This window comes from Mesorhizobium sp. M0854 (assembly GCF_040319815.1).
Lineage (GTDB): Bacteria > Pseudomonadota > Alphaproteobacteria > Rhizobiales > Rhizobiaceae > Mesorhizobium.
Map to the genome: position 1 here is coordinate 53,537 of NZ_JAMYOL010000014.1, position 56,939 is coordinate 110,475.

Annotated in this window: 51 protein-coding genes, 2 tRNA genes and 1 pseudogene (2 of these 54 running past the window's edge); 21 read left to right on the top strand and 33 right to left on the bottom strand. The window is 62.5% G+C overall.

From position 1 onward, the window contains the following. From NKH99_RS21150 to recA, 3 genes are all read right to left on the bottom strand, one after another. A protein-coding gene (locus tag NKH99_RS21150; protein WP_353015353.1) for a PhzF family phenazine biosynthesis protein crosses the window boundary here: on the bottom strand, positions 1-386 show its start. It extends 409 nt beyond the left edge of the window; only the first 386 of its 795 coding nucleotides appear in the window; the start codon lies at positions 384-386; the stop codon falls past the left edge of the window. 64 nt (positions 387-450) lie between these two features. Beyond that, positions 451-3,117: an alanine--tRNA ligase gene (gene alaS / locus NKH99_RS21155; protein WP_353015410.1), complete on the bottom strand. Its 2,667-nt coding sequence runs from the start codon at positions 3,115-3,117 to the stop codon at positions 451-453. Positions 3,118-3,376: 259 nt separating this feature from the next. Then, positions 3,377-4,474: a recombinase RecA gene (gene recA / locus NKH99_RS21160; RefSeq protein WP_023674696.1), complete on the bottom strand. Its 1,098-nt coding sequence runs from the start codon at positions 4,472-4,474 to the stop codon at positions 3,377-3,379. Between the two features lie 276 nt (positions 4,475-4,750). On the opposite strand from recA, the gene NKH99_RS21165 reads away from it, so the two are divergent. Next, positions 4,751-5,674, top strand: a complete 924-nt coding sequence (locus NKH99_RS21165) for a PfkB family carbohydrate kinase (RefSeq protein ID WP_353015356.1) — start codon at positions 4,751-4,753, stop codon at positions 5,672-5,674. Positions 5,675-5,708: 34 nt separating this feature from the next. On the opposite strand, the gene NKH99_RS21170 is transcribed toward NKH99_RS21165, so the two are convergent. Beyond that, complete coding sequence (locus NKH99_RS21170) at positions 5,709-6,032, bottom strand: TfoX/Sxy family protein (protein ID WP_352996300.1); 324 nt, start codon at positions 6,030-6,032, stop codon at positions 5,709-5,711. Between the two features lie 90 nt (positions 6,033-6,122). Here NKH99_RS21170 and NKH99_RS21175 point away from each other — a divergent pair, with 90 nt between their 5' ends. After that, on the top strand, positions 6,123-6,620 hold the full coding sequence (locus NKH99_RS21175) for a GFA family protein (RefSeq protein ID WP_352772789.1): 498 nt from the start codon (positions 6,123-6,125) through the stop codon (positions 6,618-6,620). Between the two features lie 139 nt (positions 6,621-6,759). Here the strand turns inward: NKH99_RS21175 and sufA are convergent, their stop codons facing one another. From sufA to NKH99_RS21215, 8 genes are all read right to left on the bottom strand, one after another. Continuing rightward, complete coding sequence (gene sufA / locus NKH99_RS21180; protein ID WP_006206001.1) at positions 6,760-7,140, bottom strand: Fe-S cluster assembly scaffold SufA; 381 nt, start codon at positions 7,138-7,140, stop codon at positions 6,760-6,762. 111 nt (positions 7,141-7,251) lie between these two features. Beyond that, positions 7,252-7,644: an SUF system Fe-S cluster assembly protein gene (locus NKH99_RS21185; protein ID WP_352474719.1), complete on the bottom strand. Its 393-nt coding sequence runs from the start codon at positions 7,642-7,644 to the stop codon at positions 7,252-7,254. Positions 7,645-7,649: 5 nt separating this feature from the next. Further along, positions 7,650-8,891: a cysteine desulfurase gene (locus NKH99_RS21190; RefSeq protein ID WP_352926426.1), complete on the bottom strand. Its 1,242-nt coding sequence runs from the start codon at positions 8,889-8,891 to the stop codon at positions 7,650-7,652. Positions 8,892-9,070: 179 nt separating this feature from the next. Continuing rightward, positions 9,071-10,339 (bottom strand): Fe-S cluster assembly protein SufD, encoded by a 1,269-nt coding sequence (sufD, locus tag NKH99_RS21195; RefSeq protein WP_352926423.1) that lies wholly within the window; start codon positions 10,337-10,339, stop codon positions 9,071-9,073. Positions 10,340-10,364: 25 nt separating this feature from the next. Continuing rightward, entirely contained in the window at positions 10,365-11,120 is a 756-nt protein-coding gene (sufC, locus tag NKH99_RS21200) for a Fe-S cluster assembly ATPase SufC (protein WP_352746447.1), read from the bottom strand. Further along, positions 11,120-11,386, bottom strand: coding sequence for a hypothetical protein (locus NKH99_RS21205; protein ID WP_352926420.1), 267 nt, complete (start codon positions 11,384-11,386; stop codon positions 11,120-11,122). Before NKH99_RS21205 ends, sufC begins: the two co-directional genes overlap by 1 nt. Before the next feature lie 19 nt (positions 11,387-11,405). Further along, positions 11,406-12,923: a Fe-S cluster assembly protein SufB gene (gene sufB / locus NKH99_RS21210; protein WP_352614113.1), complete on the bottom strand. Its 1,518-nt coding sequence runs from the start codon at positions 12,921-12,923 to the stop codon at positions 11,406-11,408. Between the two features lie 188 nt (positions 12,924-13,111). Continuing rightward, positions 13,112-14,290, bottom strand: coding sequence for a cysteine desulfurase family protein (locus NKH99_RS21215; RefSeq protein ID WP_353015360.1), 1,179 nt, complete (start codon positions 14,288-14,290; stop codon positions 13,112-13,114). A 255-nt stretch (positions 14,291-14,545) separates the two neighbouring features. On the opposite strand from NKH99_RS21215, the gene NKH99_RS21220 reads away from it, so the two are divergent. Further along, positions 14,546-15,220 (top strand): alpha/beta hydrolase, encoded by a 675-nt coding sequence (locus tag NKH99_RS21220; RefSeq protein WP_023674683.1) that lies wholly within the window; start codon positions 14,546-14,548, stop codon positions 15,218-15,220. A gap of 6 nt (positions 15,221-15,226) precedes the next feature. Next, complete coding sequence (locus NKH99_RS21225; protein ID WP_353015362.1) at positions 15,227-15,877, top strand: FMN-binding negative transcriptional regulator; 651 nt, start codon at positions 15,227-15,229, stop codon at positions 15,875-15,877. Positions 15,878-15,917: 40 nt separating this feature from the next. On the opposite strand, the gene NKH99_RS21230 is transcribed toward NKH99_RS21225, so the two are convergent. Both NKH99_RS21230 and NKH99_RS21235 read right to left on the bottom strand, forming a co-directional pair. Continuing rightward, on the bottom strand, positions 15,918-16,250 hold the full coding sequence (locus NKH99_RS21230; RefSeq protein WP_023674681.1) for a lipid-A-disaccharide synthase N-terminal domain-containing protein: 333 nt from the start codon (positions 16,248-16,250) through the stop codon (positions 15,918-15,920). Beyond that, the gene (locus NKH99_RS21235; protein WP_352474713.1) at positions 16,243-16,971 is read right to left on the bottom strand and encodes a glycosyltransferase family 2 protein; all 729 of its coding nucleotides are present in this window, start codon (positions 16,969-16,971) and stop codon (positions 16,243-16,245) included. The genes NKH99_RS21230 and NKH99_RS21235 overlap by 8 nt, the downstream gene beginning before the upstream one ends. Positions 16,972-17,358: 387 nt before the next feature. Here NKH99_RS21235 and tyrS point away from each other — a divergent pair, with 387 nt between their 5' ends. Then, positions 17,359-18,612: a tyrosine--tRNA ligase gene (tyrS, locus tag NKH99_RS21240; protein ID WP_353015365.1), complete on the top strand. Its 1,254-nt coding sequence runs from the start codon at positions 17,359-17,361 to the stop codon at positions 18,610-18,612. A 532-nt stretch (positions 18,613-19,144) separates the two neighbouring features. On the opposite strand, the gene NKH99_RS21245 is transcribed toward tyrS, so the two are convergent. Together NKH99_RS21245 and NKH99_RS21250 are read right to left on the bottom strand one after the other, a co-directional pair. After that, positions 19,145-20,239: an alkene reductase gene (locus tag NKH99_RS21245; protein ID WP_353015368.1), complete on the bottom strand. Its 1,095-nt coding sequence runs from the start codon at positions 20,237-20,239 to the stop codon at positions 19,145-19,147. Between the two features lie 58 nt (positions 20,240-20,297). Further along, the gene (locus NKH99_RS21250) at positions 20,298-21,086 is read right to left on the bottom strand and encodes an SDR family NAD(P)-dependent oxidoreductase (RefSeq protein WP_352614117.1); all 789 of its coding nucleotides are present in this window, start codon (positions 21,084-21,086) and stop codon (positions 20,298-20,300) included. Positions 21,087-21,196: 110 nt separating this feature from the next. Here NKH99_RS21250 and NKH99_RS21255 point away from each other — a divergent pair, with 110 nt between their 5' ends. Next, complete coding sequence (locus NKH99_RS21255) at positions 21,197-21,760, top strand: TetR/AcrR family transcriptional regulator (RefSeq protein ID WP_023674676.1); 564 nt, start codon at positions 21,197-21,199, stop codon at positions 21,758-21,760. A 428-nt stretch (positions 21,761-22,188) separates the two neighbouring features. On the opposite strand, the gene NKH99_RS21260 is transcribed toward NKH99_RS21255, so the two are convergent. After that, positions 22,189-25,566 carry a hypothetical protein gene (locus NKH99_RS21260; protein ID WP_353015371.1) on the bottom strand — a complete coding sequence of 1,126 codons (3,378 nt, stop codon included), beginning with the start codon at positions 25,564-25,566 and terminating at the stop codon, positions 22,189-22,191. Between the two features lie 96 nt (positions 25,567-25,662). Here NKH99_RS21260 and NKH99_RS21265 point away from each other — a divergent pair, with 96 nt between their 5' ends. Further along, positions 25,663-26,130, top strand: a complete 468-nt coding sequence (locus NKH99_RS21265; RefSeq protein ID WP_353015373.1) for a peroxiredoxin — start codon at positions 25,663-25,665, stop codon at positions 26,128-26,130. A 138-nt stretch (positions 26,131-26,268) separates the two neighbouring features. Continuing rightward, on the top strand, positions 26,269-27,561 hold the full coding sequence (locus NKH99_RS21270) for a M23 family metallopeptidase (protein ID WP_353015375.1): 1,293 nt from the start codon (positions 26,269-26,271) through the stop codon (positions 27,559-27,561). 74 nt (positions 27,562-27,635) lie between these two features. Here the strand turns inward: NKH99_RS21270 and NKH99_RS21275 are convergent, their stop codons facing one another. After that, entirely contained in the window at positions 27,636-28,427 is a 792-nt protein-coding gene (locus tag NKH99_RS21275) for an alpha/beta fold hydrolase (protein ID WP_353015377.1), read from the bottom strand. A 322-nt stretch (positions 28,428-28,749) separates the two neighbouring features. Between NKH99_RS21275 and NKH99_RS21280 the strand changes: the two are divergent. The 6 genes and pseudogenes from NKH99_RS21280 to NKH99_RS21305 all read left to right on the top strand — a co-directional run bounded on the left by NKH99_RS21280 (position 28,750) and on the right by NKH99_RS21305 (position 34,334). Continuing rightward, positions 28,750-29,915: pseudogene (locus tag NKH99_RS21280) on the top strand (ROK family transcriptional regulator). Beyond that, entirely contained in the window at positions 29,912-30,676 is a 765-nt protein-coding gene (locus NKH99_RS21285; protein WP_352471950.1) for an ATP-binding cassette domain-containing protein, read from the top strand. Before NKH99_RS21280 ends, NKH99_RS21285 begins: the two are co-directional and overlap by 4 nt. A 39-nt stretch (positions 30,677-30,715) precedes the next feature. After that, complete coding sequence (locus NKH99_RS21290; protein WP_352471951.1) at positions 30,716-31,756, top strand: sugar ABC transporter substrate-binding protein; 1,041 nt, start codon at positions 30,716-30,718, stop codon at positions 31,754-31,756. Positions 31,757-31,918: 162 nt separating this feature from the next. Then, a complete protein-coding gene (locus NKH99_RS21295; RefSeq protein WP_352977971.1) occupies positions 31,919-32,914 on the top strand; it encodes an ABC transporter permease in 996 nt (331 codons plus the stop codon). Beyond that, the gene (locus NKH99_RS21300) at positions 32,911-33,681 is read left to right on the top strand and encodes an SDR family oxidoreductase (protein ID WP_353015379.1); all 771 of its coding nucleotides are present in this window, start codon (positions 32,911-32,913) and stop codon (positions 33,679-33,681) included. Before NKH99_RS21295 ends, NKH99_RS21300 begins: the two co-directional genes overlap by 4 nt. Next, on the top strand, positions 33,678-34,334 hold the full coding sequence (locus tag NKH99_RS21305; protein WP_352471954.1) for a GNAT family N-acetyltransferase: 657 nt from the start codon (positions 33,678-33,680) through the stop codon (positions 34,332-34,334). Before NKH99_RS21300 ends, NKH99_RS21305 begins: the two co-directional genes overlap by 4 nt. 182 nt (positions 34,335-34,516) lie before the next feature. On the opposite strand, the gene NKH99_RS21310 is transcribed toward NKH99_RS21305, so the two are convergent. Together NKH99_RS21310 and NKH99_RS21315 are read right to left on the bottom strand one after the other, a co-directional pair. After that, positions 34,517-35,020 (bottom strand): hypothetical protein, encoded by a 504-nt coding sequence (locus tag NKH99_RS21310; protein WP_352471956.1) that lies wholly within the window; start codon positions 35,018-35,020, stop codon positions 34,517-34,519. A gap of 20 nt (positions 35,021-35,040) precedes the next feature. Further along, positions 35,041-35,116, bottom strand: a tRNA-Val gene (locus NKH99_RS21315). Positions 35,117-35,333: 217 nt separating this feature from the next. Between NKH99_RS21315 and NKH99_RS21320 the strand changes: the two genes are divergently transcribed. Further along, positions 35,334-35,410: transfer RNA gene (locus NKH99_RS21320), tRNA-Asp, on the top strand. A gap of 93 nt (positions 35,411-35,503) precedes the next feature. Here the strand turns inward: NKH99_RS21320 and rbsK are convergent. From rbsK to NKH99_RS21335, 3 genes are read right to left on the bottom strand one after another with little or no spacing between them, the layout of a single operon-like run. Continuing rightward, on the bottom strand, positions 35,504-36,445 hold the full coding sequence (gene rbsK / locus NKH99_RS21325; protein ID WP_353015381.1) for a ribokinase: 942 nt from the start codon (positions 36,443-36,445) through the stop codon (positions 35,504-35,506). A 4-nt stretch (positions 36,446-36,449) separates the two neighbouring features. Beyond that, positions 36,450-36,902: an RbsD/FucU family protein gene (locus tag NKH99_RS21330; RefSeq protein WP_352471958.1), complete on the bottom strand. Its 453-nt coding sequence runs from the start codon at positions 36,900-36,902 to the stop codon at positions 36,450-36,452. Positions 36,903-36,933: 31 nt separating this feature from the next. Further along, positions 36,934-37,992: an ABC transporter ATP-binding protein gene (locus NKH99_RS21335; protein ID WP_352449436.1), complete on the bottom strand. Its 1,059-nt coding sequence runs from the start codon at positions 37,990-37,992 to the stop codon at positions 36,934-36,936. Positions 37,993-38,285: 293 nt separating this feature from the next. Here NKH99_RS21335 and NKH99_RS21340 point away from each other — a divergent pair, with 293 nt between their 5' ends. From NKH99_RS21340 to NKH99_RS21350, 3 genes are all read left to right on the top strand, one after another. Next, complete coding sequence (locus tag NKH99_RS21340) at positions 38,286-39,950, top strand: ABC transporter substrate-binding protein (protein WP_023674663.1); 1,665 nt, start codon at positions 38,286-38,288, stop codon at positions 39,948-39,950. 128 nt (positions 39,951-40,078) lie between these two features. Beyond that, complete coding sequence (locus NKH99_RS21345; protein ID WP_352456633.1) at positions 40,079-41,200, top strand: carbohydrate ABC transporter permease; 1,122 nt, start codon at positions 40,079-40,081, stop codon at positions 41,198-41,200. A 13-nt stretch (positions 41,201-41,213) separates the two neighbouring features. Beyond that, positions 41,214-42,131, top strand: a complete 918-nt coding sequence (locus NKH99_RS21350; protein WP_352471960.1) for a carbohydrate ABC transporter permease — start codon at positions 41,214-41,216, stop codon at positions 42,129-42,131. A 50-nt stretch (positions 42,132-42,181) separates the two neighbouring features. Here NKH99_RS21350 and NKH99_RS21355 read toward each other — a convergent pair whose 3' ends face one another. Both NKH99_RS21355 and hxlB read right to left on the bottom strand, forming a co-directional pair. Beyond that, the gene (locus NKH99_RS21355) at positions 42,182-42,925 is read right to left on the bottom strand and encodes a creatininase family protein (RefSeq protein ID WP_353015383.1); all 744 of its coding nucleotides are present in this window, start codon (positions 42,923-42,925) and stop codon (positions 42,182-42,184) included. A 5-nt stretch (positions 42,926-42,930) separates the two neighbouring features. Then, entirely contained in the window at positions 42,931-43,497 is a 567-nt protein-coding gene (hxlB, locus tag NKH99_RS21360) for a 6-phospho-3-hexuloisomerase (protein ID WP_353015385.1), read from the bottom strand. 184 nt (positions 43,498-43,681) lie between these two features. Here hxlB and NKH99_RS21365 point away from each other — a divergent pair, with 184 nt between their 5' ends. After that, complete coding sequence (locus NKH99_RS21365) at positions 43,682-44,704, top strand: aldo/keto reductase (RefSeq protein WP_353015387.1); 1,023 nt, start codon at positions 43,682-43,684, stop codon at positions 44,702-44,704. A gap of 87 nt (positions 44,705-44,791) precedes the next feature. Here NKH99_RS21365 and NKH99_RS21370 read toward each other — a convergent pair whose 3' ends face one another. The 7 genes from NKH99_RS21370 to NKH99_RS21400 all read right to left on the bottom strand — a co-directional run bounded on the left by NKH99_RS21370 (position 44,792) and on the right by NKH99_RS21400 (position 54,197). Next, positions 44,792-45,064, bottom strand: coding sequence for an HU family DNA-binding protein (locus NKH99_RS21370; protein WP_006201846.1), 273 nt, complete (start codon positions 45,062-45,064; stop codon positions 44,792-44,794). A gap of 196 nt (positions 45,065-45,260) precedes the next feature. Beyond that, a complete protein-coding gene (gene lon, locus NKH99_RS21375) occupies positions 45,261-47,672 on the bottom strand; it encodes an endopeptidase La (RefSeq protein ID WP_352501552.1) in 2,412 nt (803 codons plus the stop codon). A 280-nt stretch (positions 47,673-47,952) separates the two neighbouring features. Next, positions 47,953-49,227: an ATP-dependent Clp protease ATP-binding subunit ClpX gene (gene clpX, locus NKH99_RS21380; protein ID WP_006332719.1), complete on the bottom strand. Its 1,275-nt coding sequence runs from the start codon at positions 49,225-49,227 to the stop codon at positions 47,953-47,955. A gap of 304 nt (positions 49,228-49,531) precedes the next feature. Continuing rightward, positions 49,532-50,161 carry an ATP-dependent Clp protease proteolytic subunit gene (locus tag NKH99_RS21385; protein WP_023674655.1) on the bottom strand — a complete coding sequence of 210 codons (630 nt, stop codon included), beginning with the start codon at positions 50,159-50,161 and terminating at the stop codon, positions 49,532-49,534. A 345-nt stretch (positions 50,162-50,506) separates the two neighbouring features. Continuing rightward, entirely contained in the window at positions 50,507-51,490 is a 984-nt protein-coding gene (locus tag NKH99_RS21390) for an HlyD family secretion protein (RefSeq protein WP_353015389.1), read from the bottom strand. A gap of 41 nt (positions 51,491-51,531) precedes the next feature. Beyond that, positions 51,532-52,806, bottom strand: coding sequence for a glycosyltransferase family 2 protein (locus NKH99_RS21395; RefSeq protein WP_353015391.1), 1,275 nt, complete (start codon positions 52,804-52,806; stop codon positions 51,532-51,534). Continuing rightward, the gene (locus NKH99_RS21400; protein ID WP_353015393.1) at positions 52,803-54,197 is read right to left on the bottom strand and encodes a TackOD1 domain-containing metal-binding protein; all 1,395 of its coding nucleotides are present in this window, start codon (positions 54,195-54,197) and stop codon (positions 52,803-52,805) included. Before NKH99_RS21400 ends, NKH99_RS21395 begins: the two co-directional genes overlap by 4 nt. Positions 54,198-54,571: 374 nt before the next feature. Here NKH99_RS21400 and NKH99_RS21405 point away from each other — a divergent pair, with 374 nt between their 5' ends. Continuing rightward, on the top strand, positions 54,572-55,162 hold the full coding sequence (locus tag NKH99_RS21405) for a hypothetical protein (RefSeq protein WP_353015395.1): 591 nt from the start codon (positions 54,572-54,574) through the stop codon (positions 55,160-55,162). 7 nt (positions 55,163-55,169) lie between these two features. On the opposite strand, the gene NKH99_RS21410 is transcribed toward NKH99_RS21405, so the two are convergent. Further along, the gene (locus NKH99_RS21410; RefSeq protein WP_352614130.1) at positions 55,170-56,273 is read right to left on the bottom strand and encodes an NAD(P)/FAD-dependent oxidoreductase; all 1,104 of its coding nucleotides are present in this window, start codon (positions 56,271-56,273) and stop codon (positions 55,170-55,172) included. 97 nt (positions 56,274-56,370) lie between these two features. Here NKH99_RS21410 and NKH99_RS21415 point away from each other — a divergent pair, with 97 nt between their 5' ends. Then, positions 56,371-56,939, top strand: the beginning of a protein-coding gene (locus tag NKH99_RS21415) for a cytochrome P450 (RefSeq protein WP_353015398.1). 679 nt of this gene lie beyond the right edge of the window; the window shows 569 of its 1,248 coding nt (coding positions 1-569); the start codon lies at positions 56,371-56,373; the stop codon falls past the right edge of the window.

The following is a 56,939-nucleotide window of genomic DNA, read 5'->3' on the forward strand; positions in this document are numbered from 1 at the left end:
GGGTTCAGCTCTTCCTCGACGGGCTGCGGCGGAAAACAAGGCAGATCGAGCTGATAGCCCCCTTCCCACCGGGAAACCCGCAGCTCGCCGACCCGGGTGGCGAAGGCCATTTCGCCCTGACCATTGTATTCCGTAGCCAGCACATGGGCGGCCGCAAGAGTGGCGTGGCCGCAGAAGTCGACTTCGTGGACCGGCGTGAACCAGCGCAAATCCCAACCTTTGCCATTCGGCCGCACAAACGCGGTTTCAGCAAGATTGTTTTCGTTGGCGATGGCCTGCATTACCTGCTCCGACAGCCATTCCTCTAAAAGGAGAACGGCGGCAGGGTTACCCTGGAAGGCCCGTTCGGCAAAGGCATCGACCTGATACATCGTCAGCGTCGGCATATCGGCCCTCAAAGAGATCCACTGGGCGACGCGCCATTTCGGCCGTGCCGCCCCCGGTGCAGGTTCACGCCGCTTCGAGAGCCGCCTTCACCGCAGCGATCGCGTCTTCGGCCTTCGAGGCGTCCGGGCCGCCGGCCTGAGCCATATCGGGTCGCCCGCCGCCGCCCTGCCCGCCCAATGCCGCGGACGCGACGCGCACCAGATCGATGGCGCTGAAGCGGCCGGTCAGATCATCGGTGACGGCGACGACGACGCTTGCCTTGTTGTCCGCGCCGGCGCCGACAAAGACGACGATGCCGGAGCCGAGCGACTTCTTGCCGGCATCGGCCAACGGCTTAAGATCCTTTGGCGAGACGCCCGATACCGCCTTGCCGAGAAAACCGACACCGGCAATGGTTTCGTTTTCCGCCGGCACACCGGCTGGCGAGCGATCGCCCAGCGCCAGCTTCTTGCGCGCCTCTGTCAGCTCCTTTTCGAGCTTCTTGCGTTCGTCGAGCAGCGCCTCGACGCGGGCCGGCACATCGGCCGGCGAAATCTTCAGCGCGGCGGCGGCCGCCTTCAGCCGCTTGTCCTGTTCGTCGAGATGCTTTCTGGCCGCCTCGCCGGTCAACGCCTCGATGCGGCGAACGCCGGCAGCGACCGCGCTGTCGGACAGGATGCGCACCAGGCCGATATCGCCGGTCGCCCTGACATGCGTGCCGCCGCATAGCTCGACCGAATAAGGCCGGTTGGCCTTGGCGCCATGCAAGCCCGTGCCCATCGAAACGACGCGCACTTCATCGCCATATTTCTCGCCAAACAGCGCCATGGCGCCTTCGGCAATGGCGTCGTCGACAGACATCAGCCGCGTGGTTACAGGGCCGTTCTGAACGACGATCTCGTTTGCCATGCGCTCGACCTCTTCGAGCTCGTCAGGCGAGATCGGCTTGTTGTGCGAAATGTCGAAGCGCAGACGCTCGGGCGCGACCAGCGAGCCCTTCTGCGCGACATGGGCACCCAGCACCTCGCGCAGCGCCTCATGGATCAGATGCGTGGCGGAATGGTTCGCGCGCAGCCTGGTGCGCCGCGCGTGGTCCACCTTCAGCTCGACGGTCGCGCCCGTCTTGACCGTGCCGGTAGCCACCTTGCCCAGATGGACGAAAAGCCCATCGGCCTTCTTCTGGGTATCGGATATTTCGATCGAGAACCCGTCGCCCGAAATGACGCCGGTGTCGCCCATCTGGCCACCGGACTCGCCATAGAACGGCGTCTGGTTGACAACCACGGCAACGGCGTCACCCTTGCCGGCGCTGTCGACGGTTTTGCCGTCCCTGACCAGCGCCTGGACGAGGCCTTCGGCCTGCTCGGTCTCATAACCCAGGAATTCGGTGGCGCCGGTCTCCTCACGCACCGCGAACCATATCGTCTCGGTTGCGGCCTCACCGGAACCAGCCCAGCTTTTGCGCGCCTCCGCCTTCTGCCGCTCCATCGCCTCGGTGAAGCCGGCAAGGTTGACCGAGATGTTGCGCTGGCGCAGCGCATCTTGCGTCAGATCGAGCGGAAAGCCATAGGTGTCGTAGAGCTTGAACGCTGTCTCGCCATCCAGCATGTCGCCGGAGGCCAGCGTTTCCGTCGCCTCGGAAAGCAAGCCCAAGCCGCGCACCAGCGTCTTGCGGAAACGAGTTTCCTCAAGCTTCAGCGTTTCGGTGATCATCTGTTCGCCGCGCACCAGTTCCGGGTAGGCTTGGCCCATCTCGCGGACCAGCGCCGGCACCAGGCGCCACATCAGCGGATCGTGGGCGCCGAGCAACTGCGCGTGGCGCATGGCGCGGCGCATGATGCGACGAAGCACGTAGCCGCGGCCTTCGTTGGACGGCAGCACGCCGTCGGCGACCAGGAAGCAGGACGAACGCAAATGGTCGGCGATGACGCGGAACGATGCGGCGGTGCCCGCATCCGGACCTTTGCCAAGCGCCGAAGACGCAGCGTCGATCAGGTGGCGGAACAGGTCGGTTTCGAAGACGCTTTCAACCCCTTGCAGGATAGATGCCATGCGCTCGAGACCCATGCCTGTGTCGATCGACGGACGCGGCAGGTCGACGCGCTCGTCCTTCGTCACCTGTTCATACTGCATGAACACCAGGTTCCAGAATTCGAGGAAACGGTCGCCATCCTCCTCGGGGCTGCCGGGAGGGCCGCCCCAGATATGCTCGCCACGGTCGATGAATATCTCCGAACACGGCCCGCAAGGCCCGGTGTCACCCATCGCCCAGAAATTGTCCGAAGTCGCGATGCGGATGATGCGATCGTCCGAAAGGCCGGCGATCTTCTTCCAGTACGAAGCCGCCTCGTCGTCGGTGTGGTAGACGGTGACCAGCAGCTTGTCCTTCTTCAGCCCGAACTCCCTGGTGATCAGGTTCCAGGCAAGCTCTATGGCCCGCTCCTTGAAATAGTCGCCGAAGGAGAAATTGCCGAGCATCTCGAAGAAGGTCAGGTGGCGCGCAGTGTAGCCGACATTGTCGAGGTCGTTGTGCTTGCCGCCGGCGCGAACACTCTTCTGGGCGGTCGTGGCGCGCGAATACGGCCGCTTCTCCAGACCGGTGAAAACGTTCTTGAACTGCACCATGCCGGCATTGGTGAACATCAGCGTCGGGTCGTTGCGCGGCACCAGCGGGCTTGACGCGACGACCTCGTGACCTTCCTTGCGAAAATAGTCGAGAAATGCCGACCGGATCTCGTTGACGCCACTCATGAATACTGCCTTTTCGAGAGAACCGCCGGCTGCCGGCGGAAAATAGACATGGCCTTTTAGCGGTCGCACCGCAGCCTGTCCAGAAACACCAAATGGGCTCAAATCCCGGCTTTCACCAGCGCCTTGAAATGCGTCTGCCTCGCCGTCAAACGCGAACCGCCGGCCCTGGGCCGGCGGTTCGAAACGCATCGATTACGCAAACTCAAAATCAAAACATCAAATCGAAACCTGGCTGAGGCTCAGCGAGGCGTCGCTTGCCCTACATCACCCCAGCGTCGTCCTCGAAACCGTCATCGCTGCTTTCGGAGCCGCCGTTCTCAAGGAATTTCTCAGCGATCAGCCCGGCATTCTGCCGTAGCGCCAGCTCGATCTCGCGCGCCGTGTCGGGATTGTCGCGCAGGAACAGTTTTGCGTTTTCGCGGCCCTGGCCAAGACGCTGCGAATTGTAGGAGAACCAGGCGCCCGACTTTTCGACCACGCCCGCCTTGACGCCGAGATCGACCAGCTCGCCGGTCTTCGAGACGCCCTCGCCATACATGATGTCGAACTCGACCACCTTGAAGGGCGGCGCCAGCTTGTTCTTGACGACCTTGACGCGGGTCTGGTTGCCGACGACCTCGTCGCGATCCTTGACCGAGCCGATGCGGCGGATGTCGAGGCGGACCGAGGCATAGAATTTCAACGCATTGCCGCCGGTCGTCGTCTCGGGCGAACCGAACATGACGCCGATCTTCATGCGGATCTGGTTGATGAAGATGACCATGGTGTTGGAGCGCGAGATCGAGGCGGTGAGCTTGCGCAGTGCCTGGCTCATCAGGCGGGCCTGCAGGCCGGGCAGCGAATCGCCCATCTCGCCTTCGATTTCCGCCCGCGGCGTCAACGCCGCCACCGAATCGACCACCAGCACGTCGATGGCGCCGGAGCGCACCAGCGTGTCGCAGATCTCCAGCGCCTGCTCGCCGGTATCGGGCTGCGAGATCAGCAGGTTTTCGAGATCGACGCCGAGCTTGCGGGCATAGACCGGGTCGAGCGCGTGCTCGGCATCGACGAAGGCGCAGATGCCGCCCTTCTTCTGGGCTTCGGCCACCGTGTGCAGCGCCAGCGTCGTCTTGCCCGAGCTTTCCGGCCCGTAGATCTCGACGATGCGGCCGCGCGGCAGGCCGCCGACGCCAAGCGCGATGTCCAGCCCAAGCGAGCCGGTCGGCACCGTTTCGATCTCGACGACCTGCTCGTTCGCGCCGAGCCGCATGATCGAGCCCTTGCCGAAGGCACGCTCGATTTGCGACAGCGCCGCATCCAGAGCCTTTGATTTGTCCACCGCTTTGTCCTCTACAAGCCGCAAAGAATTCTGAGCCATGATACATCACCCCGTGGTCGTCAATGGAGGCCGGACAATCCCGCAATCCTTAAAAGAATGTACCTCATTTGTTCTCATTTGTCAATGAGCACCAAGGGTTTGAAAAATAACGCATATCCCTATTTGTTCTATTTTTGTTTCGCAATTATTGCTTCGGATGTATCTCACCTCGCATGCGGCGCCGTTGCCGTTGCCGACCGAATCGGACCCGCGATTGCAGGGTTCCGCCCGGCGACCTAGTCTCCCCGGGCAACAGCTAAAGGGCATTTTGACGGCATGATCAAATCCCCGACGATCCTGGCCGTGGGCGGCGCCTATATCGAGCGGCGCGGCCGGGTTGCCGGCGCCTTCGTGCCAGCAGCGTCTAATCCGGGCACGATGCGCGAGCATGTCGGCGGCGCCGTCTTCAACGCCTTGCGCTGTGCGGTGCGCCGCGGCGTCTCGGCCTCGCTGCTTTCGGTGCGCGGCGGCGATGCCCTTGGCGACACGGTTTTACGCGCCGTCACCGAGGCCGGCGTTGCCGACCTGTCGGCGGTGTTCCTCGACCGAGCAACGCCAAGCCATACGATGCTGATCGACAGCGACGGCGGGCTGATCGCCGGCCTTGCCGACATGGTGCTCTACGAGCTGGCGCTTCCCAAGCAGATCCGCCGTGCCAAGGTGCGGGAAGCGATCGGTTCGGCCGACGCGGTGCTGTGCGACGCCAACCTGCCGTCGACCGCGCTGGAGCGGCTGGCGGCACTCGCCGCCGGCAAGCCGGTGTTTGCGCTTGCGGTCTCGCCCAACAAAGCGGCGCGGCTGACGCCGGTGCTCGACCGTCTGGCGATGGCCTTCATGAACCGGCGCGAGGCCGGCATGCTCGCCGGCGTCCAAATCGATCAAGGCATCGTCGACGGCCTGAGACGCGCCGGGCTGAAAAGCGGCGTGATCACCGCCGGCGACGAACCAGTGCTCGGTTTCGACGAATTGGGCGCGTTCTCGATCTCGCCACCGCCGCTGCAAAAGCGGACCGATGCTGCCGGCGCCGGCGACGCATTGGCAGGCGCCACGATCGCTGCCCTGCTGCGCGGCCTGACGCTGTGCGCGGCACTGCGCGAAGGCATTGCCGCAGCTATGCTCGTCGTCGAGAGTGCCGCCTTCACCAGCGCTGGCTTTGCCGAAGCGCTGGCGCTCGTGCCCGAGGCGCGGGACCTGGCATGAAGTGCGGCCCGGAATTGCCGAAGCATGACGCAGCCTATTTGCCGGCGCGCCGTCCTGCCTCGTAGGCGCGGCGCGCCCAGATCGCCATCTCGTCGGGATCGTCGAACGCGCTGTCGGGAACGCTCCAATAGGGCATCGACACGAGCTTGCCGTGGCGCGAGCCGGTATAGGTCCATTGCCGGCAGCCGGCCGCTTCGAATTCCGGGGCGCTTTCGGCGTCGGCCTTCAGCATCAATTCGCCACCGATGACGATGGCGACGATGACGCCGTCGAAATAGATGCCCCTGCCGCCGAACAGCTTGCGGATACTGACCGGGCCGAGGCCTTCGAAAAGCTCTTCTATGCGCTCGTTGTCCATGCGGCGATCATGTCACCCGGATTTCCCCTTGTCATCGCCGCAACCGGCGCCATCCTGACAAAGTTCAAATCACTTTCGTCGGAGTTTCTCATGCCGCTTCTGCTCAAAGGGTCCTGCCGGTGCAATGCCGTGCGTTTCGAGGTGGAAAGCCACACGCCGGTGCCGTTCATGCTGTGCTACTGCTCGATCTGCCGCAAGCAGCAGGGCGGCGGCGGTTTTGCCATCAATCTCGGCGCCGATTACGAGACGCTGAAAATCCAGGGCAAGCGCCATCTCGGCGTCTACCGCGCCGAGATCGAGGACGACGAGCACCCGCAACGCGAGACCTCGACCGGCGAGCGGAACTTCTGCATGAAATGCGGGACGGCACTCTGGCTCTACGATCCGACCTGGCCGGAGCTGGTGCACCCCTTCGCCTCGGCGATCGACACAGACCTGCCAAAGCCGCCGGAGAAGGTGCATCTGATGCTGAAATACAAGGCGAACTGGGTCGAGCCCGACATCGGCAAGGGCGACAAGGTTTTCGATGTCTACCCGGAGGAGTCGATCGCAGACTGGCACAAGCGAACGGGGATGTGGGTGGATTAGCGTTCTTCTCCCCGTCGCTATACGGGGAGAAGATGCCGGCAGGCAGATGTGGGGCGGCGCAAACATTGCGAACGCTCGGCCCCTCATCCGGCCCTTCGGGCCACCTTCTCCCCGTATAGTGACGGGGAGAACGAAAACGTCAGGCCGAAGCGCGCGCCTCGGCCAGTGCCTTCAGATCAGCCGGCTTCAATTCGACCGATTCGCCGCAGCCGCAGGCCGAGCTCTGGTTCGGATTGCGGAAGGTGAAACCGGTGCGCAGCGTCGTCTGCTCGAAATCCATCTCGGTGCCGAACAGGAAAAGTGCCGCCTCCGGCGCGACATAGACATGGGCGCCATCGCGCTCGATATGGTCGTCCTTGGTGTTCGGCTCGGTCACCAGATCGACCGTATATTCCATGCCGGCGCAGCCGCCCTTCTTGATGCCAAGGCGAATGCCATGCGCATTCTCACGGGTCGCGACGATCTCGCGCACCCGGTCGGCAGCCTTTTCGGTCATCGTGATGACGGCGAAGCGTCCCATGTCTTTCCTTCTCCATTCTTTGCAGGTTCAAGGCCTGCCGAATGATTCCTCACCTAAAATGGTGAAGTTTTGTACCCGGCGCAAGTGCGCCAGCCTCTGTCTGGTCGGATGCTAATACCAGCCCACCGCCACCTGTGCCTCTTCCGACATGCGGTCGGGCGACCAGGGGGGATCGAAGGTCATGTTGACCTCGACGCCGGAAACGCCTTCGACGGCGCCGACGGCATTTTCGACCCAACCCGGCATTTCGCCGGCCACCGGGCAGCCGGGCGCGGTCAGCGTCATGTCGATCTTGACCGAGCGGTCGTCCTCGATGTCGATCTTGTAGACCAGGCCGAGCTCGTAGATGTCGGCCGGGATTTCCGGGTCGTAGACCGTCTTCAGCGCCGAGACGATGTCGTCGGTCAGCCGCGCCAATTCGTCGGCGGGGATTGTCGATCCGGAAACCGCCGCATTGGTCGTCGCTTCCGAATTGGTCTCGGCGGTGTGGCTGGCATCATCCATGATCGTCACCCGAAGAATTTTCGCGCTTTTTCCAGCGCATCGGCCAAAGCATCGACTTCGGCCCTGGTATTATACATGCCGAACGACGCCCTGCATGTGGATGTTACGCCGAAGCGTTTCAACAGCGGCTGGGCGCAATGCGTGCCGGCGCGGACCGCCACGCCCTGCCGGTCGATGACCATCGACACGTCATGGGCATGGATACCCTGCAGCTCGAACGAGATGATGGCGCCCTTGCCGGGCGCATCGCCGAAGATGCGCAGCGAGTTGATGGCGCGCAGTTTTTGATGCGCATAGTCCTTCAAATCGGCCTCGTGCGCGGCGATGCGCTCGCGGCCGATCTTTTCCATGTATTCGAGCGCGGCACCAAGCCCGATTGCCTGCACGATCGGCGGCGTGCCGGCCTCGAAACGGTGCGGCGGATCGTTGTAGGTGACGATGTCTTGCGTCACCTCCTCGATCATCTCGCCGCCGCCCATGAACGGGCGCATGCGCTCCAGAATATCCTTCTTGCCATAGAGCACGCCGATGCCCGACGGGCCATAGACCTTGTGGCCGGTGAAGACGAAGAAATCGCAGTCGAGATCCTGCACGTCGATCGGCATATGCACGGCGCTCTGGCTGCCGTCGACCAGCACCGGAATGCCGCGCGCGTGCGCGATGCGCACGATCTCCTTCATCGGCGTCACCGTGCCCAGCGCGTTCGACATATGGGTTATGGCGACCAGTTTTGTCCGATCGGTCAGCCGCTTTTCGAATTCCTCGATGTGAAAAACGCCGAGATCGTCGACCGGTACCCAGACCAGCTTCGCGCCCTGCCGCTCGCGGATGAAATGCCACGGCACGATGTTGGAATGATGCTCCATGATCGACAGCACGATCTCGTCGCCTTCGCCGATATTCGGCATGCCGAAACCATAGGCGACCGTGTTGATCGCCGCCGTGGTATTCGAGGTGAAGACGATGTTGTCGGTGCTCGGCGCATTGAGGAAACGGCGCACCGTCTCGCGAGCCTTCTCATAGGCGTCGGTCGCGGCATTCGACAGGAAATGCAGGCCACGATGGACGTTGGCATATTCCTGGGAATAGGCGTGCTGGATAGCGTCGAGCACCGCCTGTGGCTTCTGCGCCGAGGCGCCATTGTCGAGATAGACCAGCGGTTTGCCGTAGACTTGCCGCGACAGGATCGGGAAGTCGCGGCGGATCGCCTCGACGTCATAGGGGATGTTTTCGACTTTCTGGTCCATTACAAGCTCTCTCGAGGCACCGCCTCATTCTGTCCAGCACCCCTCATCCGACCGAGCTTCGCTCGGCCACCTTCTCCCACAAGGGGAGAAGGAAGAGCGCCTCTCCTTCTCCCCTTGTGGGAGAAGGTGGCGCCGAAGGCGACGGATGAGGGGTGTTGGCACCAACCCCTCAGTCACCTCTACCCGTGCGTCAAAAACCAATCGTCGAGCCGTGCTTCCAGCGCCTCGACGATGGCCTCGTCGTCCAGTTCCTCGATCACTTCGGCGACGAAGGCCTTGACCAGCAAGCCGCGCGCGGTCTTCTCGTCGACGCCGCGCGCCATTAGGTAGAACAGATGGCTGTGGTCGATCTCGGTGACGGTCGCGCCATGGCCGCAGACGACGTCGTCGGCGAAGATTTCGAGCTCCGGCTTGGTCGAGAACTCGCCGTCGTCCGACAGAAGCAGCGTGTTGCAGGCCATCTTGGCGTTGGTCTTCTGCGCATATTGGTGGACGTTGATGCGGCCCTGGAAGACGCCGCGCGCCTTGCCGGTCACCACATTGCGGATGACTTCGGTCGAGGCTGTGTGCGGTACGGCGTGGTCGAGCACCATAGTGACATCGGTATGGGTATCGCCGGCGAGCAGATTGATGCCGCGCAAGGTGAATTCGGCGCCCTCGCCGGTCGTCTTCACAACGACCTCCTGGCGCACCAGCTTGCCGCCGGCATTCATGACGAACAGCGTCAGTTTCGAATTCTTGCCGAGATGCGCCTTGAACTGGGCAAGGTGCGTCGCCGTATCCGGATGCTCCTGCACGATGAGCCATGTCACTTCGGCGCCCTCGCCAAGCACAAGCTGGCTGACCGAACTGACCAGCGCCGCCCCCTCGCCTGCCTGGCGCTCGACGACGACAGCCTTGGCGCCGGCGCCGACACGGACGGCCAGGCGTACATGCGTCTGTCCACCGGCCTGCAAATTCTGCAATTCGATCGGCTTTTCCAGTTGGGCACCGTCGGCGATGTCGACGAAATAGCCGTCGGCGACAAAGGCAGTGTTGAGCGCGCCGATGGCGTCGTCGCTGCCATAGGAATCCAGCCCCGGGGCGATGCTGCCGTCGGTCAGCTTCTCCGACAGGCGCTGCACGGCAACGCCTTCGATACCGGGCAGTTTCGTACTCGAAACGCCGTTCAGCACCGGCAAAACCGAGGAGCCTTCGACGATCGGCGCAATGGCTTTCGCGACCGCTGCCGGATCGAAGTCCGGCACCGAGGTCAGCAGCCGGCGCAGGTCCGTATAGTGCCAGGATTCGATGCGCCGCGTCGGCAGGCCGCTCTTGATCGCCTCGATGGCGTCGTCGCGCTTCAGCATCACCGCGCCGTCGCCAGGCAGCAGCGACAGCCGCTCGCCAAAGGCGTCGATCAGCGCCGTTTCGGCCAATGTTCGCTGGGGTGTCGTGTGCATATTCATCAGTTTCGTCCCGCCTTCCGGCATCTCACGCGGCTTGCCCGATCACGCCGGCATAGCCATTGGCCTCGAGATCGAGCGCCAGCGACTTGTCGCCCGACTTGATCACCTGGCCCCTGTAGAGCACGTGCACCGTATCCGGCACGATGTATTGGAGCAGGCGCTGGTAGTGGGTTATGACGACAATGGCCCTATCCGGCGAGCGCAGCGTGTTGACGCCGTCCGCGACGATCTTCAGCGCATCGATATCGAGTCCGGAATCGGTCTCGTCGAGGACACACAGCTTCGGCTCGAGCAGCTTCATCTGCAGGATCTCGGCGCGCTTCTTCTCGCCGCCGGAAAAGCCGACATTGAGCGGCCGCTTCAGCATCGCCATGTCCATGTTGAGCGAGGCGGCCGCTTCCTTCACGCGCTTGAGGAATTCCGGGATTTTCAGCGGCTCCTCGCCGCGCGCCTTGCGCTGCTCATTCATCGCAACTTTCAGGAATTCCATCGTCGCCACGCCCGGTATCTCCATCGGATACTGGAAAGCGAGAAAGATGCCGGCGGTAGCGCGCTCGGCCGGATCCATGTCGAGGATCGACTGGCCGTTGTAGAGGATGTCGCCCTCGGTGACCTCATAATCCTCGCGCCCGGCAAGGATATAGGACAGCGTCGATTTTCCCGAGCCGTTCGGCCCCATGATGGCCGCGACTTCACCGGCCCTGACCGTCAGGTTCAGGCCGCGAATGATCTCGGTGCCGTCATCGACGATACGGGCATGGAGGTTTCTGATTTCAAGCATTATTTTCCACTTTCTTGTTCGCGGTGCCCGGCCTGCGACGGAACTTTTCTAAAAGCTCGAAAAGCGCGTACAAACTTGCTGGTGACCAACATCCAGCTAAAAAACCCAGCCGCGCTTAAGCCTGCAATCGAACCACCAATAGTTTTTGTCGAACTCAAGCCAAACACTGCGCCTATCAACGCCATCACAGCACCACCAACAGCCAATGTCAGCAAGAGCATCAGAACGGCAAATATCAAGCCTTCTATCCGCTTGAACAAATCCATGATCGCCGTTCCAGTTAACTCACCCAACACTCCCCTCAAGACTAATCCCGATCAGCTTCTGCGCTTCGACCGCGAATTCCATCGGCAGTTGCTGGATGACGTCCTTGACGAAGCCGTTGACGATCAGCGCAATCGCCTCTTCTTCCGGGATGCCACGCTGCATGACGTAGAACTTCTGGTCCTCGGAAATTTTCGAGGTCGTAGCCTCATGCTCGAACTGCGCCGTCGAGTTCTTGGCTTCCATGTAGGGCACGGTGTGTGCGCCGCACTGATCGCCGATCAGCAGCGAGTCGCAATTGGTGAAGTTGCGGGCGTTGGTCGCCTTGCGGTGCGCCGAGACCTGGCCGCGATAGGTATTCTGCGAGAAGCCGGCGGCGATGCCCTTGGAGATGATGCGGCTGGACGTGTTCTTGCCGAGATGGATCATCTTGGTGCCGCTGTCGACCTGCTGGTAGCCGTTCGACACGGCGATCGAATAGAACTCGCCGCTGGAATCGTCGCCGCGCAGGATGCAGCTCGGATATTTCCAGGTGATGGCCGAACCGGTCTCGACCTGCGTCCACGAAATCTTCGAGCGATGGCCGCGGCAGTCGCCGCGCTTGGTGACGAAATTGTAGATGCCGCCCTTGCCTTCGGCGTCGCCGGGATACCAGTTCTGCACCGTCGAATATTTGATCTCGGCATCGTCGAGCGCGATCAGCTCGACCACCGCGGCATGAAGCTGATTCTCGTCGCGCTGCGGCGCCGTGCAGCCTTCGAGATAGGAGACGTAAGCCCCCTCCTCGGCGATGATCAGCGTGCGCTCGAACTGGCCGGTGTTCTTCTCGTTCATGCGGAAATAGGTCGACAGTTCCATCGGGCAGCGCACGCCCTTGGGCACGAAGACGAACGAACCGTCGGTGAACACGGCCGAATTCAGCGTTGCGTAGAAATTGTCGGAGGTCGGCACGACCGAGCCGAGATACTTCTTCACCAGCTCCGGATGCTCGCGGATGGCTTCCGAGATCGAGCAGAAGATGACGCCGGCCTGCGCCAGCTCCTTCTTGAAAGTGGTGACGACGGAGACGGAATCGAACACCGCATCGACGGCGACGCGGCCCGACTTGTAGACGTTGTCGCTGGCTTCCTCGAGCTCCGACGCATCGGTCTTCTGCACGCCGGCGAGGATTTCCTGTTCCCTGAGCGGAATGCCGAGCTTCTCATAGACCTTCAGCAGTTCGGGATCGACCTCGCTGAGCGAAGTCGGCCCCGGCGTGCTCTTGGGCGCCGCGTAATAGTGGAGGTCCTGGAAATCGATTTTGGGATAGTGGACGCGCGCCCATTTCGGCTCGTCCAGCGTCACCCAGCGGCGATAGGCTTCCAGGCGCCATTCCAGCATCCAGGATGGCTCGTCCTTCTTCGCCGAAATGAAGCGGATAATGTCTTCGCTCAGGCCCTTGGGGGCCTTGTCCATCGCGATTTCGGTCTGGAATCCGTATTTATACTGGTCGACATCGATCTTTCGAACTCGATCGATCGTCTCCTGCACAGCAGGCATCAGCGTTCTCCATCCACGCCGGGGTCAAGGCCCGGCAGTTTTCAAACTATGGCACCGCAAACGAGCACCCATCAGGCACCCGAGGCGGCGTAAGCTTCATATAGTGCGTTCATGCCGGAAATTCACCCGGCCAAATTCGAACGCACGGCTTCTACCAGGCCGCAAGCCCTACATTTCGTCTGCCGCGCTCAGGCGGCTCGTTCCCTGCTTGCCTTTTCCTTACCGGCTTGGCGCGCGACGATCGTCGCCAGCGCCGAACGGAACAGCTCAATGTCTTCAGCGCTGGTCGCGTGGCCGACGGACACGCGCAACGCGCCGAGGCTGTCGCCATAACCCATGGCTTTCAGCACGTGACTCGGGCCGACCTTGCCCGACGAACAGGCCGATCCCGCCGACAGCGCCACACCGGCCAGGTCGAAGGCAATCTGCGCCGTCTCGGCCTTGATGCCGGCAATAGCGAAGAATGTCGTATTGGCAAGCCTTGGCGCGCCGGTCCCGAAGATTTCGGCGTCCGGAACAAGCGTTTTCACGATCGCCTCGATTTCGTCGCGACGCTGCCGCACCGTTTCGATCGTTTGCAAGCCGGCAGACGCCTCGCGCGCCGCCGCGCCAAACCCGGCAATCGCCGCCAGGTTTTCGGTGCCGCCGCGATGGCCTTTTTCCTGGCCACCGCCGCTGACCAGCGGTCTTGGCATCATCAGGTCCGACGCCGCGACCATGGCGCCGACGCCCTTGGGTCCGCCGATCTTGTGCGAGGAGAGAATCAGATAGTCTGCGTAACCCGCTGACATATCGAGCGGAATGCGGCCCGCCGCCTGCACGGCATCGACAACCAGGATGCCACCCGCCGCCTTGACGATTTCGGCAATGCGGCCAACCGGCTGGATGACGCCGGTCTCATTGTTGGCGGCGTGGATCGCCACCAGCGGCAAGCCTTCGGCCTTGTCATGCTGGACGAGAGCCTCGGCCAAAACGTCGAGCCTGACGACGCCGTCGGCGTCGACGCCGATCCGCGTTACCTGCCCCGTGGGGAAACGCCCGCCGTTCAGCAGGCAGGGATGATCGGACTCGGACACATGGAGCCGGCTCATGCGGACAGCGCCGCGCCCCATCTGCCAGTCCGGCGTCAGCAGCGTCGAGGCCGCTTCCGTCGCGCCGGATGTGAATACGACATGCTCGGCCCTGGCGTTGACCAGTCGCGCCACGTCGCGCCTGGCGTCCTCGATCAGCCGCCGTGCAGCGCGGCCCTCGGCATGAACCGAGGACGGGTTGGCGGCAACGTCGAGCGCAGCCACCACCGCCGCGCGCGCCGAGGCAAGCAGCGGCGCGCTGGCGTTGTAGTCGAGGTAGGCGCGTGCTCCGGCCATTTCCGTCCAACTGGTCCCTTCAAAAGCCGTTCCGCGAAGATAGCGCGTTATTTCCTTGAAATTGCAAGGCAAGACGTCCTATTTACGCGGCTTGCGGCGCGGGTGGCCGAGCCACAATTTTTGGCCGCCCAGTTTTGAACAATTCTAAACTAGCTTCTAGAAAGACGCTCGCCCTGCGTCAAGTCCTAGGGAAGACTGGGGCCAGAGGAAGAGTTGTTCCGGGCGCCGCGCAATTTATGCCAAGTGGAGTATTTCATGCCTGAGGTCATTTTCACCGGTCCGGCCGGCCGCCTGGAGGGTCGTTATCAGCCCTCGAAGGAAAAGAGCGCGCCGATTGCCATCGTCCTGCACCCGCACCCCCAGTTCGGCGGGACGATGAACAACAAGATCGTCTACGACCTCTTCTACATGTTCCAGAAGCGCAATTTCACCACGCTGCGCTTCAATTTCCGCGGCATCGGCCGCAGCCAGGGCGAGTTCGACCACGGCACCGGCGAATTGTCCGACGCCGCCGCGGCGCTCGACTGGGTGCAGTCGCTGCATCCGGATTCCAAGAGCTGCTGGGTTGCCGGCTATTCGTTCGGCTCGTGGATCGGCATGCAGCTTCTGATGCGCCGGCCGGAGATCGAGGGCTTCATCTCGGTCGCGCCGCAGCCCAATACCTATGATTTCTCGTTCCTGGCGCCATGCCCGTCGTCCGGCCTGATCATCCACGGCGACGCCGACAAGGTCGCGCCGCCCAAGGACGTGCAGGGCCTGGTCGACAAGCTGCACACGCAAAAGGGCATTACCATCACACAGAAGACCCTGCCCGGCGCCAACCATTTCTTTGCCAACCATGCTGAGCTTCTGATCGAGGAATGCGCGGACTACCTCGATCGCCGGCTGGCCGGGGAACTGTCCGACCCACGGCCGAAGCGGCTGAGATAATCGGCGATGTACCAACCGCCTCACTTCCAGGAAACACGGCCGGACGTCCTGCACGGGCTGATCCGGGCGCATCCGCTTGGCCTGCTGGTGTCGAACGGCGTCGAGGGGCCGGTCGCCAACGCGATTCCCTTTGTTCTTGATGCGGATGTGCCCCCGAACGGCAGGCTGCGCGCCCATTTGGCCAAAGCCAATCCGCAATGGCGGCTTTTGGCCGACAATCCCCCGGCGCCGGTGCTGGTCGTCTTCCAGGGCGCCGATGCCTATGTGACGCCGTCCTGGTACGAGACCAAGCGTGAAACCGGCAAGGTGGTACCGACCTGGAACTACGCCATCGTCCAGGTGCGCGGCAGCGTCACGGTGATCGAAGACCAGGATTGGCTGGCCGAGCAGATTTCCGATCTGACGATGTCGCAGGAGGGCAGCCGCTCGGCGCCGTGGGCGGTGACCGACGCGCCGGCGCCCTTCATCCAGTCACAGATCAAGGGCATCGTCGGCCTGGAGATCGAAATCACCGAAATGAGCGGCAAATGGAAAGTCAGCCAGAACCGCCCGGCCGCCGACCGCGTCGGTGTCGCCGAGGGGCTCGAGAGCGAGACTGCCGATTCGGCCGACATGGTCCGGCTGGTAAGGTCTTACGGCGGGCTGGACGGCAAGTAATCTGGATTGCTTGCTCGACCGGTTCAGGCCGGTGGCGGGTTCAATCGACCTTGGTCATCGCCGCCTTGCGCTCGTTGGCGATCAGCCAGAGATTGCGGATATAGATCAACAGGCCCATGGCCTGGCCGGCGATGAACACCGGATCCTGACGCTGGATGGCGTAGATCAGCAGCAGGCCGCCGCCGAACAGCGAAAAGAACCAGAAGGCGATCGGCACGACGCTGCGCTTGGCCTTTTCCGACGCCACCCACTGCACCAGAAAGCGCATGGTGAAGAAGAACTGGGCGACGAAGCCGAGCAGAACCCAGGCATCGAATTGCTTGACGAAAACATCGTGAAGCCAGGTCGCCAATTCCTGAAGCACGTTACCCATGCCTGATTTCCTCTACTTTGGGCATTCTGCGGCGCCTGCGGCGCAGCCACCAGACGCCGGCAAGATCGAGCACGCCCTGCAGGCCGCGATCGAAGATGCCGTAATTCGATTTGCCGTGACGGCGGGAGCGGTCGACGACATCGCAATGGACGACGCGGTAGCCCTCCTGGATGACCAGCGCCGGAACAAAGCGGTGGGTGCCGTCGAAGAACGGCAATTTCCGCAAAATGTCGGTGTAGATCGCCTTGAGGCCGCAGCCGGTATCCCGCGTCTCGTCGTGCAGGATGGCTTTTCTCAGCCCGTTGGCGAAACGCGACGCCAGTTGCTTGATCTTGCTGTCGCGGCGCTTCAGACGCTGTCCCTGCGCGGCCCCGACTTCGGGACCAGCCTGCCGCAGCGCGTCGATCAACACCGGGATGTAGCCGGGGTCGTTCTGGCCGTCGCCGTCGATGGTGGCGACGATATCGCCGCGCGCCGCCCAGGCGCCTGAGCGCACCGAGAGCGACTGGCCGGCGGATTTTTCATGCCTGAGATGGCGCAGCGGAAACCGGCGAAGCGCTGCCTCTGCGGCAAGCACCGAAGGCGTATCGTCTGTCGAGCCATCGTCGACGACGATGACCTCGAAGTCCCGCCCGGCCATGGCAGTGCCGATCTCGTCGAGCAGAAGCGGCAGGTTCGCCGCCTCGTTCCGGCAAGGAATGACGATGGATATCTCCGGCATCTCGACTCTGTCACAGGATATGGCATTCGATCGATGCCGCGCGGTCCAGTGGAAGAGCCCCGCTGGCGCGGCGCCTCATTACGCCAGCCGAAACAATGACGCAAGCAGGCCGCACGCTTGGGGTTCTCCCTTCTCCCCTTGTGGGAGAAGGTGGCCGCGCGAAGCGCGGTCGGATGAGGGGTGTTCCAGCTTGGCAACGACGGCACTCCGTCCAACACCCCTCAACCGTCTCGGCGCTGCGCGCCAATCCACCTTCTCCCACAAGGGGAGAAGGCAAGAGGGTGTCGCAAAACCGGATTCCACTTTTGCTGATCGCGCTTGAGTGCTAAACGCCCGCCTTCATGCATAGCCGAGCCGCGTTCGGCCGGAAGCTTTTCGGGAAAGAAAATGTCCGCCTTCAAATCCGATTTCCTGCGCACGATGAGCGAGCGCGGTTTCATCCACCAGACCTCGGACGATGCCGGCCTCGACCAGCTTTTCGCCACGGAAACGGTGAGCGCCTATATCGGCTTCGACGCCACCGCCAGGAGCCTGCATGCCGGGTCGCTGATCCAGATCATGATGCTTTACTGGCTGCAGCAGACCGGCCACCGGCCGATCGCGCTGATGGGCGGCGGCACCTCGATGATCGGCGATCCGTCGTTCAAGGACGAGGCGCGCAAGCTTTTGACGCCGCAGGACATCGAGGACAATCTCGCCGGCATCCGCCGCAACTTCACGCCCTACCTCAAATTTGGCGGCGGCCCCAACGACGCCGTCATGATCAACAATGCCGACTGGCTGATGGACATCAACTACGTCAATTTCCTGCGCGATGTCGGCCGGCATTTTTCGGTCAACCGCATGCTGGCCTTTGATTCGGTCAAGCTCCGGCTGGATCGCGAGCAGTCGCTGTCGTTCCTCGAATTCAACTACATGATCCTGCAGGCCTACGACTTCGTCGAGCTCTACAAGCGCCTCGGCTGCCGGCTGCAGATGGGCGGCTCCGACCAGTGGGGCAACATCGTCAACGGCATCGATCTCGGCCATCGCATGGAAGGCGCGCAGCTCTATGCGCTGACGACGCCGCTGCTCACCACCTCGTCCGGCGCCAAGATGGGCAAGTCGGCCTCGGGCGCGGTCTGGCTCGATGCGGAGATGCTGAGCCCGTACGAGTTCTGGCAATACTGGCGCAACACCGAGGATGCCGATGTCGGCCGTTTCCTGAAGCTCTACACGACCCTGCCACTCGCCGAGGTCGCACGCCTCGAACGGCTCGGCGGCTCGGAGATCAACGAAGCCAAGAAGATCCTCGCCACCGAAATCACCGCCATGCTGCATGGCCGCGAGGCGGCAGAGGAGGCCAGCGAAACGGCGCGTAAGACGTTCGAAGAAGGGGCGCTCGCCGAAACACTGCCAACCGTCGGGGTGGGCAGGGCCGATCTTGAAGCCGGCGTCGGCATATTGTCGCTGTTCGTCACCGCCGGGCTGGCCGGGTCCAACGGCGAGGCACGGCGGCATATCCAGGGCGGCGCCGTGCGCCTCAACGACCAGCTCGTGGCCGACGATCGCAGGATGGTGACGCTGCAGGATCTTGGCCCGGAAAACGTCGCGAAACTGTCGCTCGGCAAGAAGAAACACGTTCTGGTGCGGCCGGTCTGACCAGGGCCCGGCACTTCCTGTTAGATCTTTTCCGAAACCGGTTTCATCTTGCGGCGCTGACCTTCGGTTCGGAATCACCGCCGAGGTTAATCAGCTAGCTCCCGAGAATGGCCGAGATGCCATTCGTCTCATCGATCGGAACGAGCAGGTAGCGCAAATAGCGGACGTTCTGCGGCGCTTCGATGAACGTCTTGTTTCGGGGCACGGAAGCGGACTTGCGGCTTGGGGGCTTGGAATGTGAGAAGCGGACGTTCAGGCACCCCCATGCATCGACGCGATCTGACCCATTCACGACAGTCGAAATCACGGTGAATGGGTCCGCTTGCGCCTGTAAAGCGAACGTACGACGTGCTACGAATCTCGCCTGGCTGGTCCTGGGCGGACCAGAGGAGCTAACGTCTATGCTATAGCCCTCCATGGCCCTCCTGAATCCCTAGGTTTGGACACCAGTTCGAGCGGAACGCCAGAGGGATGCCCTGAGGCGCTGCTGTCACGTGGGATGGCTGCCTCGCAGGCGCCGCCCTCCGATAGCTCATGGGCGGCTTGAGGCGGCGATCGCGGGATAGTCGGTATAGCCAGCGGAGCCGCCGCCATAGAGCGTCGCCGAGTTGAACTCCGTCAGCGGCGTGCGCGTCTTCAGCCGTTCCACAAGGTCGGGATTGGCGATGAACGGGCGCCCGAAGGCGAAGAGGTCCGCCTTGCCCTCGGCGAGCCGCGACGCCGCGAGGTCGAGGTCATAGCCGTTATTGGCGATATAGGTATTGTTGAAGCGCCGGCGGAGCGATCCGAAGTCGAACGGCGCGACATCGCGCGATCCGCCAGTGGCGCCCTCGACGACATGGATATAGACGATGCCCAAAGCATCGAGTTGATCGACGATATAGTCGAACTGCGCCTGGGGGGCGCTGCTCGAGACGCCGTTGGCGGGCGAGACGGGCGAAATCCGGATGCCGGTGCGCTCTGCGCCGATCTCCTCGACCACCGCAGTCGCAACCTCCAGCATCAGCCGGGCGCGGTTCTCGACCGATCCGCCATAAGCATCCGTGCGGACATTGGCACCGTCCTTGGCGAACTGGTCCAGCAGATAGCCGTTGGCGCCATGAATCTCAACACCATCGAAGCCGGCCTCAATGGCGTTCGCGGCTGCTTGCCGGAAATCGTTGACGATCCTCGCAAGCTCGTCGAGCGCCAGCGCGCGGGGCTCCGAAACCTCGACAAAGCCGTTGTTCACGAACGTCTTGGTCGCGGCCCGGATTGCCGAGGGCGCGACGGGCGCGGCGCCGTTCTCCTGCAGATCGACGTGCGAGACGCGGCCGACGTGCCAGAGCTGCAGGAAAATCCGCGCGTCCTTGGCGTGCACCGCGGTCGTGACCTTTCGCCAGCCGTCGATCTGAGCCTGAGAATAGATGCCGGGCGTGTCCTGGTAACCTTGTCCCTGCCGCGAGATCTGCGTGGCCTCGGAGATCAGCAGGCCGGCGGAGGCCCGCTGGCCGTAATACTCGGCGGCAAGATCGCCCGGAACGAAGCCCGGGCCAGCGCGATTGCGCGTGAGGGGCGCCATGACGATACGATTGGAGAGCGTCAGCGAGCGGAGAGAATAAGGCTCAAAAAGTGCTTTGTTGGTCATAGGTCACCTTGTTTGTCCCCGCCGCGACGAGGTCGTTATCAAATGGATTCGTTGGTGCTCAGGCGACCTTGCGGTACCGCTCGGCGGGATGTTCGTTCCGATAGTTCGGAAGCATGGCCTGGCGCGCGGCCTGAAGCGCATCCCACTGCCCGGCATCGGGAAGCGGCGGGATGGTCACCGGTTCGCGGCGGTCGAAGCCGACCAGCGCCGCATCAACCAGATCGTCCACCTCCATCACGTTGGAGAGCGTGTTGATGTCGGCGCCGACGTGGTCCCAGATCTCCGTACGCGTCGTGGCGGGCAGCACGGCCTGGACGTAGACACCCTTCGGTGCGAGCTCGAGGCTGAGCCCCTGCGACAGAAACAGCACGAAGGCTTTGGTTGCGCCGTAGACCGTCATCCCGAACTCCGGCGCCAGGCCGACCACGGAGCCGATGTTGACGATCGACCCTTCGCCAGCTTTCGCAAGACGCGGGGCGATGGCGCTGGCAAGTCGCAGAAGCGCGGTCGTGTTGAGCGCAACGAGCCGGGCGACGTCATTGGTACTCTGCTCGATGAAGCTTCCGCCGATGGCTGTTCCGGCATTGTTGACGAGAATCCCGATGCGGACGTCATCGCGCAGCCTCGTCTCTACCGTTGCAAGCTCGGCAGGCTGCGTAAGATCAGCCTGGATGATGTCGATCGCAACGCCAGTTTCCTGACGGAGCCGGGCTCCCAGTGCCTCCATTCGTGCCACGTCACGGGCAACCAGCACGAGGTCGTGTCCGCGGCGGGCGAACCGTTCGGCATAGGAAGCTCCGATGCCCGTGGAGGCGCCGGTGATGAGGACTGATGGAATGGTGGTCATGGCATTGCTCTTTTCTCTGATGGAACCTATATTCATGACGATCATCATGATTGCGGATAAATATGATGGGCATCATGTAAATGTCAACTGGGCCGACGGAGAATTTTGAAATGAAGGTCAGTCGAGAGCAGATGGCGGAGAACCGTCACCGGATATTGGATGCGGCCAGCCGGCTGTTTCGCGAGAAGGGGTTCGACGCGGTCAGCGTGGCGGAAGTGATGAAGGCCGCCGGGCTCACCCATGGCGGCTTCTATGGCCATTTCAGTTCGAAGGACGACCTGATCGCGCAGACCCTTGCCCACGTCCTCGCCGCGGACTCAGGCGGAGGGGGCGATCTTCGCGCTTATGTAGGTTCCTATCTTTCGCCCCGGCATCGCGACAACTGCGCCGGTGGTTGCCCGACGGCGGGCCTTGCCGCAGCCATCCGCCATCAGACCCCGGCTGCACGCTCGGCCATGACGGAAGGCCTACGATCGCAGATCGACCGTATCGGCAAGGCGCTCCCGGAGTTGGATCCGGCAGACAGACGCCGCGCGGCGATCGGAAGCTGGGCAGCGATGGTGGGGGCAGTAATCCTCGCCCGGGCGATCGACGATCCCGCGCTGTCGGATGAAGTGCTTGAGCAGACGCGCGCCTGGGTCGATGCCGGGATCAGCCAAGTGTCTGCCAGCTAGGTGGTCTGCGGCAGGAGTGCTCTTGTCGAGAGCAATGCGGCTATCGGCGTTGGTTGGGTGGCTATCTTGCAGAATATCGCACGGCAGCGTGCAATCAGCGGGATCCGCGGACCAAGAGGGTTTCGAACTTCCCTGTTGAGGCAACCATGCTGTCGCGCAATTTCCGCTAAACTGGCGAATGAAGCCGTTCAACGGCAGAACATCGAATGACCGCGCCTGGCGCAACTACGCCCTCAACCGCGATCGCCGGTGATGTCCGCTGTAAGGCGGTGGCACAACTAACTTTAACGGCCGACATTAGGCGCAAAGCGGCCATTTAGGCCCGGGCGGACGTCAGTCGCCTTTGGATCATGGGCGTGAATTCGCGGGGCGGACGAGCGGCCGCTTAAGATCAAAACTCGGTCGCTCGAGGTAATTGGGTTTTGACCTCACCGATACTCGAAGATCGACCTGAAAATCCCGGGCGCTATCACCGATAGCGGATTGACCTCCAGGTTCGGCTTGTTGGCGTTGCCCTTGAGCCTGTAGGTGACGCCGATCAGGCCGCGGTCGCGGCCGTTGCCGAGCAGTGCGCCGATCAGCGGCAGTTCGCCGAAGATGCGGTTTACGCCGTAGGCCGGCATGAACGTGCCGGTCATGTCCATATTGTTGTTCTGGTCGTAGAGCGTGCCCTGGAAGGTGGTGCCGATGCGCGAGCCGCGCAGCACGCCGTTGCGCAGCTTGAGATAGCCGCTGCCCTTATCGATCTCGCTGAAACCGCGCTCGAACTTCACCCTCGACGTGTCGAGATTGCCTTTGACCGCCTCGTTGAGGCTGCGGTTGTCGCCGGCCGGCGTCGTCGACACGATCGAGGCGAGCTTCGGCTCGTTGACGATAAAGAAGTTCTTGGCGTCGACCTGGCCTTTCATCGGACCGTCGCCGGCCCCGGTGAGCGCCAGCGTGATCGAGCCGCCTTCCATATGCTCGTAGATATTGAGGAAGCGCAGTATGGCGCCGGCGTCGGCCGACTTCATGTTGAGCGTGCGCAGGCCGCCGCCGGCCGTGTTGCTGATGGTGATGGCGGCTCCCGAACTTGCCGTGGCGCTCACCTTGAGCCCGTTCACCCGGGAGCCTGCGGCGCTGTAGTCGAGCTTCAGATTCGACAGCACCTCGTCGTGGAAGCCGGTCAGGGAGCTGACGTCGGCGCTGACCGAGATCGCATCGACGCCGGTGGTCTTGGTGGCGGTGTCGACATCGGACGTGAATTGCTTGATCAGCGAGCGTGCGTCCAGCGCGCTGCCGCTGACCTCGACAGCATAGGCCTTGCCCGACCGCTTCACCGAGACGGCGACGTCGTCGCCCCTGTTCAAGGTGACCTTGCTGAACTGGGCCGAGGACAAGGCGCCCTTGACCAGCACCGCGCTGCCGTCGATGGAAAAGGTCTTGCCATCGAGTTCGAAATTGGAGAGCGTCGTGGTGTCGCCGGTCTTCGCCATGGCGAAGACGACCTTGGCGGGAATGCCGGGGCCCTTGCTCCAGCCGGCCCAGGGAATGTCCAGCCTGGCATTGGTCAGGTCGGCCGACACGTTCTGGTTGCCGGTGCCACTCTTGTCGATCGCCACCTTGATGGTTCCGGAAAGCAGCGTCGACAGGCCAGGCATGGCGGTGGCGCGCGTCTTGTCGTCGAGCACCAGCGCCACTTTACGACTGCGCGGCGGGCCGCCATCCCTGAGCGGCTCGATCAGGTCGAGCTCGGCCGGAATGCCGTTGAGCAGCGCCTTCGCCGAGATCACCGCCCGGTCGGGCGCGACCGTGATCGAGCCGTCGGCATGGCTGACCGTCTGGCCCTCGAACGGCTTGCCCAGCGACAGGTCCTTGTAGTCGAGCGCCACCAGCCAATCGAGTTTGGAAGAGTCGACACCGGACTGCAGCGGAATATCGGCCTTGACGTGGCCGGTCACCGTGCCGGACAGGTCGTCCGGCAGCAGGCCGACATGGCGCATGGCGTTGATCGGGTCAAACGATGCCAGCTCGGCGATTGCCGGCGCCTCGCCGGCGACGTCGATGTCGAGCGCGCCGATCACCGGCGGATGGTTCGCCGCCTTGACGGTGAGCGTGCCGTTGCTCGCCGCCACCGTGCGGCCGCTCGGCATATAGACGCTGCCCGACGACAGCGCGACGTCGACGTCATTGCCGTGGAAGCCGACGACGCCGACGGCATCGCGGATCGGCGGAATGCGGCCGGCCGTGTCGAAGCGCGATCCTTCGACCTGGAATCGGCCGAACACTTCATCGGCGGAAAGCGGCACGCCGTTGCCGAGCCGTCCGGGCACGACCTGGAACTGCAGGCTGCCATCGACGACGCGGCCGCCGAACAGGTTCTTAAGCACCCACAGCCTGGCATTGCGCGCCGAAAACCAAGGCCATAATTGCTTGACGTGCGAGACCGGCATGTCGTGGACATTGAGCGCCACCGATATGCCCGGCGCCTGGTTGGCGACGAATGAAACCGAAGCCGTGCCCAGCACTTCGCTGCCCGGTCCGGACCGGACGCCGATCTGCTCGGCGACCAGCTTTTGGCTCGTCGGCTGGTAGACGCCGGCAATACGGGCAATGAAGCTGAGCGCCGGCTCCGGCGAATCCGAAGGCGCCAGGGTCGAACCGTCGCTGGTCAGGTCGTAACGATAGGATGGCTCCTCGCCCGCTGCGCCGGTAGCGGGCTTCGGGCCGATCGAACCGGCGAAATCGAAGGTCGAGCGGCCGGTTTTCACCAGCAAGCTTTCGACCTGGATCTTGTTCGACCCGGCGACGAGCGTCGCATCGAGATCGATGTCGGCCGGAAGCAGGCCGCGCGAACCAAGATCGAGCACCGACCCGGTCAGTGACAGGGCGGCGGTCAGCCGCGAACTGTTGTCGCCGGTCCCTTCCGACCCCGCCAGCTTCAAGGCGATCGCGCCCAATTTGCCGCCTGCTGCCGCAGCTTCGGCATCCGCCGCCTGGATGCTGGCGTCCAGCGTGGTGATGCGTCGCGTCGCCGGATCGCGGGTGGCGGAAGCGGCGATGGTAAGCGCCCTGCCGTCGACATCCGCATCGGATGAAAACTCCATGCTTCCCGGTCCCGTCTGCGACACGGAGGCGTCGGCGATGGTGACCGACTTGACCGATCCGGTCTCGGGCAGTTCCAGCTCGACGTTGCGCAGATCGATCTGGCGCATCGAATCCTCGCGCACCGCATCGAGCGCGCGGTTGACGTTGGCGAAGACGGCGGCGGAAAGTTTTTCCGGATCGATGAGGCCATCCTGGTTGCGCAGCCCGGCCGTCCAGTCGCCGCCGGACGGCATCGCGGCCATGACGATGTGCGCGTCGGAAATCCGGGCGCTGGTCAGCCGTACCTCGCCCGAAAGCAGCGGGATCAGCCGGATGCCGAAGCGGACCCGGCCGGCATCGGCCATCGGTTTGCCGTCGGCGGTCTTGAGGCTGACGTCGCTGACCTGCAGCGCAATGAAGCTCGACCCGTCAAGCGTCAGCCGGGCTGGCCCGACGGCAACGTCGACATCGAAGCCGGCCAATCTCTCGATTGCCGTTTCGGCTTCCGCGCGAAGCCGCTCCGAGCCGAAGCCGGACACGCCGATCGCGTAGACGCCGGCGCCAGCCAGCAGCACAAGGGCGACAAGGCCGGCAAACAGCCGCGCCATCAAACGGCCGCCGCGACCGATCGACGCCTGGCCGAGCGGCGGGACGCGGCACGCGGACGGAAAGGTTCCCAGGTCGGTGATCTCGTCACGCCTGAACCTGATCTTCTCGTGCTGCGGTAGCTCCTGATCCACGCAATCTTCCGTTGAAACGAATTCGATCGTGGACGAATCCCCGCTCGACATTATATCGATGCAGCCTGGCGCGTAACTTCAAACAAGGGCATCGGTATGGCTGACCTCGACGTGGGCGATGTTGCGCCGCAGTTCGATCTTCCGCGCGACGGCGGCGGTTCACTCAGCCTCGCCGCATTGCTGGGAAAACCCATCGTACTCTATTTCTACCCACAGGACGACACCACAAGCTGCACCAACGAGGCGATCGGCTTTTCGCAGTTGAAGCCGGAGTTCGAAAAGGCCGGCGCCGTCGTCATCGGGCTCTCGCCGGACAACGTCAAGAAACACGACAAATTCAAGGCGAAATACGATCTGAGCGTCAACCTTGTCGCCGACGAAGAGCGCAAAGTGATCGAGGCTTACCATTTGTGGGTGGAAAAGAAGCTCTACGGCCGCACCTATATGGGCGTCGAGCGGGCGACGTTCCTGATTGGCCGGGACGGACGCATCGCAAGGATCTGGCGCAACGTCCGCGTCAAGGGGCACGCCGAAGAGGTGCTGGAGGCGGTTCACGCCCTTTGAGAGCTGCGCCAGGCCGCTGCAATTCGATACCCGTTTTGCGCGAAGACCTTTGCCTGTCCTTCGATCCGGCAAAACTTTGTTAACCCTAATAATGTGTAATCAGGCTCGTCGTTGGTGTCGTAACGAAAGCTTGGTCCCGTGAACGTAGCCAGTCAGTCAGCGGTCTTCGGCAGACGCAGAGAGCCCCACACGGTCATCATCGCCCGGGGCGACCAGATAAGGCATTTCACCATACGCCCGTGGCTTGCGGCATTTTGCGGCTCGGCGCTGGCGGCGATCGTCATCGGCTACCTGCTGGCGACCTCCTATCTGGTGCTGCGCGACGATCTGATCGGCGCCACGACGGCGCGGCAGGCGCGCATGCAGCAGGCCTACGAAGACCGTATCTCGACACTGCGCAGCCAGGTCGACCGCATCACCAGCCGCCAGCTACTCGATCAGCAGCTGATGGAAACCAAGGTCAGCGAGCTGCTGGAACGGCAGAGCCAGCTCAGCCTGCGTCACGGCCGTCTCGGCCCGATCCTCGAACGAGCCGAAAACGAGGTCGCAACGCCGCCCGTGCCGGCGGCAAAGCCGGACGAACATGCCGACGCGACCGGCAGCATCCAGCCGACGGCCTATTCCGTCGCCAGCCTTGCCGCCCCCCTTGCCGCTCCTGTGGGCGTTGACGACACCAGGCCGTTCTCGCTGTGGTCGACCCGCGCCGATCCGCTGCCGAGCGAAAGCGCGGCCGACCGGGCAGACAAGCTCTTCGTTTCGATCAACAACTCGCTGAAGGCCATCGAGAGCCAGCAGCTCACCCGCATCGCCACACTTGCCGACAATGCCTACAAAAGCGCCGACGCGATCTCGCAGGCGCTCGAGGCCGCCGGCCTGCCCGTTGATAGCGAATTCGAAAAGAGCGACGTTGGTGGCCCGCTGATACCACTCGACAGCTCGTTGGTCTTCGACAGCAAGGTCAAGGAGTTGGACGAGGCTCTTGACGCGCTGGATCATCTTAAAAAGGAAGCGCGCCGGCTGCCGCTCGCCAACCCCGCCCCCGGCCGCAGCGTTACCAGCCCGTTCGGCGTGCGCACCGACCCCATCCTCGGCACGGCCGCCTTGCATTCCGGCATGGATTTCAGGGCGCCGGTCGGTATGCCGGCCAAGGTCACGGCAGGCGGTGTCGTGGTCAAGGCCGGCTGGAACGGCGGCTACGGCCGCATGATCGAGGTCGACCACGGCAACGGTTTTGTAACGCGTTACGGGCATCTCAGCGAAATCGACGTCGCCGTCGGCCAGAAGCTCGATGCCGGAGACGTCATCGGCAAGACCGGCAACAGCGGCCGCTCGACCGGCCCGCACCTGCACTACGAGGTCCGCCACAATGGCGAGGCGATCGATCCGCTGCGGTTTTTGACCGTCGGCAAGAAGGTCGAGCGGTATCTGTAGAGCCGGCGATTGATTCGGCGTGAAGCCGGCGCGCGGCCAACCGCCCGCCAGGCAATATCAAAGATAGATCGCCTTCAGCCCTCAGCAGCGGCCATGAACGCGCCGAGCCGCCGGTTGAACGGCTCACCGGTCTGCTGAACGCTGTGCCCCGCGCCGGCGATCACGGCACGATCGGCACCAAGCACGTTTTCGAGCACGTCGCAGACGGCGTCGAATGCTGCGCTGTGCCCGCCGGATACCACCAGTTTCGGGAACGGCGCATCGGCAAGTTGCCGAAGCGGAATTTCGGCCTCCCATGGCCCGCGTTCGACGACGAGCATGGCCGCGCCTTGCGCGAGCGGGGGCGGCAGCGGGTCTGGCAATTGTGTCGCCGAGCCGACCAGATGGAGGAATTGGCGCAAGAAAAGCGCGGGATCGTCGCGAGGTCCGCTTTGCCAGTGGGCCTTCAGGCGCGTCACGAGTTCATTGACGGCAACATCCCCGCGCGCAAGGTCAAAGGCCGGCGGCTCGATCACCGTGAGCGAACGGATTGCTCGCGGGCGCATCGCTGCTGCAAGAAGAGAGATGACGCCGCCATAGGAATGCCCGACCAGATGGACGCGGCTTTCGTCCCAGAGGTCATGCGTCCGATCGAGGAATCCGGCAACCAGTCTGGCGTCGATGACGAAATCCTCGCGTTCGGCAGGGGAACTTGATCCGTATCCGGGCCGGTCGACCACAACCAGCTTCCAGCGCTCCGCAAGCGGTAGCTGCGCGGACCATGTCATCATGCCGTTCGTGACGCTGCCGTGGACGAACAGAACCGGCGGCCCGTCGCCCCGCACCTCATAGCCGAGATCAATCCCGTCGAGGGTCAGCTTCGGCATCGCATCTCCTCCCGCAGACCGGCGAGAGGAAGCATGCTCCCCGCAACGGAAAGGCGCAACGAACTCCGATCCCTGGCCGGCTCACAGCCGGTTCCGAAATGGGCTTCAGGGCGCTGATCGGAATGCCGGCCAAGGTCATACCCGGCGTCCCGTCCAGCCGGTGGCGCTTCATGCTGGAAAATTGCCTGAGTTGGCCCATCCGCCGGCGGGCGCGAATCCGCCGGCGTTAGAAGGCCTTGGCCACAGGCGAATTATTTTTGAATTCCATTTGACTGAATAAATATTCGGTGCGAACCTCTGCTCTCTCGAGAGGGCGCCAGACATGGCATTGCGCGGGACCAATCAGGAGTTCGGGCGGCCGTATAACCGGCGCATCGTGCTCGAATCCATCCGCCTTCACGGACCGATCGCCCGCGGCGATATCGCCAGGCGGGTCGGACTCACCGTGCAGACGGTGTCAACCATCGTTCGCGAGCTGGAAGAGCACGGTTACGTGCTGTCGTTGCGCGAAGAGCCCAAGGGGCGCGCCTGCCACCGGCAACGCTGCGCATCAATCCGGAAGGCGGCTATGCCGTCGGCATCCACGTCACCCCGCTGGGCATCAATGCCGCCCTGATCAACCTAAGCGGCGATGTTATCGAGAGCACCTACCGCGAAGCCCCAAATGCAACGCCCGACCACGCTTTCGAGCTGATCGGCGCCATGGTGCTCGAATTGACGGCATTGCGGCCCGGTGGCCGCGTTCTCGGCATTGGCATGGCGCTGCCCGGACCGTTCGGCGTGGAGTCCATGAGCTTTGTCGGGCCGACCACCATGACCGGCTGGAAGGATGTGGCGCTGCGCGAGCGGCTGGCCGCCTCGACCGGACTGCCGGCCTTTTTCGAAACCGATATGGCGGCGGCTGCTATCGGCGAGCGCCTCTACGGCCTCGGAACGGCATATTCCGAGTATTACTATCTTTATTTCGGCGTCGGTCTCGGCGGCGTCATGGTGCATGACGGGGCGGCATTGCGCGGCGCCTGGGGAAACGCCGGTGAAATCGGCCACATTCCCGCAGTGCCAGGCGGGGAGCCCTGCCCGTGCGGCAATCGCGGCTGCCTCGAACGGTATCTCTCGCTCGAGGCGCTGCGGCGCCGCAACATCGCCGACGCCGAGTGGGTGAGCGAGATTGCGCCGATCTTCCGCAACGCCGTCACCATCATCGAAAACCTGTTCGATCCCGAAACCATCATCCTCGGCGGGCTGGCGTCCACCGAGCTGCTCGAAAGGCTTGCCGGCGCGGCCGCGCACCTGCCCAATTCGGTCTCGGCGCGAAGCGATCGCACGACGCCCCGCGTCAGCGTCGCGCGCGGCGGCCAGCATGCGGTGTTGCGCGGCGCCGCCGCGCTTGCCGTTTCCGGGGTGCTTTCGCCGCGCTTCGGCCAGATCTTCACCGCCGAGCGCGAACGCGGGCGAGATCTCTTGCATAACAAGGGGATCGCGGCATGAGCGAACCGCTGCTGGTGCTCGACAACGTAGCCAAGAATTACGGCGCCATCGAAGCGCTGAAAGGCATCAGCTTTTCGATCGACAAGGGCGAAGTGGTGGCGCTTCTGGGCGACAACGGCGCCGGCAAATCGACGCTGGTCAAGATCATTGCCGGCGGCCTGGAGCCGACCTCCGGCCGCATGCTGTTCGAAGGCAAGGAATTCCTGGCCAAATCTCCCGCCGAGGCCAAGGCCGCGGGGATCGAGACGGTCTACCAGGACCTGTCGCTTTGCACCAATGTCGACGTGGTCGCCAATTTCTTCATGGGCCGCGAGATCACCAGGAAGGTTCTCGGCATTCCGGTGCTCGACGAGCGCGCCATGGAGCAGGTGGTGCAAAAGGCGCTGGCCAGCGCCGGCACCCGCATTCCCTCGCTTCGCACCAATGTCGAGCACCTCTCCGGCGGCCAGCGGCAGGCCATCGAGCTCAACCGGTTCGTGCATTTTGGCGGCAAGCTAGTGCTTCTCGACGAGCCGTTCGCGGCGCTCGGTGTCGAGCAGACGCGGCGCGGCCTCGACATGATCCGCCAGGTGGCGAGCCAGGGCATCGGCGTCGTCATCATCACCCATATCATGCAACAGGCCTTCCAGGTCGCCGACCGGATCGTGGTGATCCGGCAAGGCGTCGTGGCGGGCGATGTCGCACGCAACAAAACAAGTCCCGACGCGGTGATCAACATGATCACCGGAGAGACGCTCGCCGGTGCCGGACCGGCGAACTGAGGGACAAATGAGGGGTCCGGCGCAAGAGGAGCGAACGACATGAAGAAAATACTTCTTTCCGTCTTCGGTATCCTGGCACTGGCCTTTGCCACGCTCACGCCGGCATTCGCCCAGTCCAAGGGCACCGTCTACTACATGGTGCCGACATTGCTCGATGAGTTCCAGACCGGCTCGGTGAGCGCGCTGGAACTGTTCCTGAAGCAGGTCGGCTACGAGATGAAGACGTTGAACGCCGACAACAAGACCGACGCTCAGCAATCGCAGATGAACGACGTCATCGCGCTGAAGCCGGCGGCGATCATCCTTGCCGCCGTCGATTTCAATGCGCTGAAACCGTCGATCGAGGCGGCCCGTGCCGCCGGCATCCCGGTCGTCGAGTTCGACCGCCAGATCACCTCGACCCCGTCCGACTTCACCTCGGTGGCCGGAACCGTCGAGATCGGCTACGTCGCCGCCGACCAGGCACAAAAGCTCCTGACCGCGAAGAACGGCTCGGTGAAGGGCAAGATCCTGCAGGTGCTCGGCGATCCGGGCGATCCCTACACGCTCGACATCCAGAAGGGTTTCGAGGAGAAAATGAAGGCGTTCCCGGACGTCAAGATCATCTCGCTGCCGGCCATGCAATGGGAGGCCAGCAACGCCGGCACCATCGTTGCCGACCAGATGCTCGCCAACCCCGACATCGACCTGATCTTCAGCCATGCCGCGCATCTTTCGGTCGCTGCCGTCGCCTCGCTCGAGGCCGCCGGCAAGAAGCCGGGCGACGTCATGCTGATGAGCTCGAACGGCGCTCCGGTCGGCCTCGACCTGATCCGCAAGGGCTGGCTCAACGTCGAAGTCGAGCAGCCGCTCTACGCGCAGGCCGCGGCGGTCGCGATGTTCATGGACAAGGTGGTCAACAAGCAGGAGATCAAGCCCGGCGAATATGATGTGCTTGGCCTGAAATCAACCCTGACCAAGGAAGCGTGGGGACCGAACATCAAGATCCCCGGCGCTGCGATCACCAAGGAAAATGTCGATAACCCGGCCTTCTGGGGCAACATGAAGCCGCCGACCGAAACCATAAAGCCGGTCGAATAGCGAACTCGCCAGAAGCTCCGGGCCATGCCGGCCCGGAGCCCAGCCCTGCAGCCCGGGTGCGTTCAAACGGACGCGCGCGGGAATGCTGCAGCAATTTTCAACCACGCCTGATAGTCCGAAAACCGAGTGGTTTTTCGGGGTCGGCGCCAACCGGATCCTGAGATGAACCCCCGCACGCGCCAAACCCTCGAGCTCATCCTCGACAATCTTGTCTGGTTCATGCTGGTCTTCGTGCTGGTGGTCTTTTCCATCCTTATCCCGAACTACTTCCAACTCGGTATCTTCGCCAACATCATCGAGGCGTCGAGCGTGCTCGGCGTGATGTCGATCGGCCTGGCGCTGGTCATCATCGCCGGCCATATGGACCTGTCGGTCGAATCGGTGGCGGCGCTCAGCGCCATGGCGGTCGGCATCCTGTTCTGCTCGTCCGGCATCGGCCTTGGCGTCCAGTTGCAGCCGCAATGGCTCATGGTTCCGGTTTCGCTGCTCATCGCGCTTGCCATCGGCGGCCTCATTGGCGCCTTCAACGGCTATCTGGTGGTCAGGGTCAAGATGAGCGCCTTCATAATCACGCTGGCTTCTTACATCTGGGTGCGCGGCCTGGTGCTGGTCATTTCCGGCGGCCGCTCGGCGCAGGACCTTGCGCCGGCGATCCGCTGGTTCGCCATCCAGCGCCTGCTCGGCCTGCCGCTCACCGCCTGGATCGCGATTGCCTGTTTCGTCATCTCTTCGCTGGTCATGGCCAAGACGCCCTTCGGCCGCCATCTGGTCATGATCGGTGGCAACGAGACGGCGACCTTCCGCGCCGGCATCCGCGTCAACCGCAACCTCGTCATAGCCTTCGTTCTCGCCGGCGCCATCGCCGGCCTTGCCGGCTGGCTGCTGGCGATCCGCACCTCCGGAGCCAGCGCCAATCTCGGTGCGGGATTCTTGTTCAACGCCTTTGCCGCCGTCGTCATCGGCGGCGTCAGCCTGAAAGGCGGTGTCGGCACCCTGCCCGGCGTCTATGCCGGCGTGCTGCTACTCTCGGCGATCAACACGGCGATCAATTTGATGGGCCTGCCAGCCAATTTCACCCTGGTGATACACGGCCTGCTGGTGCTTGCCGCCGTGCTGCTCGACGCATTCAGGCAGACAATCCGCCAGAGGCTGGCATGACCGGCCGTCTGAAAGATAAGGTCGCGCTGATCGTCGGCAGCGCACGTGGCATCGGCAAGGGCATCGCACAGCGTTTTGCCGAAGAGGGCGCGACGCTTGTCCTGGCCGATACCGAGGCTGAGGTCGGGCAAGCGACTGCGGACGAGCTCGGTGCCGCCTTCATACGCACCGACATCTCGCAGATGGCCGATGCGCAGGCCGCCGTGGCGCTGGCCCTCGACCGTCACGGCCGACTCGATATCATGGTGCAGAATGCCGGCATCTATCCCTGGCAATTGCTGGAAAACACCAGTTCCGACGACTGGGACCGGGTCATGGCGGTGAACTTGCGCGGCAGCTTCATCGCCGCACGCGCGGCGCTGGTGCCGATGAAGGCGCAGCATTTTGGCCGCATGCTGTTCACCTCCTCGATCACTGGCCCGCATGTCACCAGCCCCGGCCACGGCCATTATTCAGCGACCAAGGCCGGCATCAATGGGCTGATCCGTTCGGCTGCGCTCGAATTCTCGGGCTACGGCATTACGGTCAACGGCGTCGAGCCCGGCAACATCCTCACCGAAGGCATAGAGCAGCATCGCGGTGCGGCCTTCATCAAGAACATGGAAGACGCCATTCCGCTCGGCCGGCTCGGCAGCCCGCGCGACGTGGCCAACGCCTTCCTGTTCCTGGCCTCTGACGATGCCAGCTACATCACCGGCACGACCATCATCGTCGACGGCGGGCAGCTTTTGCCCGAGGGCAAGGATTTCCGGCTGCTGCCGCCATGATCCTCGATTTCGGCGGCGGTTTCTTCCTGCGCCGGGCGACCACCGCCGATCATGCAGCGCTTGCGATGATCTGTCTCAAGACCGGCGATGCCGGCAAGGATGCCAGCGGCCGCGAGGACGACCCGGACCTGCTCGGCCTCCTCTACACTATTCCCTACCAGGTGCTCGAACCCGATCTGGCCTTCATTATCGATAGCCCCACAGGTGCGGCCGGCTATCTGCTTGGCGCAGCCGATACGGGCGCTTTCAATGCCAGCCTGGCATCAGACTGGTATCCGGACCTGCAGCGGCGCGTGGTAGACCCGGGACCCGACAACTCGCGCTGGCGCGGCAGCGACTGGGCGCGGTACCGGATCCACCACCCCGATTTCGCTGTTCCGCCTGCGCTGGCGGCCTACCCGTCGCATGGCCATATCGACCTGTTGCCGCAAGCGCGCGGGAAAGGCATCGGCAGGCGCGCGATGGCCTTCCTCGAGCAGCGCCTTGCCGCGAGCGGCTCGACCGGCATCCACCTCGAAGTCATGCCGGAGAACGATGGTGCGCTAAGGTTTTATAGGACGATCGGATTTCGGGTGCTGCAGCACCCGGACCTGCCGATGCATTGCGTTTACATCGGAAAACGGCTTGCTCATCGGGCAGAAGCTGCACGCTGAGCCGCGGCAAGCAATCGCACAACCTGCATGGACACTGACCGGGAGGATTATGGAAGTACAATGCTGCGGTGCTGCAGCAACCATGTGCCTCCGCGTGAACACCTTTGCCGCACCAACCGAACCTTCTGGAAGGCGCCAGGCCAACACGGTGCGGGCTAATCAGAGTGTTGGCGGAGCGTCTACTAGTGCAGTATGGGCGGCAGGGGAACATCCGCGACCGTTCCCCCGGCCACAATCGAGAGCACATAAAGCAGATAAATGGCTAATACCAACAGGGCGAGGAATGAACCGCTGGCAAAGACTCCTGCAACCGCGGCGTCGGGATAAGCTTCGACTTGTTCTTTCTTGAAGGTGTCTTCTTCGTTACGGGTTGTCTTCACAACCCGATCGCCTGGAAGCCGGTTTTTTTCAGCTTCCTTCGATATCTTATCCGCGAGATCTCCTGCGATCACGGGATCGTCCGGAAGATGACTCGCAAGCCATCCAGGAATATTTTCGCTCCCGCCCATGCCCATACGCAATTGAGATACTGCAAGTTGTAGCTTTCGGCAATCGTTTCCCTCATGAGAGGCAAGCAGATCAGACTTAAGTCCCTGCGGAAAGACAGTTTGAATCAGACCAAAGTCCGAGTAGCACAGTGGTCGGATGCGTCTCACCTGGCGATCAGCTTGAGCGGTGTAGCCCAAACTGAACACATCGAGGAAAATGGTGGGCGATGACGGGCTCGAACCGCCGACATCTTCGGTGTAAACGAAGCGCTCTACCAACTGAGCTAATCGCCCGCTCCGGGCCGGACCTTTAAGCAGTTAGGACCGGCTTCGCAAGGCCAAATGAGCGGCCAGTGGCTTGGCCGGGAGCCGGTTTCGGCAACAAAGTTCGGCTTGTCAAAAAACCTTCTGCTGTTTGCTGTTATGCTGTCCGGGTCCGCTTGACACCCGGTGGCTTACCCCTTATCCACCGCCCCAACGACGAACACGGCTGACACGTGCTCGTCCATGCGCGGGTGTAGCTCAGTTGGTTAGAGTGCCGGCCTGTCACGCCGGAGGTCGCGGGTTCGAGCCCCGTCACTCGCGCCATTTCTCCTTTGGGGTCACGTCCCCTGGTGTCGGAGAAATGTCGACGTTGATTTGTCAGAAACCGTCGTCGTTCATGATGTAATCCATACGGTCTCACCTCTTGGCGAGCAGCGCCTCGATTTCCTGCAGCGTCGGCATGGACGGGGCGGTGCCTGGGCGCGTCACCGAGATGCCGGCGACGGCGCAGGCGAAGCGCACCGCTTCCAGAGGTTCGATCCCCCTCGACAGCGCGGCAGCCAGGCCGCCGTTGAAGGCGTCGCCCGCGCCTGTGGTCTCGACCACCGGGCCGGCGGCGACCGCTGCGACATGCTCGGAACGGTCGGCCGTGTGCAGCAGCGCACCGTTTTCGCCAAGCGTCACGATGACTGCCCCAACGCCCTTCTCAAGCAGGCTGTCGGCGGCACGGCGGGCGTCGTCGATCGAGGACACCTTGATGCCGGTCAGTTCCTCGGCCTCGGTTTCGTTCGGCGTGACATAGTCGCAAAGCGTGTAGATGCGGTCCGGAAGCCTGGCCGCGGGCGCCGGGTTGAGGATGGTGGTCACCCCTGCCCCGCGCGCGATCTCCAGCGCCCGCAGCGCCGCCTCGATCGGCTGTTCGAGCTGGGTGACGAAAACGCCGGCCGCGCGGATCAGGCCGGCATTTGCCTCGATATCGGCGGGCGAGATCAGCATCGCCGCACCCGGACTGACGATGATCGCGTTGTTGCCGCTCGTCTCCTCGATGAAGATATAGGCGGCACCGGTGTAGCTTTCCGGTGTGTCGATGACGGCGCTCTTCACGCCGGCGTGCGACCAGGTCTGTCTCGCCATATCGGCAAAGGGGTCGACGCCGAGGCGGGTAAGGAAGGTGACGTCGGCGCCGAGCCGGCCGGCCGCCACCGCCTGGTTCGAGCCCTTGCCGCCGGGGCCGAGCGTGAAGGACGTGCCCAGGATCGTCTCGCCCATGCGCGGCTGGCGGGCGGCGCGGTAGGCCGTATCGGCGACGAAGACGCCCAATATGACAACCGGCTTCATGACGATCGGATTCGCCGGCATCCCGCTACTCCGCATCCGGTGGCACGACGCCCTTGCGGAACGCAAAACAGCCATAGAAGCGGCGCTCGCCGGTCTGGATGACGCAATAGGCCTTCTTGGCGCGTTCGTAGAAGGCGTAGCGCTCGACCGAGATCATCGGCCAGGCCTTGCCCTCGGCGGCATCGATCTCTTTTTGCACTTCCTTCTGCACGGCGGGAATGTCGTCCGGCTTGCCGACGATCTCCATGCGCGCGGCGGCATCGTCGACGAAGGTGTCCAGCGGATAGAGCGACAGTACCGCCTTGACCACGTCGGCCGCCGACGCATCGATGCGCAGCAGCCGGCCAAGCACGGTCTGGCGCGCCACCGAATCGGACGGGAAATTGGTGTCGGCGATAATCAGATCGTCACCGTGGCCCATCGCCCGCAGCGCCTGCAGCACATCGGCATTGAGCAGCGGATTGATTCCTTTGAGCATGGTATTCCTCGCGAAGTTTGCTGGGGCGAAATCAGAGACGCTTGCCGGTCTCTGCGTCGAAGAGATGCACCTGGTCGAGCCGCGGTTTCAGGTGCAGTGTGTCGCCCGGCTTGAAGTCGTGGCGCTCACGGAACAGCGCCACCATCTCGCCCTCGCCGAAGCGCAGGAACACCAAAGTCTCGGAACCGGTCGGCTCGACCACCGAAATCTTCGCCGGAACACCATCGGGATGGATTTCGAGATGCTCGGGCCGCACGCCGTAGACGACATTACGGCCATCCTCGACGGCACTGGTCGCCGCAATCGGGAACGGCGTCCCGGCGATCTCGACGACAGGCTTGTCGCCCTTGCGCACGACGCCCTTGAGCAGGTTCATCGAGGGTGAGCCGATGAAGCCGGCGACAAACAGGTTGGCCGGCCGGTCGAATAATTCCAGCGGCGCGCCGACCTGTTCGATGCGACCGTCGCGCATCACCACGATCTTGTCGGCCATGGTCATCGCCTCGATCTGGTCGTGGGTGACGTAGATGGTGGTGGTCTTCAGCCGCTGGTGCAGTTCCTTGATCTCGGTGCGCATCTGGACACGCAGCTTGGCGTCGAGATTGGAGAGCGGCTCGTCGAAGAGGAACACCTGCGGGTTGCGCACGATGGCGCGGCCCATGGCGACGCGCTGGCGCTGGCCGCCAGAGAGCTGGCGCGGATAGCGCTTGAGGTAGGGATTGAGGTCGAGGATGTCGGCGGCGCGCTTGACCCGCTCAGTGACCACCGCCGGGTCGGTTTTGCGCAGCTTGAGAGCAAAGGCCATGTTCTGCTCGACCGTCTTGTGCGGATAGAGCGCGTAGTTCTGGAACACCATGGCGATGTCGCGCTTGGCCGGCGGCAGATGGTTGACGATGCGCTCGCCGATGGCGATGGTGCCGCCGGAGACCGTCTCCAGCCCGGCCACCATCCTCAGCAGCGTGGACTTGCCGCAGCCGGAAGGCCCGACCAGCACCACGAACTGCCCGTCGGCGATGTCGACGCTGACATCGTGCAGAACCTTGACGGTTCCGAACGCCTTGGCCACATTGCGGATCGCGACTTGAGCCATCATTCCCCCTTCAGTTGCCGTGAAGCTAAACAACGCAAACGGCGAGGGCAAGTCAGTCTCTTATAGATAAAAAACCCATTCACGTTGACACCGCACTTCGTTGTGCGAATAGTGACAGTGTCCGGCTTATGACCCTGTTCCGGGCGCACCGGTACGCTTGTCCGGCACTGAATGCCAAGCGTCGCGGGAGGGAGAATTCGGGCCGCTATTTACCGGAGTCGCTGTCGTTGGGGAACATAATCGGCGCTCCACCATCTGAACCAATTCACAATTGACCTTCTGGGAGGAACGAAATGAAAGTCAGCCTTTATAACCAACTTGTCCGCGCCGGGGCCACCCGCCGCGACGTGCTGAAGGGAGCGGCCAGCATGGCCGCCCTCGCGGCGGCCTCAAGCGCCGGACTTGGTGCGCTGACGCGCACGGCTGCGGCCGCCGACGACCTGCGCGCGCAGATCCTGCAGATTCCGGGTGTCGGCAAGGGTCAGCCGACCGATGCCGACTTCCAGCAGGTCGGCGAGCTTTGCCTTGGCGCCACCAAGGCCAATGTCAAGGAAGGCGAATTCGCCGGTGTCGAACTCACCTTCATGGGCCTCAACAACCAGAACCTGCACAATGTGCTGTTTCGCGGCTTCCTGAAGCCGTGGGAGACCTATACCGGCGCCAAGATCAACTGGATCGACCTGGCGCAGGCTGACTACAACGCCCGCCTGCAGCAGTCGATCGCGACCGGCACCGTCGATTTCGACATCATCGAAATGGGGGCACCGTTCGAAGGCGACGTCTGCGGCAAGGGTCTCACCTCCGAGATGCCGGACTGGGTCAAGGACCAGATCGACATGAAGGATGTCGTGGCCTATCTGCAGCCGCCGGTGGGCACATGGGACGGCAAGCAATATCGCGTGACCGTTGACGGCGACGCACATAATTTCAACTACCGCACCGACGTGTTTGCCGATGCCGACCTCGCCAAGGCCTGGAAGGACGGCGGCGGAGAAGGCGAATGGGGCGTGCCGAAGACCTGGCAGCAGGTGCAGGCGGTGACGAAGTTCCTCAAGGGCAAGCAGGTGAAAGGCCAGGACGTCTTTGGCTATCTCGATGCGCCCAAGCCCTGGGGCGGTTTCGGCTTTTATTTCCTCGGCAGCCGCGCCAGCGCCTACGCCAAGCATCCCGATGACAAGGCCTGGCTGTTTGATGCCGACACGATGAAGCCGCGCGTTAACAATCCGGCATGGGTGCGGGCGATCCAGGACGTCATCGATGCCCTGCCCTCCGAACCTGCCGACCAGATCAACGCCGACCCGAACACCACCGCCTTCCAGCAATTCCTGGCAGGCACCGGTTCGATGGTTACCTGGTGGGGCGACGTCGGTTCGAACGTCAAGACCAACGATTCCTCGGTCGTCGGCGACATCACCGGCTTCTCGATCCTGCCGGGCTCGGACGATGTCTACAACTCCAAGACCGGCCAGTGGGACAAGCTCGCCAGCGGCCCGAACCATGCGCCGAACTGCGCCTATCTCGGCTGGGGCGTTTACGTCATGGCCCGCGTCGACAGCGACGAAAAGAAGAAGAAGGCGGCATGGTCTGCCGCTGCCCACCTCGGCGGCAAGGACCTGTCGCTCTGGTGCGCGGCCTATCCGTCGGGTTTCCAGCCCTATCGCAACTCGCATTTCAACATTCCGGAATGGGTGGCGGCGGGCTACGACGAGGCGTTCATCACCTCGTATCTGAAGTCGGAAGCCGACAGCTACAACCATCCAAACGCGGCGATCGAGCCGCGCATCCCCGGCATCTTCCAGTACTACAGCGCCGCCGAGGACATTTTGGCCAACACCTTTGCCGGCAAGATGAAGGCGCAGGAAGGCGCCGACGCCATCGCAGCCGCCTGGGAGAAGCTGACCGACCAGATCGGCCGCGACAAACAGGTCAAGCTCTACAAGGCATCGCTCGGCATGTAGGCTGAGATCGTTAAACCTGGTCCGGCGGCGCACAGCCGCCGGACATCCGCTTTACCGGCCCGGCCTCGATCGGCTCGGCCGGTCATCGAGCCTCCTGTGAACAGGCAAGACGCGTGGCTGACCGGACCCTGGCTGACCAGACTTTGTCGACAAGTGAATGGCCGGCAGGCGCCGTGCCATCCGACCTGATTCCGCGGAGCCGCAAACGGCTTGGCTGGGCGCTGATGGCTGCTGCGACGCTCGGCCTTCTGGCGGTGATCGCGCTGCAAATCCTCTACAAGAGCGAGGTCGACACCATCGGCTTCGACACCTGGCGGCCGGTGGTCTACGCCTACGTGCTGTGGGGTGTCGCGCTCGGCATCGGCCAGGTGCTGACGCGCGGCGAGGACGGCCAGCGCGCGCTGTTCCTGCTGCCGGCGCTGCTGTTTACCATTGCCATGGTGATCTTCCCGACGCTGTTCGGCTTCTACATCGCGCTGACCGACTGGAACCTCAGTTCCTTCAGCGGACGGCAGTTCAACGGGCTCGACAATTTCTGGCAGATGCTGAACGACGCCTATTATCGCAACGCGCTGTTCAACATGGTGCTCTACGTGCTGGCGGTGTTCGTCGAATATGTCATCGCCTTCGGCCTGGCGCTGCTGCTCAACGCGCAGATTAGGGCACGAAAATTCTTCCGCGTCGTGTTTCTCATGCCGCTGATGCTGTCGCCGGTGGCGGTGTCGTGGATGATCGGCAAGTCGCTGATGGAATACCGCTTCGGGCCCGCCGCGACGCTGGCGCGGCATCTCGGCTGGGAAAACCCGGCCTTCTTCTCCAACCCGATCACCGCCCGCATCTCGATCATGGTGCTCGACGCGTGGACGTTCATCCCGTTCATGATGATCATGCTGCTCGCCGGCCTGCAGGCAATGTCGCGCGAGGTGCTCGAGGCAGCGCGTGTCGATGGCGCCACCGCCTGGCAGACCTTCTGGCAGGTCACCTTCCCGCTGATGCTGCCGGTGTCGGTGACAGCGGTCATCCTGCGCATCATCTTCAAGCTGAAGCTCGCCGACATCATCATCACCGTCACCTCCGGCGGGCCGGGCGGCGCGACCGATTCGGTGTCCAGTTTCATCTACCGCGAATATCGCGACCGTTCGAACGTCGGCTACGGCACGATGCTGGCGATGGCCTATTTGATCATCATCATCGTGTTCGTGACCTGGCTGCTGAAGTTCGCCAGCCGCTTCGTGCGCAACGTCAACTGATCGGGCCGGCAAGATGAGCGTTCAGACCACCGACTATGCCGCTTCCGAAATCCGCTCGCCGGCGAGCTTCCTCGCTAACCGCGTCTTCATCTATGGCGCGCTCATCTTCTGGGCTTTCATCTGCCTGTTCCCGATCTATTGGACGATAACCACTTCGTTCAAGACCGCGGTCGACGTCACCCAGGGCCATCTGATCCCGTTCGTCGACTTCCGGCCCGACTGGAAAGGCTGGCGTTCGCTCGGCCTGTCGCCGGACTCGATCTTTCGGACGTCGACGGTCCGCGACGAATTCATCAAGCGCTTCATGAATTCGGTCATCACTTCGGTCGGCGCGTCGAGCCTCGCCATCGTCATCGGCAGCCTCGCCGCCTACGGGCTGACCCGCTATCGTTACAAGTTTGCCTGGTTCAGGAACGAGGATATTTCCTTCTTCTTCCTGTCTCAGCTGATCCTGCCGCCGGTGGTTTTGGCCTTGCCCTTCCTCGTGCTTTACCGGGAGGTCGGCCTGCTCGACACACGCGTCGGGCTGATCCTGCTCTATACGCTGATGGTGCTGCCGATCGTCATCTGGATCATGCGCGACCAGTTCAACTCCATCCCGGTGGAGCTGGAGGAGGCAGCACTCGTCGACGGCCTGTCGATCTGGGGCGCCTTCTTGCGCATCGTCATGCCGATCGCCCTGCCGGGCATGGTCGCCGCCTTCATCCTGGCGATGGTGCTGTGCTGGAACGAGTATTTCTTCGCCGCGCTTTTGACCTCGACCGACGCAAAAACCATTCCTGTCATGGTGGCCAGCCAGACCGGCTCACAAGGCATCAACTGGTGGTCAATGGCGGCGCTTGCCACCGCCGCCATCACACCGCTCGCCGTCATCGGCATCGCGCTCGAGCGTTACCTGATCATGGGCATGACAGCGGGCGCGGTGAAATAACTGCGCCGGCTCTCCCTTCTCCCCTTGTTGCGGGAGAAGGGAAAAGCGCGCTAACCTGAAAGTGTTGCCCGCAAATGCTCGAGGATCATGGCAACCCCTTTTTGCCCCAACTCCACCGAGGCTTCGGGCGCACTTGCCGTGTACCAGCCGGTGTTGTCGGCGAAGCGGCCGGCATCCACCGCCTCCGGGCACAGCGCCAGCATCAGCGACGTCTCGCCGATGCCGGCATGGTCGAACGGGTACTGGCTGTGCATTGAGGCCGGCATCAACGGATGCACCTGCACCCAGTTGAAGAAATTGCTGCCCTCGGCGTGTTCGGCATAATAGTCAGCCATCGCCGCAGAGCCCCACCAGCCTTCGCCACGTTCTTTCTCCAGGAAGCGGAAGATCGCCTGCCGGCCGGCGGCCTTGAAGGCGAGATCGGTTGGCATGCCGGCGGCAAAATTTTCGGTCTGGTGGTGAATGATGGCGTGGATGTTGCGGAAGCCGATGCGCAGCAGGCTATAGAACAGTTCTTCCGCGAATGGCGCCAGCACATTGCCGCCGACCTGCAGCGAACCACTGCCCTCCGGTGCTGCAACAGCATAGCTCGCCGCGCCGTAATAGAAGGGCGGCAGAATGACGATCTCGGCTTCTTTTTCGAACAGTTCCAGGCTCTTGACCACCGCCAGCGTGTCCATGCCGACGGCCATGTGCTCGCCGTGATATTCAAGCACACCCAGCGGCAACACGACCGGCCAGTTTTCGGCGATCACCTTGCGTATCTGATGCGGCAGCATCAATTCGTAGCGCATGACACCTACTCCATATTGGTGTGGCGGGCGCGCATCGCTTCCGCCGAGACGCCGGTCAGGTCCCTGAGCTTCAGCACCATCACTTCGAAGAGGACGAACAGCGCGCCTTCGAACACCGAGCCCATCGGCAGGACGGATGTCTTTTCGGGACCCTGGTCGTCGGCCATGGTCTGAGCCGGGATAAGCAGTGTGAAGTCGGCCAGCTTTGCGGCAGTGCTGTCGGCTTGCGCGGTGAGCAGCAGGACTGTGGCACCGGCCTCGCGCGCGGCCTGCATCAAGGTCAGCACCGTCGACGTCTCACCCGGGCCGGAACTGGCGAGGAAGACATCGCCCTCGCCCAGCGGCGGCGTGGTCACGTCGCCGACGACCGACACCGGCAGACCGAGATGATAGAGCCGCATGGCAAAACCCTTGACCTGCAGCGCCTCGCGGCCGCAGCCATAGGTGACGATCTTTTTCGCACCGGCCAAGATGGCGCAAGCGGCGTCGATGCGGCTTGCGTCGATACGCTCCAGCACGGTGCCAAGCTCGTTCAGCGCAATCCCAAACAGGTTTTCGCCGGCGTCCGTCATGACATTTGCACCAGCCTGCCGGTGCCGGAGAACCATTTGAATATCTTAGTCACCTTTGCCCCGAACAGCTTGTTTTCATTCATGCTATCACCGCGAAAATCGGTGTCCAACGACACGCAGTGCTTTTGATGCGCTACAGCCGTGATAGTGTCACGGCAAATCGTGAATGAGGAAACGACGACATATGAAGACACGGCATTTCGACCGCATCGGCAATGGCGGCATCACCTTCACCGAGCTCGGCTTCGGCACCGCACCGCTCGGCAATCTTTACCGCGCCGTCTCCGACGAGGATGCCAATGCTACGCTGGAGGCGGCATGGCGGGTCGGCTGCCGCTACTTCGACACCGCGCCGCTTTATGGGCTAGGCCTAGCCGAAACGCGGCTCAATCCGTTCCTGCGTTCGAAGAAGCGCGACGACTACGTGCTGTCCAGCAAAGTCGGGCGCATAATGCGCGCCTGCCCGCCGGAACAGCGCACCGGCATCGGCAAATTCTTCGACACCCCATCGCGCCGAGAGGTCTACGATTACAGCTATGACGGCGTCATGCGCTCCTTCGAAGCCTCGCTGGAACGGCTCGGCGTCGACCGCATCGACATCCTCTTCGTGCACGATGTCGACATCTTCACCCATGGCAGCAAGGAAGCCTCGGACCAGCACATCCAGGAATTCATGAGCTCCGGCTACTACGGATTGCTGGCATTGCGCGACCAGGGCGTGATCAAGGCATTCGGCGGCGGCATCAACGAGTGGCAGGTTGCCCAGACGCTGGCCGAGCGCGGCGATTTCGATCTGTTCTTGCTTGCCGGGCGTTACACGCTGCTGGAGCAGGAAGCGCTGCAGTCTTTCCTGCCTCTATGCCAGCAACGCGGCATCGGCATCGTTCTCGGCGGGCCTTACAATTCCGGCATCCTGGCAACCGGGCCGAAGCCCGGCGCCTACTACAATTATTCGGAGGCGCCGCAGGACATCATCGACCGCGTCACCCGCATCGAGGCCGTCTGCAAACGCCACGGCGTGCGCTTGATCGAGGCGGCGCTGCAGTTCCCGCTGCTGCATCCTTCCGTCGTCTCGGTAATCCCGGGCGGCCAGCGGCCGGGCGAAGTCGAAAGCAATCGCTCGCTGCTCGACGCGAAGCTGCCGTCGGCGCTGTGGGCCGATCTCAAGACAGAAGGCTTGATGCGCGCGGATGCGCCGACGGCATAGTGCCGCCTTTCCAACGACGCTGCGGGCACAGAAAAGAAAAACCGGACATACCGGCTTTTCTTTTCTCTGAAAGACTTAAGGAGGCGCCTAGTTGACCGCGTCCTTGAGGCCCTTGCCGGCCGAGAACTTCGGCACGGTGCGCGCCGGGATCTTCACTTCCGCACCGGTCTGCGGATTGCGGCCGGTCGACGCGGCGCGTTTTGACACGGTGAAATTTCCGAAGCCGACAAGCCGGACATCGCCGCCCTTTTTCAGTTCGCCGGTGATCACGGAAAACACCGCATCAACCGCCGACTGCGCGTCACCCTTCGAAATACTCGCGGCATCGGCGACAGCGGACACCAGTTCGTTCTTGTTCATAAAAATTCCCTTCCATGAGAAAACCGGAACACTCGACTCATCCGGCAGGAAACGGACTTTAGAAAGAAGCGCTCCGGCAACCAAGTCGAAAAGCGCCAGGAAAGTCGAAAAAAGCCCGGAAATCCGCGGTTCTTCACATGAAAAAGCCGGGCTCAAGGCCCGGCTCTCTCTTTGTGCATTGCAACTTTAGCAAGCACTAATGCGCCAGCGATTTACCAGCCTCGTCTCCGACATCGACCACGGCCGGCGCATTGACGGGTTCGACCCACTGGATCGGTTCCGGCATGCGCACCAGCGCATGGCGCAACACTTCGCCAACCCGTGAGACCGGAATGATCTCCATGCCGCTCTTCACGTTCTCCGGAATCTCCGCCAGATCCTTGGCGTTCTCTTCCGGGATCAGCACCTTCTTGATGCCGCCGCGAAGTGCGGCAAGCAGCTTTTCCTTAAGGCCGCCGATCGGCAGCACCCTGCCGCGCAGCGTGATCTCGCCGGTCATCGCCACATCGGCCCTGACCGGGATACCGGTCAGCACCGAGACGATCGCCGTCGCCATCGCCACGCCAGCCGACGGTCCGTCCTTCGGGGTTGCACCCTCCGGCACGTGGACGTGGATATCGCGCTTGTCGAACAGCGGCGGCTCGACGCCGAAATCGATGGCCCGCGAGCGGACATAGGACGCCGCCGCCGAAATCGATTCCTTCATCACGTCGCGCAGATTGCCGGTCACGGTCATGCGGCCCTTGCCGGGCATCATGACACCTTCCACCGTCAACAGCTCGCCGCCGACTTCCGTCCAGGCGAGCCCGGTGACCACGCCGACCTGATCGTCGCTCTCGACCTGGCCGAAGCGGAAGCGCGGAACACCAAGGTAATCGGCAAGATTGTCCGCCGTGATGTTGATCGTCTTCTTCTTCGTCTTCAGGATCTCGGTCACCGCCTTGCGCCCGAGCTTCATCAGCTCGCGCTCCAGGCTCCTGACGCCCGCTTCACGGGTGTAGGTCTGGATGATGCCGCGGATCGCGTCCTCGCCGACGGAGAACTCCTTCGGCTGCAACGCGTGGTCGCGGATCACCTTGGGCATCAGGTGACGCTTGGCGATCTCGATCTTCTCGTCCTCGGTGTAGCCGGCGATGCGGATGATCTCCATGCGGTCCATCAAAGGCGCAGGGATGTTCAGCGTGTTCGCCGTCGTCACGAACATCACGCTCGACAGGTCGTATTCGACCTCGAGGTAATGGTCCATGAACGTCGAGTTCTGCTCGGGATCGAGCACCTCGAGCAAAGCCGATGACGGATCGCCGCGGAAATCCTGGCCCATCTTGTCGATCTCATCGAGCAGGAAGAGCGGGTTGGATTTCTTCGCCTTCTTCATCGACTGGATGACCTTGCCAGGCATCGAGCCGATGTAGGTGCGGCGGTGACCACGGATCTCGGCCTCGTCGCGCACGCCGCCCAGCGCCATGCGGATGAACTCACGGCCGGTCGCCTTGGCGATCGACTTGCCGAGCGAGGTCTTGCCCACGCCGGGAGGTCCGACGAGGCACAGGATCGGCCCCTTCAGCTTCTTCTGGCGGCTCTGCACAGCGAGGTATTCGACGATGCGGTCCTTGACCTTGTCGAGGCCGAAATGATCGGTATCGAGCACATTCTGGGCAAAGGCCAGGTCCTGCTTGACCTTGGAGTTCCTGCCCCACGGGATCGACAGCAGCCAGTCGAGATAGTTGCGCACGACGGTCGATTCAGCCGACATCGGCGACATCGTCCGCAGCTTCTTCAGCTCGGCTTCCGCCTTTTCGCGGGCCTCCTTGGAGAGCTTGGTCTTCTTGATCCGCGCCTCGATCTCGGCGGCTTCGTCGCGGCCGTCCTCGCCCTCGCCGAGCTCCTTCTGGATCGCCTTCATCTGCTCGTTGAGGTAGTATTCGCGCTGCGTCTTCTCCATCTGGCGCTTGACGCGCGAGCGGATGCGCTTCTCCACCTGGAGCACCGAGATTTCGGCTTCCATGAAGCCCATCGCCTTTTCCAGCCGTTCCTTGACGGACAGCGTGGCGAGCATCTCCTGCTTCTCGGGGATCTTGATGGCAAGGTGCGAAGCGACCGTGTCGGCGAGCTTGGAATAGTCGTCGATCTGGCTGGCAGCACCCACCACTTCGGGCGAGATCTTCTTGTTCAGCTTGACGTAGTTCTCGAAGTCGGTGACCACGGAACGTGCCAGCGCCTCGACTTCGACCTCTTCCTCCTCCGGTTCGACCAGCGCCGCAGCACGGGCCTCGTGGAAGTCGGGACGGTCGGTGAACGCGACGATTTTCGCGCGCGAGGCACCTTCGACCAGCACCTTCACGGTGCCGTCCGGCAGTTTCAGCAATTGCAGCACATTGGCGAGCGTGCCGATGTCAAAGATGGCATCGGGCTCCGGATCGTCGTCGGCGGCATTCATCTGGGTCGCGAGCAGGATCTGCTTTTCCTGACCCATCACTTCTTCCAGCGCCTTGATCGACTTTTCACGCCCGACGAAGAGCGGAACGATCATGTGCGGGAACACCACGATGTCGCGCAGTGGGAGGACTGCGAAGACGCCGTCGCTGGGAGCCTTGGATAATTTGGCCATTGTCCAACCTTTCATGTCGCGGCCGCCAATCGGCCAACCGCGAATCTCATATTAACGACCGGGGATCGTTCCGCCTACCACCGTTTGTGACGGGAGTTTTACAGCACAGAATTCGGCACCACGGCCTTCCGCCTTTAGTTGGAGGCACAGGGGGTAAAGATCAAGGGTCAACACTGTCCGTCCCTCCAATCCGCACCCAGCACGCGGCGCCGTACGCGGGGTGCGACAGCAAAACGGCGCCCTGCGGCGCCGTTTCAGAAAAATCCATTGCCGGCTCACGTCAGGCGCTGACGTTGCCCTTCTTTTCCTTCTGCTCGGAATAGATGTAGAGCGGCCTGGCGTTGCCTGACACCACCTCTTCCGAAATAACCACTTCGCGCACGCCTTCCAGTGCCGGCAGCTCGAACATGGTGTCGAGCAGGATCGCTTCCATGATCGAACGCAGGCCGCGTGCGCCGGTCTTGCGCTCGATGGCGCGCTTGGCGATCGCCGACAGCGCGTTCTCATGGAAGGTCAGGTCGACATTCTCCATCTCGAACAGCCGCTGATACTGCTTGACCAGCGCGTTCTTCGGCTCGGTCAGGATCTGGATCAGCGCCGGCTCGTCGAGATCCTCCAGCGTCGCCAGGACGGGCAGACGGCCGACGAACTCGGGAATGAGGCCGAACTTCAACAGATCCTCAGGCTCGACCAGGCGGAAAACATCGCCGGTGCGGCGATCCTCGGGCGAAGCGACGATGGCGCCGAAACCGATCGAGGTCTTCCTGCCGCGATCCGAGATGATCTTGTCCAGGCCGGCGAAAGCGCCGCCGCAGATGAACAGGATGTTGGCGGTGTCGACCTGCAGGAATTCCTGCTGCGGATGCTTCCTGCCGCCCTGCGGCGGCACGGAGGCGACAGTGCCTTCCATAATCTTCAAAAGTGCCTGCTGCACGCCCTCGCCCGACACGTCGCGGGTGATCGAGGGATTGTCCGACTTGCGCGAGATCTTGTCGATCTCGTCGATATAGACGATGCCGCGCTGGGCGCGCTCGACATTGTAGTCGGCCGACTGCAACAGCTTCAGGATGATGTTTTCGACGTCCTCGCCGACATAGCCGGCCTCGGTCAACGTCGTCGCGTCGGCCATGGTGAAGGGGACGTCGATGATGCGGGCCAGCGTCTGCGCCAGCAACGTCTTGCCGCAGCCGGTCGGGCCGATCAGCAGGATGTTCGACTTCGCCAGCTCGACGTCGTTGTTCTTGCCGGCATGGGCGAGGCGCTTGTAGTGGTTGTGGACGGCCACCGACAGCACGCGCTTGGCGTAAGGCTGGCCGATGACGTAGTCGTCGAGAACCTTGAGGATTTCCTGCGGGGTCGGCACGCCCTCGCGCGACTTCACCATCGAGGTCTTGTTCTCCTCGCGGATGATGTCCATGCACAGTTCGACGCATTCGTCGCAGATGAACACCGTCGGCCCGGCGATCAGCTTGCGCACTTCGTGCTGGCTTTTACCGCAAAACGAGCAATAAAGCGTGTTCTTGGAATCACCGCTGTTGTTGCCGACCTTGCTCATTTTCATGTCCTTTCATGGCCGCCCGCCGATGGTCTGGTTGAAAGGGCGCATATTCAATCTATCGCGGGAATCCGCTGCCGCCAGTGCCCCGGCTCCCGCAACGCATTCCGTACGAAACACAAATCGGAAAACGGGGCAATGATTCGAACAACCCCACGCAAAGCTAAGCCGTCGAAAATCAACATAGCCTTAACGTAGGCAATTGCACCCGTCGAGGGAACAGCCAATTGTGGCCGAAATGCCGCAAGCTGCGCCAAAAGCGCGTGATCCCGCCACTCATTGCCACCGCGGGGCCACCGCGGGCCTATAAGGCAATACCTTCGACCGGCTCACGTGACGAAATGACCTTGTCGATGAGGCCGAAATCCCTGGCCTCGTCGGCAGTCATGAAATGGTCACGGTCGAGCGTTTTTTCAATCTCATCATAACTCTTGCCGGTGTGCTTGACGTAAACCTCGTTGAGGCGGCGCTTCAGCTTGATGATGTCCTGGGCATGGCGCTCGATGTCGGAAGCCTGGCCCTGGAAGCCGCCGGAAGGCTGGTGGACCATGATGCGGGCGTTCGGGGTGGCAAAGCGCATGTCCTTGTGGCCCGCCGTCAAGAGCAGCGAGCCCATCGAGGCGGCCTGACCGATGCAGAGCGTCGACACCGCAGGCTTGATGAACTGCATGGTGTCGTAGATCGCCATGCCGGAGGTGACGACGCCGCCGGGCGAGTTGATATAGAGGTTGATTTCCTTCTTCGGATTCTCCGCCTCGAGGAACAGCAGCTGCGCGCAGACCAGCGTCGCCATGCCATCCTCGACCGGGCCGGTGATGAAAATGATGCGCTCCTTGAGGAGCCGCGAGAAAATGTCGTAGGCCCGCTCGCCGCGATTGGTCTGTTCGACCACCATCGGAACGAGGTTCATGTAGGTTTCGACGGGGTTCTTCATGGACTATCCCTTTTTGAGGATGGGATTCCGGCGCCGGAGATTTGCAATCGGGCAGAATCGGTTCTGGATCGTTATTGTGTAAATAGGATGCCGGCTCACCCTAGCGCAAGGCCGCCTCTCCTAGCCACTTGGTTAAAACGAATCAAGCTTGCCGGACGGTGCCCGGAGGACGCGGCACGGATCCTGGTGGATTGACTTCACCTCTTTGATCCCACGGTTTCGCGCGGCCATGGTGGCACTGGCGTTGCTCGCAACGCGAAGGGCCTGGAACGTCGTATCGGGCGAGGAAGATTGACTGCGTTCCCGGGACGGCTAAGTAGCTGCCTCCGCAGGATTAAGCAGGCATTACCTGGCCCAACAGAAGCCGAACGCGCAACCACTCACTGATACTTTTTGCGAGACCGCGAAGGAATTCGCCTCATCGAGTGCGATACGGATCAGCCTTGACCTGTCGCGGGGCCGGAACATGTTCTGAAACTCGTCCGGCAACGCGTCGGCGACCGACAGAATCTTTTCGACTGTTCCTCTTGCACGCTCGGTTCCGTTACCCACGTCGACCGCCATTCCTTCGCGCAGCGAAAACAGATAGTTGTCCGGCAGATAGGCGAGGACGTAGGACTTGCCGCCGTCGATCTGTAGAAGCGGATCGCCGAACCGCAGCACCTGGCCAGGGACCGGCACCTTCGCGCCAACGACCCCCTCCGTGACCGAGCGGATGTTTCCGCCGTCATATATGGCCTTTACCTCATCCATAGCCTCGCCCGATCTCGCACGGAATTGCGCCACCAGGGCGAGTTCGGATTTGGTCGCTTGCAATTGACCGGTCAGATCAGCCAGATGTTCGGCGGCCTGGAAGCTGCCACGAACGGCTTCGTCCTTCGTCGAAGTCGAGACGATGCCTGCCGTGACGATGGTGTCGATTCTCGCAAGTGTCGTCCTGGTTTCACGCGCTGTCCGCTCGGCCAGCGGCATCACGGACTGGATCGCTTCGTGTCGGCTGTGGAGCTGGCCCTCGCGAACGGCGAGTTCACCCTGTCGCAACAGCAGCTCCGCGATCTCCTTGACCATGTCGAACGATTGAAGCTCGACGAGCAATGTACCGGGCTCGACCTTGTCTCCCGCCTTGACAAAGACATGCGTTACCTTGGCCGGATAGGCGGCATCGACGGCATACCGATCCTTCAGGACAATACCGTCCGCTGACAAGACGACCGCATCACCAATGAGGTAGTAGACGATCGAAGAGGAAAACAAACCGAGGAGAGCGAGGTAAACGATGCGACCCCAACTTCCCACACTCGCGCGCTGCTGTTTTCCCAGATTGTCCACTCGGACATGTTTTCGAATGTATTTCATCTGAAACTCGTTCTCTACCAGGGCCGCTCTAGCCGAACTTTGATCGGCGTGTAGTTGTCGCGATGTGAACCTGAGAACACCCATTCATCGATATAGGCGATCAATCGAACGGGTCTCATCACATAGGTCATGAACAGGGAGTAGCCGGGCAGGAACCATATGCTTCGCCAGAACCCCCGCCGCTCGGTGGTCCAACTGGCCAGCGCCAGCACAAACACGTCGAGAACCAGGAGGCCGCACTGCATGCCGATGAGGATCGCGGGCGTGAAAGAGCCGTACTGGAGGGCAAGCCAGACGAGATAGAGCGGGAATATCGCGGCACCAACGACGTTGAAAAGGAGGAAATCCCATTGGTGTAGGGCCTCCGGAAGCCGGAAACCCGAGTCCGAGACATGAAACAGGCGGTAGTGTTTGCGAAAGCGTAGCCAAATGGCATCGCGTTCCCAGCGCAATCGCTGGCGGATATATTGGTATGCGGTTATCGGGACGTCCGTATAGCAGATCGCATCCGGTACATAGGCCATGCGCCAGCCCGCCCGCCGCAATCTCAGCGTGACATCCAGATCCTCGCCACCGCCTACGTCGAACCCCCCAACCCCCAAAAGGGCTTTGCGCCTGAAGGCGCTGAACGCTCCCGAAATGCAAACGACCTGATCGAGAGCTCCAGCAATACGCTTTCCGACCGAAATCGACTGCAAATATTCGATCTCCTGAAACTGGGCGACGATAGTCGCGTGGCCGTTGCGCGGTGCAATATCGCCGCATGCCGCTCCAACCGCTGGATCCGAAAAGGGGCCGAGAATATTTTCGATCGCGTACCGATCAAACGAACAGTCGCAATCGACATTGATCAGTATGTCGCCTTTGGCTACGCGGCACGCCAGATTGATCCCGCTCGCCTTGCCGCCCCTCAGATCCGTCGAAATGATGCGCGAGGCATAACCTTTCTTGACCAGAGCTTGCGAGACCCTGCTCATCCGATCGGTCGAACCATCACTGACAATGACAACTTCGAAGTCATTGAAAGACTGTTCCCGCAACGAGCGGACGCAGGTTTCGATGGACTCAGCCTCATTATGGCCAACCAGAATGATGCTTACATTGGGCCGTAATGGTCGCTCATGCTCAATCGAACCCGCGGCATCACGCGAACGCATGGTCACAGCGGCCGCGACGAACGGAATGATGTAACGGGGGAACTCAAAGACCAGCGTGTACCAGAAAACGGAGGCCAGGCTCGCCGTCGATTGAGCTAGCAGGAATGCAAATCCGAGTTCGAGATCATTCAACGCGAGGCTTGCCCCGTTTTGGTCGCCACCCGAGGGCGAGGGTCAAGCTTTTCGCCCAAAGACGCCTCGCAGATTGAAAGCATTGCCGATATCTGCTCCGACAATGTCTCGTCGCCCTTCGCCGTCATGATGAAATAGTCGGCGGCGGCGCCTTTGTGCACCGATCCTGTCTCCGCAAGGTAATTGCTCAGGTTTTCGATGAAGAGACGGCGCAGTTTCTCAAACACGTCCTGGCCCTTTGATTTTATGAGCGACTCTCGTGCTCCGTAACGCAATTCCGTGACCGCCAACGGCGGGCCCTTCGCTCCGGTCATGCGTGCGCGGTCGAGTTCCTGAACCAGGGACGGCGGCAACCCCAACAAGGACGTTGGCAGCTTTTTCTCCGGACTGGTGAGCAGAGACAGCGCCTGATCCGTGAGTGCGTAGGAAAAAAAGTCGATACGTTTAACGCTGTCGCCATCAGCCCGCGCATCACAATCCTGGCAGACGAATCCAACAGCCGGCTCCGATGTCGAATCCTTGCACCTCCTGCAGATTTGCGAGTGGCCGGGCTTGTCATAGTCCTTTCCATAGTGACGCAATTGCTGGCTGCATTTGGGGCAGACCAGTGCGCTTCCCTGCCGAAAATCGCCTTCAGGACGAAGAGCCGCGCAACGATAATGATGAATAAGCTCGGCCTCGAACATATCGGCCGAACGGCAGGAGGGACATTCCTCGCGAACGGTAAGCCGCCGCGACCCGCAGGCGCCGCACTCATGCACGCGGTCGAAGAAGGTCTTAAGCAGAAGTCCGCGATGGGAGAGATCTTCGGCGATCGGGATCGTCTTGGCCGCCGACGGAAAGCCCGGATAGCTTATGGAGGCCGACGTCATCGGATAGCGCTTGGCTTCGATGCTTCTGCCGGCGACGAAGGCATGCGCAAGAAAGCGCGTTTCGGGCGTATTTGTCGAACGGATGTGCGCGGCAAGCTGTTCGCGGCGGCGGCGAAAATCGAGTATGCATTTTGCCGTCTCCGCCCAAGTCGTTTGCTGCATCAGATCGAAATGTACATCCGCGAACCGGCCGGCACGGCCGCCCAGATCGATGACAGGCACCATCGCCAGCGGAATGTGGTCACGCAGGTTGTCCAGCGGCGAGTTACGCCGCTCATCGGCCAGAAGAACGGCATCGATGTCCCCTTCCGACGAGGAGTCGAACATCGTGCGGTAGATCGCCGAATGCAGAACGACCACGCGTGGGAACCATTCGACGGCAGGCTTCCAGGACAATCCCATTCTGGCCCAGAGTGCCAGGCAAAGGTCGGTGAGTTCATGGCTTGCGGTGGAAGCCGTCGGTGCCGGCAGTTGCACAACGGATTTCGGAACAAGTTCTGCGGGCATGTCGGCCTCCATTTGCCCGGCGCTCGCAAAGGAACGCCGCCACAGGTACGACTTGCAGCCTGGGTGGAGAATCCAAGGGCAACGTCACATTTACTGAAAGGATTATTGCAGGACGAGATATGCGGAAAACGCGGGATCGCATGCGACACCGGATGGCCAGATACGTCCCCCCACGACGTTCCTGACCAGCGACCAAGTCAATCAACTCGAATACGTCAAATGTTATTCGTTGATTGTTAGCGGATGCTTAACCGACAGCAAGAATTTGTGTGTCGGACTCAGGTAGTCGAATTAACGAAGTTTGATGAATCGCCTTTTCCACGACATGGCTTTCCCTACAGTTCAACGTTGAACCCGCTTCATGCGGTTCAAACAGGGGGAGTTCCATGACCAGGAAAGCTTCTTCCTTCGCCATTGCCGGCCTGACCATGCTCGGCACAATGTCGGAAACGGCGGCCGGCGGACGCGCGGTCGAATGCTACGAGCAGGTCAATCGGCCGGCCGTCTACGACACCGTCTACGAGGATGTGCTCGTCAGCCCAGCCGGCCAGCAGGTGGAATACGAGGCGCCAATCTACGGGACGCGCGAGCGCGTGGTGCAGATCGCGCCGGCGCGCGTCAGCTACGAGATCGTGCCCGCCATCACCCGCACCATCTACCGGTCCGTGAGGGTCGATGACGACGGCTATTCCTGGGAATGGCGCATCATCAATGGCCGCAAGGTGCTGTGCAAGGTCAGGCACAAGGCGCGCTATGAACGCGTGGCCGAGATCGTCGTGATTGAGCCGGAACGCCGGCGGCGCGTTGTGCTGCCCGCCGAATACGAGAGCGTCGCCGAAGAGGTTCTCGTGCGGCCGGAGCAACGGCGCATCGTCGACATTCCGGCGTCTTATCAGACAGTGGCTCGCCGCGTGGTGGTCAGGGAGGGCTCATCCAGCTGGCGGCGCGTGCACATCCCACGCCACTGCCGGTACTAGCAGCCGCTCAGGCCACCTCTGCCCTGAGCCATTTCTTCAGGCCGTCGACATCGCCATTGCCGACGCAGGCCGCAACCCTTCTGCCGACTGCCGCGCCGAACTTGTAGCCGTGGCCGGAGCAGGCCGAGACGACCAGGCATCTGCCTTTCTGGTGTGCCAGGAATTTCTCGTCGGCGGTGAATGTGTAGGCGCAGGTGACCACCTCGGTGACCTTATACTCCTCGATACGGGCAAGCGGCGGCGAAAACAGGTTGCGGATCGCCTCACCCTCGCCCGGCACCGGCTGACGGTTCCAGTCGGCATCGCTGGTCGGCACCCTGTGCAGGCCCGAGCCGAATTTCATGCCGGCGCCGCCTGTCGGCGGGATTGCGTAGCCGTCGACAGTGCCGCCAATGTCGAGGACAACCGGCGCTGCCTGCCAGGCTGCCTGCAGATCCGCCGGCGGTTCGACATAGGCGAGCGCGGTGCGCCAGGTTTTCAGCTCGCCGTCCAGCTCCGGGAACAGTTTCAGCACCCAGGCGCCGGCAGCGACGACGATCCGGTCGGCCTGCATCGTTTCGCCGCCTGCCAGCACGATATGCCCGGCCTCGGCGTCGATCTCGACCACCTTGCTGTTCTCGTAGACATTGGCGCCGTTCGCGCGCAGCCACCTGGCGAGGCCGGCGGCGATCTTGCGGCAGTGCAGCGCGCCGCCGTCCGGCGAAAAATACGCATAGCGGAATGAACCAGGTTCCAGGAACGGCCAGCGTTCGACCGCGGCATCCGGCTCGAACAATTCGAACGGGTAGTTCCCGGCTTCCATGCCTTCTCGGTATTCCTCGGCCTCATCTCCCGGCTGGCGCGAAATGCAGATGAAGCCGCGCGGATCGAGATGGCTTTCACCGAGATCGGCCCACATCTCATCCCAGGCTTCATAGGCCTCGGTGATCAGCCGGCCGTAGCCCGTTCCGGCCCGGTAGGCGCGGCGGATGATGCGGTGATGATCGCCCGAGGCGGCGAGCGGATTGGGGATCGGTCCCTGCTCGACGATCGAGACGAGGTGCCCGGCCCTGACCAGTGACCACGCCGTGGATAGCCCGGCAATGCCTGCACCGACCACGATCACATTCATGAAAACCGTCCTTCCGCAACCGCTTCGGCGGCTCACCTCACTGGAGGGCCAACATACGGTCTGGCACCAGACTGGCAAGCCGCGCTAATGATCTGGCATGACCGAATTGAAGCCGCCCTACCTTGCTTTTGATCCAGCCACGCGTCGCCTGCGGCTCGATCCACACGAGCCGGCGTTCTTCCAGAATCCGTACGAAGCCTACGCCTTCCTGCATGGCGCATCGAACGCCTTCTTCTGGGAGGAGTTTGGTTTCTGGTGCTTTGGCGGCTTCGACGACGTCAACCGGCTGCTGCGCGATCGCCGCTTCGGCCGGCAGAACCCGGCCGGCATTCCGGACAGCCGAGGCATCGGTCAGGACCGCACGCACCTCAGCGCCTTCGACGGCATCGAGGCCAATTCGATGCTGGAGCTGGAGCCACCTGTCCACACACAGCTCAGAACGCTGGTCAACCGCGCCTTCGTCTCGCGCCAGGTCGAGCGGCTCAGGCCACGTGTCGAGGCGCTGGCCAACGAACTGATCGACCGTTTCGAACCAGGAGGAGTCGACCTGCTGCCGGCATTCGCAGCTCCCTTGCCGATCACCATCATTGCGGAAATGCTCGGCGTGCCGGTCGACATGGGGCCGCAGCTCCTCGACTGGTCGCATCGGATGGTCGCCATGTACAT

Bases quoted from the DNA above. Each gene is read 5' to 3' on its own strand.
- NKH99_RS21365 (WP_353015387.1), top strand. From the start codon at position 43,682: ATGAAGACACGGCATTTCGACCGCATCGGCAATGGCGGCATCACCTTC.
- recA (WP_023674696.1), bottom strand. From the start codon at position 4,474: ATGGCTCAGAATTCTTTGCGGCTTGTAGAGGACAAAGCGGTGGACAAA.
- NKH99_RS21225 (WP_353015362.1), top strand. From the start codon at position 15,227: ATGTACCAACCGCCTCACTTCCAGGAAACACGGCCGGACGTCCTGCAC.
- NKH99_RS21290 (WP_352471951.1), top strand. From the start codon at position 30,716: ATGAAGAAAATACTTCTTTCCGTCTTCGGTATCCTGGCACTGGCCTTT.
- NKH99_RS21330 (WP_352471958.1), bottom strand. From the start codon at position 36,902: ATGCTCAAAGGAATCAATCCGCTGCTCAATGCCGATGTGCTGCAGGCG.
- rbsK (WP_353015381.1), bottom strand. From the start codon at position 36,445: ATGCCGGCGAATCCGATCGTCATGAAGCCGGTTGTCATATTGGGCGTC.
- NKH99_RS21190 (WP_352926426.1), bottom strand. From the start codon at position 8,891: ATGGACCAGAAAGTCGAAAACATCCCCTATGACGTCGAGGCGATCCGC.
- NKH99_RS21410 (WP_352614130.1), bottom strand. From the start codon at position 56,273: ATGAATGTGATCGTGGTCGGTGCAGGCATTGCCGGGCTATCCACGGCG.
- NKH99_RS21405 (WP_353015395.1), top strand. From the start codon at position 54,572: ATGACCAGGAAAGCTTCTTCCTTCGCCATTGCCGGCCTGACCATGCTC.
- NKH99_RS21165 (WP_353015356.1), top strand. From the start codon at position 4,751: ATGATCAAATCCCCGACGATCCTGGCCGTGGGCGGCGCCTATATCGAG.
- lon (WP_352501552.1), bottom strand. From the start codon at position 47,672: ATGGCCAAATTATCCAAGGCTCCCAGCGACGGCGTCTTCGCAGTCCTC.
- NKH99_RS21250 (WP_352614117.1), bottom strand. From the start codon at position 21,086: ATGACCACCATTCCATCAGTCCTCATCACCGGCGCCTCCACGGGCATC.
- NKH99_RS21255 (WP_023674676.1), top strand. From the start codon at position 21,197: ATGAAGGTCAGTCGAGAGCAGATGGCGGAGAACCGTCACCGGATATTG.
- NKH99_RS21340 (WP_023674663.1), top strand. From the start codon at position 38,286: ATGAAAGTCAGCCTTTATAACCAACTTGTCCGCGCCGGGGCCACCCGC.
- hxlB (WP_353015385.1), bottom strand. From the start codon at position 43,497: ATGACGGACGCCGGCGAAAACCTGTTTGGGATTGCGCTGAACGAGCTT.
- NKH99_RS21295 (WP_352977971.1), top strand. From the start codon at position 31,919: ATGAACCCCCGCACGCGCCAAACCCTCGAGCTCATCCTCGACAATCTT.
- NKH99_RS21265 (WP_353015373.1), top strand. From the start codon at position 25,663: ATGGCTGACCTCGACGTGGGCGATGTTGCGCCGCAGTTCGATCTTCCG.
- NKH99_RS21215 (WP_353015360.1), bottom strand. From the start codon at position 14,290: ATGGCCGGAGCACGCGCCTACCTCGACTACAACGCCAGCGCGCCGCTG.
- NKH99_RS21175 (WP_352772789.1), top strand. From the start codon at position 6,123: ATGCCGCTTCTGCTCAAAGGGTCCTGCCGGTGCAATGCCGTGCGTTTC.
- NKH99_RS21350 (WP_352471960.1), top strand. From the start codon at position 41,214: ATGAGCGTTCAGACCACCGACTATGCCGCTTCCGAAATCCGCTCGCCG.
- NKH99_RS21400 (WP_353015393.1), bottom strand. From the start codon at position 54,197: ATGGAGGCCGACATGCCCGCAGAACTTGTTCCGAAATCCGTTGTGCAA.
- sufB (WP_352614113.1), bottom strand. From the start codon at position 12,923: ATGCCTGCTGTGCAGGAGACGATCGATCGAGTTCGAAAGATCGATGTC.
- sufD (WP_352926423.1), bottom strand. From the start codon at position 10,339: ATGAATATGCACACGACACCCCAGCGAACATTGGCCGAAACGGCGCTG.
- NKH99_RS21335 (WP_352449436.1), bottom strand. From the start codon at position 37,992: ATGGCTCAAGTCGCGATCCGCAATGTGGCCAAGGCGTTCGGAACCGTC.
- NKH99_RS21355 (WP_353015383.1), bottom strand. From the start codon at position 42,925: ATGCGCTACGAATTGATGCTGCCGCATCAGATACGCAAGGTGATCGCC.
- NKH99_RS21285 (WP_352471950.1), top strand. From the start codon at position 29,912: ATGAGCGAACCGCTGCTGGTGCTCGACAACGTAGCCAAGAATTACGGC.
- NKH99_RS21245 (WP_353015368.1), bottom strand. From the start codon at position 20,239: ATGACCAACAAAGCACTTTTTGAGCCTTATTCTCTCCGCTCGCTGACG.
- NKH99_RS21305 (WP_352471954.1), top strand. From the start codon at position 33,678: ATGATCCTCGATTTCGGCGGCGGTTTCTTCCTGCGCCGGGCGACCACC.
- sufC (WP_352746447.1), bottom strand. From the start codon at position 11,120: ATGCTTGAAATCAGAAACCTCCATGCCCGTATCGTCGATGACGGCACC.
- NKH99_RS21370 (WP_006201846.1), bottom strand. From the start codon at position 45,064: ATGAACAAGAACGAACTGGTGTCCGCTGTCGCCGATGCCGCGAGTATT.
- clpX (WP_006332719.1), bottom strand. From the start codon at position 49,227: ATGAGCAAGGTCGGCAACAACAGCGGTGATTCCAAGAACACGCTTTAT.
- sufA (WP_006206001.1), bottom strand. From the start codon at position 7,140: ATGGGACGCTTCGCCGTCATCACGATGACCGAAAAGGCTGCCGACCGG.
- alaS (WP_353015410.1), bottom strand. From the start codon at position 3,117: ATGAGTGGCGTCAACGAGATCCGGTCGGCATTTCTCGACTATTTTCGC.
- NKH99_RS21385 (WP_023674655.1), bottom strand. From the start codon at position 50,161: ATGAAGAACCCCGTCGAAACCTACATGAACCTCGTTCCGATGGTGGTC.
- NKH99_RS21170 (WP_352996300.1), bottom strand. From the start codon at position 6,032: ATGGACAACGAGCGCATAGAAGAGCTTTTCGAAGGCCTCGGCCCGGTC.
- NKH99_RS21205 (WP_352926420.1), bottom strand. From the start codon at position 11,386: ATGGATTTGTTCAAGCGGATAGAAGGCTTGATATTTGCCGTTCTGATG.
- tyrS (WP_353015365.1), top strand. From the start codon at position 17,359: ATGTCCGCCTTCAAATCCGATTTCCTGCGCACGATGAGCGAGCGCGGT.
- NKH99_RS21220 (WP_023674683.1), top strand. From the start codon at position 14,546: ATGCCTGAGGTCATTTTCACCGGTCCGGCCGGCCGCCTGGAGGGTCGT.
- NKH99_RS21300 (WP_353015379.1), top strand. From the start codon at position 32,911: ATGACCGGCCGTCTGAAAGATAAGGTCGCGCTGATCGTCGGCAGCGCA.
- NKH99_RS21275 (WP_353015377.1), bottom strand. From the start codon at position 28,427: ATGCCGAAGCTGACCCTCGACGGGATTGATCTCGGCTATGAGGTGCGG.
- NKH99_RS21235 (WP_352474713.1), bottom strand. From the start codon at position 16,971: ATGCCGGAGATATCCATCGTCATTCCTTGCCGGAACGAGGCGGCGAAC.
- NKH99_RS21185 (WP_352474719.1), bottom strand. From the start codon at position 7,644: ATGGATGATGCCAGCCACACCGCCGAGACCAATTCGGAAGCGACGACC.
- NKH99_RS21230 (WP_023674681.1), bottom strand. From the start codon at position 16,250: ATGGGTAACGTGCTTCAGGAATTGGCGACCTGGCTTCACGATGTTTTC.